We start from the raw sequence: 52,795 nt of genomic DNA, 5'->3' as shown, positions 1-52,795 counted from the left end.
GACACACATGACGGTGATCTTCACGCAAGCGTCAACCATGGAGATCACCACCAGCACATCACAGGATGCGACTGATCAGTTACCCAACACTTTCTGAGACGCTGTCTCCGACAGCCTCTGCGATGCCGCGGGCTGGCCTCTGGACGACCGCTACGGTGCGCTTCAGCAGAGGGACGCCGATACATGGACCCAGTTCGCCCAGTACCTCACCAGAAGGGACGGCTTTGATCGTCCCGGCCGCGTACGTGCTGCCGGACCTAGGCCGTGTATCGAAAACAGATCTTGGGATCGTCGATTGGCAGCTGAAAGGTCGCAGTTGCCTGGTCCTCCGGCTCCTGGCCGTCAGCGCCGGTGAACCCGGCGATCCACAGCCATCGCGACCACAACACCACCAGGGCGCGTGGGCACCCCGAGACCGCTGGCGGCCAATCGCCAACGCCGCGGTAGGCGCAGGGGCAGGCGGGTGAATGGCCTAGGCGGGGTGAGGAGGTTACTCGGGGCTGCCTTCGTCTGTAGTGGTCTCGTCGTCGATCAGCCCGTAGGGGGGCCGGTCCTCGTTGCGGCTGTACCGGACCACAACGTTCTCTTCCACGAGCACGGGCGGACTGTTGTCGACGATGATCACCTGGGCACCGGCCCCCTGTTCAGCCAGCCAGCTGGTCAGGTGGCGGTAGAAGTCGTCGATGGCGATCGCGTCTGCGATAACCGCGTCCCGGGTGCCGCCGTGCCCGAGGTTCTTCTGCGGGCTGTCGATCATGAGGAAGCCGGGGTGGGCTGCCGATGTTTCGACGGCCACCTCGAAGACGGCCAGCTGCCAGGCCAGGGTCAGGAGTGTTCGAGCGCCGGATGATGCCTCACGGTAGGAGTCACCGCGTACGTGAGGAACCAGATTCGTGTCGATCATCGGCTGGCTGAGTTTCGGATAGTGCCACTGCCGCAGGAGTTCGCTGTACCGGCCGCTGATTCGGCCGACGACCAGGTCCCGGTCCTGTGCGGCATCTCCCAGCCTGTCGCGTTCCTCCCGCAGACGTTCGATCTGTGCCTCCTGCCGCTCCACGAGCGCGGCGCGCTTCTCCAGGCCAGCCTGAAGCTTCGTCGCGTTCTCGACCTGTTGGAGATGACGGAGGACTTCCTCGCGCCGGCGCTGGAGGTTGTCGCGAGCGGCGAGGAACGGGGTGACGGTGGGCGAAGTGGCTTCGTCGACCGCGGCCGCGGCACGTTCTTCGTCGATGGCGGCGTCTTCTGCCTGGAGCTTCATTGTGGCGAGCGAGCTGTCCAGGCCCTCAACGTATGCAGTGATCTCCTTCAAACGGGCCTTGGTGGCCCTGACCTCGGCCGCGACATCCAGCCGCCCTTCATCCGACGAGTGCTCGGCAGTGGCGCTGCCTAGCGTCAGATGCCCGTCGCTGTGGGGCAGCTCGTGGCTGCACAGACTGCACGAGCCGTTCTCCACCGACGGGGGACCGGGCAGCCGATTCAAGCACGCTGGGCAGGTCGTGACGCTGAGGGGGTCGAACAGGCGTTGTGCTTCGGCCAGCATATTGAGCTTGACGAGGTCGTCTGCGTACTGTGCCCGCAGTGGCATCATCCGGGTGAGTTGCGTCTCGCAGTCACGTACCACGCCGGCGGCTCGCCGGGCGCGCTGGGCAGCTTGCTGGTGCTCGCGGCGCAGACGCCCGGCGAAGGTGGTGCCCGCTTGCGCTGCCTCATCAAGGGCCCGTAGCTGCTCGGTCAGCTCTCGCAGCTCGCCTTCGTACTGCTCAGCGATCAGCGCGCCGACCGTGGGAACGTCCTGCTCGTCGACGAACGCCCGTGCTGCGGCGAGTTCGGAGCGTGCATGGGTGAGTCGGGCGCCCAGTTCCTTGATGCGTTGCCCAAGCTCGACGGCGCGGTCGTCGTGAACGCCGAAGACGACGTCGACCACCTGCTTCAGCTTGTGCTTCTTCATGTAATCGTTCTCGAACAGGAAGTTCTTGGAGGCGATGCGCTCGTTGGGCAGGAACGCGAGGTTCATGAGGTCGCGGATGCTCAGTGGGTCGGTCCGGGACTCACGTTGGGAGGGGGCCTCCCGCAGCTGGACGCCTTCGAGCTTGCAGTGCCCCAGCAGCAGAGCGGAGAGGCTCTCGTGCGCTCCCGCCGGCTCGATGGTCCTGCTCTCGGGCTTGGAGAGCGGCGGGTTGTCCAGCGTCCCCCGGCGTACGTAGGCGACCTTCGACGGCTCCCCGACGGGCCGCTCGATGACGTGCGGTTCGCCGGACAGCTCGACTTCTAGAAGGCAGGAACGGACCTTCCGCAGCACCTCAGGATGCCGTGGATGGCGCTTCCCGCCGAGGCCGTAGGCGATGAATTCCAACACGGCGGTCTTACCCGAGCTGAATGCCCCGGCCACCACGGACAGGTCTCGCACCCGCTGGTCCTGCGTGAAATCGACGTCATAGTTCCGGCCGACGCCAGCAAGGCGCAGCCGCCGGATCCGGATGCCAGGCAGAGGCTGCATGGTGGTCATCCCTCCGAGGGGAGCATGTCAGGTGCCTGCGGTCCCGGACCCAGCACGCTGAGGAGCGCGGCACCGGGCCCGCCCTCTCCATCCGGCCGCAGCCACCGTGCGGTCTGTTCCCGCAGCGCCTTGTCGCTGAGTTTGCGGAGGCGACGCACGACGATGGACGCCGCGGTGGTGAACGACGCGGCGTAGGTGGCGGTGAAGCGAGCCCCGAGTTCCCGACCGTGGTTGCTGATCGAATAGGCGAAGGCGCCGTTGCGGTTGTGGACCTCGCAACACCCGTAAGCCACGAGCAGTCCGAGGTCGTGCTGGATGCGCTCGCGTCGACTGGTGAAGCGCTGCGAGGAGGACGCGTACGAGAGCACCCGCGGATCGAATCCGGCCAGCCTGAGCATGTTGCCCTCCCGGCCGTCAGAATCGACGACGAGGAAGGGATTCGCCGACAGGAAGTCGTAGTAACCGATGCGCTCCAGGCTCGCCCCCTTCGTGTCCTGTCCGGCGACAGCGTCGAGAAGAAGTAGCAGCTGCGCTAGCCGGAAGGTCACCTCGTCCTCCGGCATCATCACCGGCCGGTGTGCTTCCACAGCGAACTCCTCGTAGGTCTGACAGGACAGGCGACGGCGGTCAGCCGTCGGAGTGCTCGGCGGCGATCTGCCGCCAGTGCTTGACCCAGCCCGCCTTGCGGTTGTCCACGAGCCGGTGGACCAGCCCCCAGCTGTGCACCAGCTCCAGTCGGAGCGACTTCGGCAGTTTGTCGTGCTCGTTGCGTACATCCCGCCAGACACGGGGGTGGAGAACGCGAAGCGCGTCCTCGGCCACGCATTCGTTGAACTGCATCTCCCATAGACCGTGGAGCGTCGCATCGGCGGAACTGAGCGCCGCCACCTCCGCCGGAACATCCTTGTGCGCGATCTCGCGAGCCACCAGATCGGCATTGAAGAACTGCCTCTTGGCCGAGTCAAGCTCCACGTTGCCAGCCTCGATCATCTGCCGAATGAACAAGGCGGAGCCAAGGGCGGTTGCCTTGTCGTCCTCGACTTCGAGTACCAGCCGAAGCTGCTCCACGGGGGCGGGGGCGGCCTGCGCGTACGTCTCGTAGAAGCCGCGACGCACGTCGTCGCCCTCGGGGCTAAGCAGCTTCTTCCGGAGGACGGTCTCGTCCCAGAGCTGGATGACGAGGCTGTGTTCCTTCTCCCTCGCCTTCGTCCACGTGTCCCACCATGCCGTCATAGGGCCGTCCATGCTGGAGGGGACGCACAGAATCCAGCTGGCGATGGTGTGGCCGTTCTGGACGGCTGCCTTCAGCACGTTGTTGAGCGAGTCTTTGACCTGCTGCATGTGCTTCTTGGTGGTGACCGGCATGAAGTACTTGGACTGCCAAACTGTGATCGCTCCACCAAGGTTTCCGGCGAAGGCGTCGATACCCCAGTCGCCCGGGTTGGCAGCAACGGACCGTACGTTTGGGGTCGTCGCGGCGGCAAGCTGAACGATCATCGATTCGAAGTCGTCGCGGGCTCCGCCAGGGCTTCCCCCGCGGACTGCGTGCACGTCGAAGCTGATTGGCTGGACACCCGTCGGCACGGCTATCGAGTCAGGCACAACCCACCCCCCTGCACCGGTGGCTGCACACAGGATTCCCCGAGCGTCACACACCGAATCGGCGGAGCCTATCCAACGGCCACTCGTCTGATCAAGAAGTGGAACGCACCGCATCTCAAGCCGTATGCCGTCGGTCAGCCGCCGCCGAGGCCAGACATGCGGCCACCCCGCCTTCGCCCCCTTCGGCAACAACGGCTCCAGCGCCGCCCACCGCTCGTCCGTGAGATCTCCCCGACCAATGAACCATGATCATTCAGAACCCAAGATCTACTTTCGATACACGGCCTAGATCAAGATGAGCGGCTCGAACACCACTGGGCCAGCGGCTTCGGGCTCTGCGGGAGGCCCTCGTTCCCGGCCATCCGCGCACCGAGGAGGTACGGGCCAGGGCTCTGGCCGAGCGCGACACCAAGGGCTGGCACTACGCGCTGACCTTGAACGAGAACGCGGGCGCCCTGGTCGAGATCGCTCGCGCGACCGAGGTGCTCGCGGGCCCGGACCCGGGGTCGTTCCCATTCGCTGCGGGCTGGGGCCACGCTCGCCCGTTCACCCCAGGCCGGTCTCTCCGCGTCGCCCGCGGTCTCGTCGCCCGCGCCCTCAACCGGGGGCGCACCGGATCGACGCGGCGGCCGGGCCCCCTAACCCGAAACCTCCGGCCCCGCCAAATCGCCGTCCCGGCCCGATCATCGTCCTCCCCGTACCGGACTCCGGGCCGGGGAAGACGCTGCCGAGGAGGGTGTGCTGGTGATGCAGTTGGAGCCCGATGTGGCCTTCGGGGCACATCCAGAGTTCGGGGTGGTGGCGGAGACCACGGACGAACGGCCGTTCCTGACCGAAGTCCTCCGCCGTCACCGGTTCGCCTACAACGACCGTCTGCGGATCTGGCAGATTCCGGCAGACACGCCGTTCAACACCGCGCTGCGGCTGGTGGCGTCGGCCTCGCGGGAGTTCCAGGGCACGGGGCTGGCGGTGGTGGCCGATCCGCGGGTGATGCTCCCGCCGGCGGTCCCGGCCGGGGCGCGCGTGCGGGAGCCGTTGCCGGGGTTGTCGCTGACCGCGGTGACCGCCGAACTGGCGGGGCTGGTCAGGGCGGTGGATGTCGCCGACGCCCTGGATCCGGTCCTGGACGAGGACCACGGGGTCTTCGCCGGGCTGGAGGAGGTCTTCGTCTCTGCGGCGGAGTGGTGCGAGCGGCTAGGGACGGAGCACGGGCGAGAGCTGGCCGGGGAGTTGCGGGCCGGTGTGCACCAGGTGGTCACGCTCGGCGAGCGACTCCTCGACGTCCAGCTCTCGCTCGCGGTGATGCCGGGCACCCTCCCGCAGAACGCCCCGGCGCGGCCGGTGGAGCGGTCCGCGGAGTCGGTGGTCGCCCATGCCGAGCGTGCCCGTGCCGCCGTCGCCGCCTCTCCCCGCCACCCGCTCACCTCAGCGCCGCCCGTCGGCACGGCCTTCCGGGCCCAACCCGTGACGCCGCCGTCCGTCGGCCGGGCCCGGTAACCCTCCTTCCCTCTTCCGTTCGTCTCGTTTCGAGGAGCACGTTCATGGCCGTCAAGACCGTCTGGCCCGTCGACCACGCCTGCGGGCACAGCATCGACGCCGACCTCTCCGCCCGTCCGGCCGATCAGCGGGCGGGGTACGCCCGTTGGCTTGCCGGGCGGGACTGCACCGCTTGTTGGCAGGCCACCCGCAACGTCGATGCCGAGGCCACCGCCTCCTGGCTGGCCGGGCAGCGGGCCGCCGAGGCGGAGGCGGCGGGGGAGTGGGAGGAGGCGTTCCGGATGCCGCCGCTGGAGGGCGGCGAGCGGGCGGTCGCCTGGGGTGCGCGGTGCCGCCACCAGCTCGTCACCGCCGCGTACGCCGCCCTTGTCACCGAAGGTGAGATGGCCGAGACGGAGTGGGCGGAGCTGGAGGACGCGGTGCGGCCGGTGACACGCGCCGGTTGGTGGATCGACCAGCGCGAGGCAGACCCGGCCGATCTCCCGGAGCTGCTGGCCGCCGCCACTGGCACTGACCGACCCACCGAGAACCCCCACTTCTGACCCCGCCCTTCACCACATGGAGCCCTTGATGTCCGACGCCGAGCAGCCGCATATGGTGATCGTCCGCGAGCGGGGCGGCAACGTCGCCGCCATCCCCCGCGGAGGCTTCCGGCGGGCCGAGCACGACGCCCTAGCCGAGCAGATGCTGCGGCACGCCGGGTTCGTCGACGACCACAGCCCGCTCACCCGGCAGTACCGGCTGGACCGGGACATGGGCCGGGAGCACGAGAACCGACAGGCCACCTCGGCGGCGTGGATGCTCACCGCAGCCGGTTTCCGGGTTGACCTCGACCCCACCCTCGACACCGACCGGCTCACCACCCCCTCCGACCCGGGCGGCTGGCGCATCCTCGGGCAGCAGCTCCTGCGGCTCACCGACCGGCTCAACGGCGCCAAGTCCCCTGCCGAGGCTGCGAACACCACCGAGCACGTCCTGGACCCGGTCGACGGGGTCCTGGTGCGGCTGTCGGAGTTCTTCGAGGCGGCGGTCGACCAGGCCCGGGAGCCCGGAACCGACGAGGGCTGGCAGCTGGCCGACCGGTTCGAGACGGCCGCCACGACCCTCTTCGCCCTCGGCGAAGGCCTCGACGGCGTCACCACCGAACTGCGGGCCCTCGGTGAGAACGAGCCGACCACCGCCCCGGCGTTGGAGTTTCAGGAGGCGGCTTGCGCCCAGTCACCTTCCCTCACCGGTCGGGCCGTTGCCCCCTCACCCGCCACCCCGACAGCCCAGGCAACGTCCGCCTCCCTGGACCAGCGTCGGACCCGGTGACCAACCCTCGTCCCTCTGACAGGTTCCTACGTGTCCTTCCCCAGCCGGGCCAACCGGAACGCTGCGGACACCACTGCGTCCACCCGCGCCCCCGCCGTTGCGGAGCCAACCACGCCCGCGGCGGTCCGCCCAGCCGTCACCGTGTCCCTTCCTCTTCCGATTCCCGCCCGCCACTGAAGGAATCCGTCGTGTTTGCGATCACCAGAGCCCCGGGTCGTCCCGCCCCGCCCGTCCGCCCACTCCACCTGGGACCGCTCTGTGTCTTCTCCTCGTCCGCCCTCGGCCACCACCGGGACCGACTTCCTGCTCTATTTGGTGCTTGGCGCCGCCGCGCTCGGGATGGGGGCCGGGTTCCTGGCCTGGCTGTTCGGCAACCTCGCCAACGCCGCCGTCGGCACCGGGGCCTGGGTCCCGTACGACCCCGCTGCCGCTCTGCTCCATCCCGAGGAAGTGTGGCCGGGCCTGCCCAATGCGGCGCTGGTCGCCGGGTGCCGGGTACTGCCCACCCTCGCCCTGGTCACCGGCGGGTTCGTCGGCTCGAAGCTCTGGTTGCGCTGGCGCGGCGGCACCAGCGGCCTGGCCACCGCCCGGGACCTCGCGGTGCTGCTGCCGAAGGAGAGCGCGGCGAAGGCGATCGGGCTGCGGCCGAGTCTGAAGGGCACGGCCCCGAAAGACGTTCCGCCGGACGGCCGGGGTGTCCTGCTCGGCACCCTGAAGCCAGGGCGGGCGGAGGTACGGTCGTCGTGGGAGGACGTGCTGCTGGCGATCATGGCTCCGCGTTCCGGGAAGACGTCCGGTCTGGCGATCCCGGCAATCCTGCGGGCCCCCGGTCCGGTGCTGCTGACCTCGAACAAGGCAGCGAACGACGCGTTCACCGCCACCGCCACGGCGCGGGCCGGGGTAGGCACCGTGTGGACGCTGGACCCGCAGCAGATCGCCCACGCGCCCCGGGAGATGTGGTGGGACGTCCTTGCCGACGCCCACGACTTGGCCGGGGCCCGGCGGCTCGCGGGCCACTTCGTGACCGCCTCGGTGGACGAGTCGTCCGCGGGGGACTTCTGGTCGACGGCTGCCGCGAACACGCTGACCGCGCTGTTCCTGGCGGCGGCGAACGACGGGCGGCCGATCACGGATGTCTTGGCCTGGCTCGCCTCGCCCGCCGACCGCACCCCCGTCGATCTCCTGCACGACGCCGGGCTGGACGCGGTCGCCGCGCAGCTCCAGGGCACCGTGGCCGGCGCGGTCGAGACCCGCGACGGGATCTATGAGACGGCGCGGCAGTACGCGAGCTGCCTCCTCGATCCGGAGATCGCTGCCTGGGTGACTCCGCCCTGCCGGTCAGAGAAGGTCGCTGAGTTCCGCCCGGAGGCGTTCGCCACCAGCCGCGACACGTTGTTCCTATTGTCGAAGGACGGCGGTGGGTCCGCGTCGGCGATCATCGCGGCAGCGGCTGACGCGATGATGCGGGCGGCGGTGATCCAGGCCGAGCGCGACGGCGGACGTCTTGACGCGCCCCTGCTGGCGATCCTCGATGAGGCCGCCAACGTGTGCAAAATCAAAGACCTCCCGGACTTGTACTCCCACTTGGGGTCCCGGGGTGTGATCCCCGTGACCATCCTTCAGAGTTACCGGCAGGGGGTGCGGGTCTGGGGCGAGAGCGGGATGGACGCCCTGTGGTCCGCGGCGACGGTCAAGCTGATCGGCTCCGGTATCGATGACGCGGACTTCGCCGACAAGCTCTCGCGCTTGGTCGGCGATCACGACGTGCGCACGGTGTCGGTGTCCACGAGCGAGTCGGGCAAGTCGACGTCGGTGTCGATGCGGCAGGAGCGGGTACTGCCTGCGGACGCGATCCGCGCGCTCCCGAAGGGATCGGCGCTGCTGCTGGCCACCGGTATCCGGCCGGCGCTGCTGGATCTGAAGCCCTGGTACAAGGAGCCGGACGCCGCCCGGCACGGCGCGGCGTCCGCAGCGGCGACGGCGGCGATCACTGAGCGCGCCCTCGCCAAGGCCCTCGGCCGCAGCGACCTCGGGCCCGCCGCATGATCCTCCTCTTCTTCTCCGGCTGGTGCAGACGGACTTCCCGCACCCGCCCCCGTTCCCTTCGTTTCCTGGAGTCCTCGTGCCCTCCCCCTCCTCCCGTTCCGGCCGGCTGGGCGACGCCCCGGTCGTACGTCGCAGCGGCGAGTGGTGGCTCACCACCGCCGTCCTCTCCCTGCGGGTCGATGACCCCGTGTTCGTCGAGGATCTGGACCGGTTCGCCGCCGACCTCGCCGACGCCCAGCAGGCCATCGCCGCCCTCCGCTCCGCCGGGAGCCTGGCGTGAACCCGCTCCAACGCGCCGAGCAGGCCGTTCTCGGTGCCGTGTTTCTCGACCCCGGCCAGCTCGAACGGCTCTCCCCGTGGCTGCGGCCCGAGCACTTCCACCGGCCCGCCCACCAGGCCCTCTTCGCCTCGGCCCTCACCTTGCGCGACCGCGGCCACCCGGGGAGCACGGCGGCGCTGGGGGCGGTGCCCGTGTCGTGGGTCGCGGACACGGTGACCGAGGCCGGCACCCGTACCCGGGGCGTGACGGCCTCATACGCGCACCAGCTCGTCGGCGCCTGCCCCCGCCCGGAACACGCGGTGGTGTACGGGCGGATGGTGCTGGAGGGCGCCATCCACCGCACGGTCGCCGAGCACGCCGTCCGTCTCCACCAAGCTGCCCGCGCCGACACCGTCCGTGGCAACACTGAGGAAACCCTCGTCCGCGCCAACGCCCTCGCCGGTCTACTGACGGATCTCGCCCGCCGCTGGGGCGCCAGCCCCCGCCCCGTCCCACCCATGACCCAGCACGAACCGGCCTCCCGGGCGACCGCGGTGGTGGACGCGGACGAGGAGTTCCTGCTGGCCTGCCTCACCGCGCGCCCGGACCAGCTCGACGCCGTCGTCGGCTGGCTCCGCCCCTCGGACTTCGGCGGCCCGGGGCATCAGCAGCTCTATCGGGCGCTCGGGGCCCTGCACCACCGGGGCGAACCCGTCGACCAGCTCACCGTGCTGTGGGAGGTCCAGCGGCGCGGCGCTCTCACCAACGGTGTCCTCGACGCCGAGCGGGTCCTCACGGTCTGCGACCCGCTGGCGGTCGCCGGGGCAGCTGAGCACTTCGGCGAACAGGTCCTCAGGGCCGCCCTGGTGCGCACGGCGGCCGAGAGCGCCCGGCAGATCCGGGTCCTGGCCGAGGACGCGGCGCTGCCCGCCGGGCGGCTGATCGGGCACGCCCTGCACGTCCTCGGCCCGCTGGACGAGGTCCGCCAACGGTGGCACACCGCCCGCACCGGCTCCGCGCCCGACAAGCCCTCGCCGCCGGCACCGGGACGGTCGTCGCCCGGCCGCGCGGAGGCGGCCCGTGCCCGCAGCTGCCCCCGCCGCAACTCAGCTCCGACTCCGGCCGCTCCGATCCCTGCCGCTGCCTCCCGTACGCCCCGCCGGAGCCCTCTATGACGAACCATCTCGCCGGCCGTGCCTGGCTGGAGCAGGACGACCTGTACGACGCCGCCCGCCCGTTGGACCACCTCGGCCGGAAGATCATCGTCCCCTCGTCACCCGCCGAGCCGCCCGATCTCGTCATCGCGTCCCCCAGCTCAGCGCGCTGAGCGGACTGGCCAACGATCTGTCCGACGAGGTCTGGCCGCGGGCGTCGGACGAGGACCCGGGCTCGCTCTGGGTCCCGTCATCCACGCGTTCACGGCAGGGGCCGTGCACGCAGGCCAGGCCCTGGGCAACTTCACCGAGGCGTACCACCAACTCGGCTTCCTCCGCCGTCATGCCGAGGCCCGGGGCGACAGGAACCCAGACGATGCCCGGGAGAACGCGTTCCGGGTGATCCAGGAGCGCCTGCAGGGCCTCCCGCCCGGCTGGGTCACCACCACCTCGGGCCTGGGCCGTCCCGCACAGCTCACCGTGCTCGGCAACGGCGTCGTCCCCCAACAGGCCGCCCACGCAGTCGAACTGCTCGCCCCGCCCACGGAGCGGGGTGAAACCCGCTTCTACCCCGGGATTCCCGGCCGGGCCAAACCGGGATTCCTCCGGACCATCGGCAGCCCAACTCCCTTCCGATCCGCGAAATGTGAGGGCTGCAGATGTCCGAACCACTCCCCGACGAGCCGATGCGCGTCGCGGACCACGACCTGAACGACCTGGTCTCCACCGTGAACCGGCTCGTCGCCGAAACCCACCGGCAGAACGAGAACATCGCCCGCCTCGCCGGAGAGGACGAGGAAAACGCCTTCAGTGAGGCCGACCGGACCGGCGCCGACGGCGGCCCGGCCGAGCCGGAAGGGCCGTCCTCGGTCTTCATCCTGGCGCTGCCTGGCCAGGCGTACGAGGAGGAACTCGCGGCGCTGGGAACGTGGGTGGAGCGGCTGCTGCTGCCGGTATACGGCCGAGAGATCACCACCGGCCGCCCCTGGTGCTTCCAGTGGCGCGAGCACCCCGAGGCCACTGCCCGCCTCCACGGCCTGTGGCTGGCCTGGCAGCAGTTCACCGACACAGAGGCGGGCCTTGCCGGTCCGGCGACCTGGCACCGCGACCACCTCGACCCGACCTGGCTCCAGCTCCGCGCCCCTGACGGCCCCTTCGGCGCATGTACCACCAGCCCGTCCCGGCCCAGCCACCGGCTGCTGCCCGCGCCCGGGGCCGAGGTGAGCTGACATGGCCACCAGCTCTACGCCGGACTACCGGCTCGACGGCTTCACCGCCGTCAACGAGGAGGTCGCGGACTATTTCTTCCGCGTGACGCTCGACGAGCACTCGTTCGTGCCCATGGCCGATCACCACACCGCGGACGGCCGCGACAGCTACCTCCTGTACCACGACCCGACGTACATCTACGACGTCCCCGGCACCGCCTCGTTCGTCGCGGTGCACCTCACCCGCGACATCGAGCAGCGCACCTACCAGTTCGCCCTGGAGAAGCACCCCTTGGCACCGCTGGCGCAGCACTGGCTCATCAACCGGGGCTGCCCGCCCGAGGGCATTGAGCTGTCGAACCCCAACGGTCCGCGTCCTGCCGACGCGCTCACCGCCCGGCTGGAGGACCGTCTGCGGGCGAATCCCGAAGGCCGGTACGAGGTCATCGACCACTACACCGGGGAGCCTGGCGACTTCGACACCGGGATGGAGACCTGGGTCATCGTCCACGACACGCACCCCGACTCGGCCGGCACGCCTTATCGGGTCTTCCTCGAAGAGATCGCGCCGAGCCTGCGCACCTACACCTTGCGCGAAGGGGCGTTCCCCACCGCCGAGGCCGCCGGGGACTGGACCTGGAACACCGACAGGCCGCTGCCGCCGGCTCCTGAGCCTCTCACGGCACGGTCCGAGGCAGCGCGCTCCCGCTCGCCACATGCCCCGACACGGCTCGCCGTTCCCCCTGCCCCGGTGATCCCACCCCGATCCGTCGTCAAGGCCGGGGCCGTCCCCGCCCGACGGGGGTTGTCGTGAAAAGCGCCCGCTTCGGGTTCGCCGCGCACCCGGAGGCGCTTGAGGATCTGCGGTCCGTGCCGGACAGGGTCCGGGATCTGGCCCTGCTGGAACTCCAGCACCTGGTCCACGGCAACGAGCGCGGCGCCGCGATGCACCGGGAGCTGGCCGGCTGCCACAAGGTCTACGTCGACCCGCAGACCCGGTGGCGGATGGTGATCCAGTTCCGCGACTCCCCGCACACCTCGCAGCACCGGCGGGAGATCTTCCTGGTCGCGGTGGGCGAGCGGTACGACAACACGGTCTACCGCACCGCCGCCGACCGACTCCGCCGGGAAACCGCCGCCGGGGCGCCGGACCAGCGGGCAGAGGCAGCGCGCTCCCGTTCTCCGCACATGCGTACCGCCGACACCCAGTCACCCCAGGCTGCCGCGCCGAGCGCGGCGCCCGCACCGGCCGACCGGCGCCGGTCCCGTTCCTGAACCGCCCTTCCCCACCTCCGGAGTTGTTGTGCACAGCACCCCGCCGCCCGGCCTCGGTACCCGTCTCGTCCGCGAGACGCTCGGCGCCGACTCGGCTGCCCATCTCCTCGGCCGCCATCCCTTCCTCAGCCCCTACGGCCAGCTCACCGCCCTGATCGCGGACGCGACATTCAAGGTGGACGACCTCGACCAGCGCATCCAGGAACGGACTGCACACGTCGCCCGGGAGCTGAACTCCGTCCGCGGCGGCCAGAGCGCCGCCACCCTCGGGACGACCAGCACCGAGATCGCCCTGTTGTCCGCCCGCCGAGACCAGAGCGCCGAACATCTGCGGACCATGGCCGGTGCCTACCGCCGTTCCCTCGCCAACGACACGGGGCCCGTCCCCGCACAGCGGCTCGGGCAGGTGTCCCGGGCCTGTGCCGCTGTCTCCCGTCCTCCCGGCGGCCCTCTTCCGGCCGTGCCCCCGGTCCCGCCGGTCACCGGCCTCCCCGCCACCGCCATCCGTCGCACCCGCTGACCCGGAAGGTTCCCTGTGCCCACCCTGCGTACCGCCCTCGCCGGGCGGACCGAATCCGTTGACCACACCCTGACCGTGCTCACCCCCCGCTGGACCACCTGGACCCTGGCAGACCCTGCGCCGGCAGGAGTCGATGCGGGCAGCGGAGATAGGGGCGGCCATGCCGTGGAACAGCTACCCGGCCACGATCCAGATCCTCAACCGCATGCACAACCAAGGGCTCGTGCAGCGGCTCGGCCACGGGACGTACGGGATCACGGCCGCCGGGCTGGCGACCGAACCTGTCCACCGCGCTCTCGCCGACTGGCACCACCAGCACTTCACCACGGTCACCGCCGACGCGGAACGCGCCGAGGACGTCCTCGCCCGGCTCCGCCCCGCCGGAACCACCGCGACCCTCGCCGCACTGGACCGGCACGGCTCGCTCACCTACCCCGAAGTCGTCGAGACGACCGGACTCCACCCCAGCTCGGCCCACACCCGCCTCGCACGCCTGGAGCGCGACGGCCTCATCCTCCGGGACTCCCCGGGGCGGGGTGCCCGGTACGGGGTGAGCCCGGCGGCCGAGCAGCTCGGCGACGTGTACGCGGTCCTGGCCTCCTGGACCCCCGGCGCCGCAGACCCGGGGGCGGCTCCGGCCCGGCCGGTCCTCGTCCGGCCGCAGGCCGCGAGCAACGAATGGGCGACCGTCGCCGTCCAGCGCGCCCCTGCCACGACGGCGGTCCCGGGGCTGTTCTCGCACCCGCCTTCAGCCCAGCCCCCGGTACCGGCCGCCGTCACCGCGATCTCCCGTCCACCCCGCACCCGCTGACCACCCCGCCCCCGAGGAACGGAGCCCCGCCATGCCTGCTGCCGAAGAGATCGACGGGGACGTTTACGTCTCCCCGGTCTACCTCGCAGGATCCTCCTACACCGGTGACCCGGCCCTGCGGCCCCTGTTGGAGGCGGGGTTCACCATGGTCAATGACGACCTGGCCAATGCGTACCTGGCCTCTTCGGACCAGAAGGTCCAGGTCGGGTGGCTGCCCGAGGGTGAGGACGGCTGCCTGTGGCGGATCACCGGTCACGAGCGGCCGTTCACCCCACCCCGGTGGCTGGCCACCTTCGACCACTACACCCCCGTCGAGGTGGTCGCCGCGTTCACCACTGCCCTCGCCGAAGACGACGCCAGGGGGAACCACGCCTCCGTCCACGGGCGCCCCGGTGGCTCGAAGGCGGATCCGTTCCTCGCGCTGATGGAGGCGGGCTGGCGGGTCACCCACGGGCCCTACGTCAGCTCCAGCCAGCCCCCGGACCGGCTCGCGCTGGTCAGCTACAGCCACGGGCGGATGAACCACTTCGACGAGATCAACGACCAGCGCTCCCGGTGGACCATCGGCGGCGGCGCATCCGGCTACTCCTCCGAGTGGCTCGACACCTTCACCACGAACACCCCGACCCACCTGATCACGGCCACCATGAGCCGGCTGGCCGACCCCACCCCCGTCGCCCGCTACAAGGTCTCCCTCCCCGAGCGCAACCGCGGTGCGGCCCGCATCACGCCGGTCAAGCCACCGGTCCCCAGCCCCCTGGACATCCAGCGCGCGGCGGTCGCCCGGTCCCGCTCGAACGTGGCCCGAACGGTGATCCCCTCACCGGCCCTCGTGTACCAGACGGCGACCGCGGCCACCGCGTCGACCCGGCGCCGCTGACCGGGCCGATCCTCCATGAACACCCCGCCTCCGCCGCCCGGTGGTCCGCCAATCCCGCTCCAGCCAGCGGTTTGGGCGACCGATCCCGAGCTGACCGGGCGTCTGCGCCGCGCGACCCAGACCCTCCTGGACTCCCTGCCCACGGTCATGGAGGACGGCCTGCCCTTCACCGACGCGCTCCACGGCGGCGCCCAACATGTCTGCGACGCGGCCGAACTCGACTACGCCTGGGCCCCGATGATCGAGGCCGAAGCCGTCCGGGCGGTGCCCCAGGAAGCCGGCCACAGCGAGCTGGCCCTGTTCACCGCGGACCTGCCCCGGGCCGTCGAGCGCGTCGAGTCCCTGCCCCTGGCCTACCAGCAACGGCTCGTCCAACGGGTCGCCGACCGCTACGCCGAACCCGATCGGAACCCTCCGCGGAGCGTGGTGGCGACCACCGCCTCCCCAGCCCGGGGTACCATGCGGCCCCGGCACCCGGCCGGGCCGAACTTCCTCCCCTTCGCTGAGCGCACTCAGGGCCCGCCACCCCGTTCACCCGGCCGCTGACCGTGGCCCCATCCCTCGGGAAGGACTCCCCGTGGTCCCAGCGCACGGCCCTGGCCACCGCCGATACCGTCATTGAGGCCGCCTGGCAGCGGCCCGTCGACGCCCTTCAGACCCTTCTGCGCGAACGCCGCACCGCCGATCCGACCCTGCTTACGGTGTTGCGGTCTAGTTGTACCGGGAGTCCGACATCACGGTGGCGCCCATTACGGTGTCGCAGGGCCACCGGCCGCCGTTGCAGCCGGTACACGTCGGCGACGTGCGGTTGCTCGGTGCGTGCTCGGCCAACTGCTTCGCCGCCACCCCAAGCGCCCACTGCTCTCCGTCAGGCAGGCTGCGGTCTGTCTGGTTGGCAGCGCGCTTCACCGCGGCGTCGTACAAAGCCAGTTGCTGGCGCAGGTCGTCGCTCATGAGGAGCGACCTTATCGTGATCCAGGCCCGCAAGGACGAGGCGAGCGACGGGCGTTCGATCCGTTCGAGATTGCTCCGTACGTGGTCCTAAGGAAATGCCCTCCGCCACAATCCACGATCACTAGCGTGAGAGTCCCTACCTGCTCGACGGCTTCCGGGCCGGAAATGAGACGACGCACGTGAGCAACATCCCCTCCCGCCGACGTGAGCGTTGGAGCAGCATCGCACCAGCCGTCCGCCGCACCTTCCCGGCGATCCCTGTCGGATTCGCCGGCCTCGGCGGAGGGATTTACCTCGACAGCACCGACTTCTGGTCCAACCATGCCTTCCTCGGCAACCTCGCCGTCAACGTCGCCAGCGCCTGCATCGCCATCCCTCTTGCCCTGTTCGCGCTCGCCTACCTCCAAGGCAAGCAGGCCGAAACGGCCGTCCAAGTCCGCATACGCCGCCGCGCGGCCGCCGCCGCAGCGGAGATGACCGCCACCGTCATGCAGCCCTTCGGGGCCAAGACGCCAAGCGACGTCATTGCCGAACTGAACTCCATCCGCAACCTCAACGCCGAGCTGAAGAGCCTGTGGCACTTCCCCGCCCCTGACGTCGCTGTGCCCCCCGGCCCCATACCCCGACAGAGGTACAGCCCGCTGATCGACGACCGCAACAAGCGCGTGCAGAGCCTTTTCGGTATCAACGTCGGCTTCTCGCCGACCCAGGACGAGACGTGGATGGCGCACGTCCGCGAGCAGTGGGACAACGTCCGCCAGATCCGTTCCGTCGCCATCGAAGTGGGCCTCATCTGGCCACAGGCCGACACCACCGTGACAATCGCTACCGTGATCCAGCGCCTCGGCGCAGGACCTCAGAGCGCTTTCATCGGCTACCCCACGGCGTCTGACAACCCTGAGGTCTGGGACAAGCGACGCGAGGACATGAGGAACGTCGATCGCTGGGTGGACGCCTGCTGCGACCTCATCCAGGCCCTTCCTCAACTAGATCAGACACCGCAGAGCTGATCAACACGTTGTCAGTCGTTGTTTGTGTCCACGATGTTGAGGCACTCCACTCCACTCCGATGGCCGGGGCGAACGCGAAGCTGATTGCGCCCTATTCCGAGCTACCTGTCGTCCGGTTCTGGGACGAGGGGCTGTTCGCCTCGGTGGACGGGCTGCGGTTCGTCGTCCCGGTCCGGACGATCCGGGCGGTGCCGTCGCCGAAGTACTTCGACTTCAAGCGCGCCCCGGTCTCCGGACGGACGCGACGAGTTCCTCAACGGTCAACTCGATCCGGCGACCGTCCGCCATCCGCGCCCGCGCCTCCGACGCCCGCCCGGACGTCGTCGGCCAGCTCCGCATACTCCCGGGCCTCATCCCTGTTGACGCCTCGCCCTTCCCTCTCCCTGTTGACCTGCTTCTGTTCGATCGTGCCGCCCGTGGACAGCGTCCGCGGGCGGCACCTCCCTTCCCACCGCCGGCCTGTCCGGGGCGGGATTCGCCCATGGCAGACACCAACCCGCCCGAACGGACTGGAACACGCCTCCGGACCCATGTTCAAGTACGGGTGTCGGGAAAAATCGCAGGTCAACGAAGGGATGCTCGTACCCGTGACGCACTCCGAACTCCTTCATCCCCGCCCCGCGAAGCTCAGCCCCCTTCACACCCCGGCCGCCCGGGAATGGCCGCGTGGGTGCGGCTGCGCGGGCCCCGTCCTCCCCTTCCTCGAAGCACACGGCTGGACCGTGATCACCGACCCGGACGCCAACGTCCACTGCACCAGCCCCGACGGCGGGATGTACGTCGGGTTCCTCCCCGAGGCCCCTGCCGCCCGCCACGGCGACCTCTGGCACATCCGCACCCTCGACGCCGACGGCGAGCCCATCTGGCAGCAGACCTTCCCCGCCGGGATACCCCCGCAGGCCGTCGCCGGGTTCCTCGCCGCTCCCACCGCCCTCTGCACCCACTGCGCCTGACCCGTATTGGCGTCACCCCGGAGGACTGCCAGTGGCCCACAAGATCACCGTGAACGCGTACCACCCGGACAGCACCGTCTGCCCGCCGGAACACAAGTACACGACCAGCAACAGACCCCTCACCGAAGGCTGCCCCGGCCGCACCGCGTTCTTCGCCACCTGCGCCTGCGGGAACTGGTCCAGCACCGCTTCTCTGTCAAGTCCAGCATGTTGAGCTGAACTCGGGGTTGGCGCTGGCTGCACAGGTGAAAACGAAGAACGAATGTTGGTGAGTGCCAGCATCGCTTCTGGTCTGATGCACCTGGGGATGTCGGTCAGAACCAGGAACGGCTTGAGGTTCAGACACCGATTCGACACATCCACCAGGGGAGGTCTTGGCACGCGAAGGGATTGTTGAGCGTGCGGTCAAGCACGCGTTCGTCTGCGGGACCGATCACCGCGCTCAGCTCGCGTCGCGCGTTGGACCTCAGGGCATGGAGTGTGATCTCCAGCAGGGTGCGAACGTGGTAGTCGCCGTTGAGGAGGTCTGTGTCATCTCGTTCGTAGAACCGATCGAGGTCCTCGTGTGGTCGTCGGACATCCACATTCCAGCGGCGGAACGCGTGTGCCACCTCTCCTGCAGGGAGGCCGCGACGTCGTTCGAAAACGGCGATCTGCCTGTTCGCCGAGGCGGACAGTCCGCGGATCACGGGTGTCCGCCGATGGTGCGCTCGGCGTCGCGGGAGCTGCGCTCTGATCTCGCCCGGTGACCGGCGAGGCATGAACACTTCCAGTGGAAGACGTTGGGTCGCCGACCCTAGAGCTCGTTTGCGACAAAGACCAAGTTTTAAGGGTCGGCTCAGGGGTCAGGGCCCACAGGCCGCGTTCGACGACCCAGCGGCGGAACCGTTTGGCCTTCGGCGTAACTCCCGATCACGGAAGATGCCCCGATGACCGGTGAGAACGTGACCGAAGCCGAGACCGGCGATGCGGCGCAGCAACCGTGCTGAGGCAAGCGGGTGTCAGGGATTGGGTAGAAGTCCTATCGTCGATTCATTGACGTGGTACGGGAGGGGTGGGGGAATTGCTGTCGGAGGCGTTAGCAGCCCTGGCTGCGGCCGGGGGTACGACGGTGGTGCAGGCGGCAGGTACCGACCTGTGGGCGGAGATTCGGCGCCAGGTCGCCGGTTGGTTCGGCCGAGGGGATCGCGAACGAGAACGTGCGGAACTCGAACGTCTGGACCTCAGCGCGGCCGAACTCACCGCTGTGGATGACAGCGATGGTGACGCGGTCGTGGTGCGGGTCCGCCAGGAGGCATTGTGGCAAGCCAGGTTCGAGATGCTCTTGGAGAGCTTGGACGGAGCCGACCGAGAGCAGGCCGTAGCCGCGCTGCGCGTGCTGGCCACCGGCCGGACCACCGGCTCCGCGAGTGATGGAACGGTGTCCGGCAATACCTTTCACGGCCCCACAGCGATCATGACGGGGTCCGACGCCACCCAGCACAACGACTTCCGGCAGGGGGCATGACGGCCCCTGAGTCGGAACCCCGCCCTGCCGGTGGCACGGTGTTCGGCAATACCTTCCACGGGCCGGCCGCGATCGTCACAGGGCCCTACGGCGTCCAGCGCAATCACTTCCACCCTGCTTCGCCCCGGCCAGCTGCGCCGTGGCCGCATCAGGTCGGGCTGATCCCGCCCCGAGCACAGTCCTTTCAGGAGCGAGCCCAGGGTGTGCGCCTGCGCGAGGCACTGCAAGGTGGTGGGACAGCCGTTCTATGTCAGGTGCTCACCGGTATGGGTGGGGTGGGCAAGACCCAGCTCGCCGCCGACTATGCGCGCACGTCCTGGAACGCGGGCCACGGGGCCCTGGACGTACTGGTGTGGATCACGGCCGCTACCCGCGATGTCATCGTCGCCGCATACGCCCAAGCCGGGATCGAGCTGTGCCAGGCCGATCCCGCTGACCCCGAGCAGGCAGCGCGCACGTTCCTGGCCTGGCTCAGCCCCAAAGGGCCACGGCACGCGTGCCGGTGGCTGGTGGTGCTCGACGACGTTGCCGAACCCTCCGACCTGCACGGCCTGTGGCCGCCCGAAAGCCCCACCGGCCAGACCCTGGTCACCACGCGACGCCGCGACGCCGCCCTCACCGGCCAGGATCGGCATCTGATCGATATCGGCCTCTTCATCCCCGCCCAGGCAGCCGGGTACCTCACTGCGGCGCTGGCCGCCCACGGCCGCCAGGAAAGTACCGGGCAGCTCACTGGCTTGGCTGCCGACCTGGGGTACCTCCCCCTCGCCTTGGCCCAGGCGGTCGCCTACCTTACCGATACTGGTGAGAGCGTCGCGGACTACCGTGCCCAGCTCGCCGACCGTGGCCGCCGGCTGGCCGAGCTGCTCCCTGACTACCTCCCCGATGACCAGCGCAGCCCTGTGGCGGCGCTCTGGTCCCTGTCCGTCGACCGCGCCGACGAACTCACCCCGGCCGGTCTGGCCCGCCCCATGCTTCGGTTGCTCGCCGTCCTGGACCCCAACGGTATTCCCCATACCGCCTTGACCAGCCGACCCGCCCTCGCCTACCTCACCCGGCACCGCACCCGAACCGGTGCCGGTGCCGCTGCCGCTGCTGCTGCCGCTGCAGACAGCGAATCCGAGCCGGTCACCTCCCGAGACGCTACCCGCGCCCTGCGAGCCCTGCACCGGCTGAGTCTCGCTTCCCACACCCCCGACGATGCATACCAGACCGTCCGGATCCACCAGCTCGTCCAGCGCACGGTGCTGGATCAGCTGACCGAGGACAGTCGGCAGGATCTGGCCCGCACGGCCGCCGACGCGCTCCTTTCCGTATGGCCCCGATTCGACGGCGAACCCGATCTCGGCGTCGCCCTGCGTGCCAACACCGATGTCCTCACCCGTCTCGGGAACCATTTGTGGAGCCCCGGTGCACACGCCATCCTGTTTCGCGTGGGAAGCAGCATCGGCGACTTCGGCCAGGCCACTGCCGCTGCCTCGTTCTACCGGAGACTGGCGGATCAGGCCGGCCGGTTCCTCGGCTTCGACCACCCGGACACCCTCACCGCCCAGTACCAGCTCGCCCATTGGCGGGGCGAGACCGGCGACCGGGCGGGAGCCGTGGCCACCCTCGAACAACTTCTCCCGGTGCAGGTTCGTGTCCTCGGACCGGACCACCCCGACACACTGACAACGCGCGTGTGGCTGGCCTGGTGGCAAAGCGAGGCAGAAAGCCCGGACGGCACCTCCGAGGCTGTCGCGGAGCTGTTGGACGGCCTTGCGGGGATCCACGGCCCGGACCACACCGGCACCCTGCTCGCGTGGACCAACCTGGCCCTGTGGCAGGCTGCGACCTGGAATCAGGCCGGAGCGCTGGCCGTGTACGAAAGACTCGTGGCGGCCCAAGAACGCGTTCTGGGACCGAACCACGCCGACACCCTGCAGTCCCGCAGAAGGCTGATCCACTGGCGCGTGGAGCGCGGAGATTGGGCCGCGGCCGTGCCCGCCTACAGACGACTCCTGCACGACAGCGAACGAGTCTTCGGCCCCGACCACCCCAACACCGTGAACACCCGCACCGAACTCGCCCAGGTGCTGTCCATCTACGTTGGGGACGACGTCGCCGCAATAGCCGAACTGGAGAAGGTCTTCGCTTCCCTGGAAAGATCGTTGGGACCTGATCATCCCACCACGATCCGGGTACGCAAGGATCTCGAATCGAGCCGGAGGGAACTCGGCAAGCCCAATTGGAGGAGAGACCCCGCCTACGCCGACTTGAGCTACCACGCCCAGGTCTTCCGGGCCACCCGCAGGAAACGGGGCTCCGGTCCAGCCGACGCACTCCTCGCCGAAGCAGTGAACATTCACTTCCAGGAGGAAGGGGCTGCCTCCGCCGCCGCGGCGTACACGCGGCTCATATCCGAAATGAACCACGCGCTCGGCCGCGACCATCCGATTACCCTTCACACCCGCCAGCGTCTGGCGGAGATCCAGGGGGAGGCGCACAGCGCTGCGGTAGCCACCGCCTCCTACCAGCAGCTCCTGGAAGACATGAGCCGCGCCTTGGGACCCCACCACCCGGACACCTTGACCACCCGGCACGGGCTGGCTCACTGGCAAGGTCTGTCGGGAAACCCGGGAGCGGCCGTCGGCGAGTACGAAAGGCTCATCGGACAGTGGGAAGAGATCCACGGACCCGACCATCCCCACAGCCTGACCCTTCGACATGGGCTGGCGCACTGGCGCGGAATGTCCGGGGATATGGTGTCCGCCGCCAACGAGTACGAACGCCTTGCCGACCAGTGGGAACGGATCCTCGGGGCCACCCACGAGCACACACGCCGCACCCTGGACGTCCTCGCTCTCTGGCGTCGGGACGCCGGAGACCTGGCCTCGGCGGTGGCCACGTACGAACGTCTTCTGGCTCTCGATGACAGCACCTGGCGCTCGACCGACCGCACCGCCCTTCGGTCGGCTATCGACCTCTGTCGGCAGGAAGCCAGTGTGCCTGGGTTCGAACCCACTCGAGAACAACGTCTGCGTCTTGACAGGGTGCGTGTCAGCAACGCCGACTACGCGCAGTCGGGCAACCCCGCCAACGGGCACGTCGTCCTCAGCCGCTACAACCTCCGCCCCTGGGGACTTGGCCTGCTCATCCCCCTCGAGCGCTGGGAAGGGCTTGACCGAGACATACCCAGCAAGACATACGCCCTGGTCGACCACGAGCACGTCTGCGGCCCTGACCATCGCCAAACTCTCGCCTTACGGCACGAACTGGCCAACCGCGAGGGCGTGCGAGGATACCCGGCCCAGGCTGTGGCCGCCCTCCGACAACTGATGACTGACCTGGTCAGGATCCAGGGGGCTGACCATCCTGACACCGTGCGTGCAAGGCAAAACCTGGCGCGATGGGAGCACGTTGCAGTACATGGAGATCAGCCCGAGGAGCCTGAACCGCCCGAGCGGCTCGAGGAGCCCGACCAGCCCACGGCGCTCGAGGATCCTGAGCCGTCCAAGCTGCCTGAGATGCTCAAGCGGCACGAGTGGCCTAAGCAGCCTAAGCAGCTTGAGCAGCCTGAGCCGCCTGCCGTGAACGCGGGGCTCGTCGAGCGGCTTTCCGTCCTGGTCGCCAAGTACTTGGGCACGGCCTGACTGATTCCCACTCATCGTTGTCAAGCGCGTGGACACGCCGATCGATCTTGTCGGTCCTATGTCGCGCCGGGCTGTGCGTGCAGCGTTCCAGGAGCCGGCGATACCGCTCAGGATCTGCCTCGCCGATGAGCCTGGCCTTCTCATGGCTGTCTCGGAGTTCGGCGGGGTAGCCCGCCGGGTCGAGACTGAGGTTCAGCGAGAGGTCCTGGCGCGTCTGTGGGTCTTCGCAGACCAGAAACGCGGAGCGGCAAGCGGCGGCTCACTCATCACTGGCGACAGCACCCGCTCGCACCGCTCATTCGCCGCCCGGAACACGCCCTCCCACGACGCCGGGCACAGCGGCAGCCCGGACTCGTTCAGCCACAGCCACAACGGCTCCGGACCCTCCGGGCCCTCGGCGAACAGCATCATCCGCTCCCTCACGGTCGCCTCCGCCAACGCCGTCTGCCCCATCACACCGTCGCGGTCACACCAGTGCAGCAACCGGCGGCGCCGTCCCGTCTCATGCGTCACCAGCCGCAACGGCAACCCGTCGTACCGCCCAAGCGCCTGCGCCCGTCGTACCAGCCGGGCCCGGGAGGACTCCACATATCCCTCGACCTCTCCCACCACGACCGAGGAGGCATAGAACGTGCGTGCCCGCCTCGACTTCGTCACGGCCCGCGCCAGCCGCCCCACGTAATAACGACCGCCCTCCAGCCGAAGACGCGGCACCTCCACCGTCAGCAGCAAGGCCCCCTCCGTCAACCGCATCCCCGAGGAGAACAGCAGATCAGCGAACGCGGCACTGCGATCCCCCAGACGCCCCGACCAGCCACCGTCCACCAAGCCGCCCACACCGGCACCGCGCAGACCCACATCCACCCAGCGGCGGAACGCCCGCGGAGTCAGCCAGCGCACGTCACTGGCCCGCGCGTTCTTCGCCGAAGCCGCAGGCACCAGCACTGCCTCGCCCCGCCGGCCGACAAAGGTCTGCATCAGCATCGGGCTCACCCGCACGTACTCGCGGTGCACCGCCCACTCGTAGAGCCGCACCAGCGCGGCCAGACCACGGTTCCACCGGGCCCCGCCGACCCGTCGCGGGTTCCCGGGCGACCGCGTCCGCCAGTCCTCGAAGTCCCACAGATCATCCGCGGACGCCTCGCTCCACCACTTCCCACGACGCCACAAGAAATCGAAGAACAAGCAGTAATCGTCCGTGTAATTCCGCTTCGTCTCCGGCGCGAGCCGGGCGAACGACGACCGGCACAGGTACTGGCTCAGCACGTCATCGATCCGGTAGTCCGGAGAAAGAAGAATCGGGTCCCCAGGATGAACACCCACATCGTCTTCACGTCGAGCGAGATCCTCCCAGCCGGCCAGCACCGGCACACGGTCACCGGCTACACGGCGCCCTTCGGGCACCCAGAACGTACGCCAACCCGGCACGCATCCGCCCTCACTCGATCCGCTTCAACACGCCGATCCAACAGGGAAGGCTGCCTCAGCGACCAAGGGCTACGACGCCGAGATGGGCCACCGCCACCGCGCCGCCACCCGCTGACTACCCCCGCCCGTCTCCGAACCGGAGGTTCCCGTCCTATCGAAGCCGCTGACCGTCGCCCAGCTCGTCCACCAGCTCCAGACCCTGAACCCCGCGCTCCCCGTCTTCCTCGCAGTCAACCCCGACTGGCCATACGGCCACAGCATCGGCCGGATCATCGAGGGCACCGGCCTGGACGGCCCCGCCGTCTACATCGCCGAGGACGGCCAGGACCACGTCCTCCCACCCCGCCGTCACCGCCGAGCTGGACTGGACCGACGTGTGAACCCGCCCGCCACCGGCCTCTTCCCCCTGCGCGAGGTCACCCGCCGCCCCATGCCGCAAGGGGTCCGGGGAGCCCTCGTCCGTGAAGTCTCCCCGGTACCCGGCGATGTCCTCCGCGCCACTTGGCACCCCGCCTCCCGACACGACCGCCCCGGCCCCGGCGCCCTCCTCCTCACCTGGGCCCAGGGCTCCTCCGGCGGCACGGACGTCACCGCCCACCTCGGCCTGAACACCCTGGACGTCATCCTCGCCACCTGGCCGAACCTCCACGGGGACTGGAGCACCACCGTCCACCCCACCGTCTACGAAGCCCTCGCCCTCCACGCGGCGCTCCGCTTCGCCACCAAGGCCCTCGCCACCGTCTGACCCACCGAACCACGATGAGGCCGCCCGGATCTTCCGGGCGGCCTCATCGTCGTACCCACTTGCTTCCACCGTGCGGACTACAGCACGTTCCGCCATCACTCGGCAAAGCCGGAATGCGGGGACCGGCGCCCGCGTCAATCCCTCGTGGGAGGGACATTGCTTTGAGTCGAAATCCCCCCTGACCAAGCTCCCGCTGCCTTTGCACCGCATGGGCAGCAGGAGTTCAAACATCGGTCCAGTGGCTTGTATGACAGCAGGACAAACACTTGCCTGGCCTATGCCCTCGTCTCATCGCGGAAGATGACGGCAGCCACTACCAGTACGAGGAAGGACGTTCTCAGCATGGCGGATTGGGTGAAGGTCGCGGGCAGCCTCAGCGCCATTTCAGCGGGGTCCAGGACGACGGTCTGGGGAGTGAACACGGCGAGCGCCATCTACCGGTACACCAACTATGACGCCAACCCCTGGATCAACATCCAGGGAGCGCTGAGCGACATCGGCGCCGCCGCCGACGGCACCACGTGGGGCGTCAACAGCGGCAACCAGATCTACCGGTACACCGGCGACCAGAGCACATCGAACTGGGTGGGTATCAGCGGCAGCCTGGTCCGCATCGACGCGGGCTCCCGGACGAACGTGTGGGGCGTGGACTCCGCCAACGCCATCTACCGGTACACCAATTACGACACCAGCCCCTGGATCAAGATCCCAGGGTCGCTGAGCGACATCGGCGCGGGCGCCGACGGCACCGTGTGGGGCGTGAACGCCGGGAACCAGGTCTACCGGTACACCGGGGACCAAAACAGCTCGAACCCGTGGGTGAACGTCCCCGGCAGCCTCAAGCGCATCGCGGTGGGCTCCCGGACGAACGTGTGGGGCGTCGACCCCGCCGGCAGTATCTACCGCTACACCAACAACGACGCCAGCGGCGGCAACCCATGGATCAAGATCCCCGGCACCGCCACCGACATCGCCGCCGGCGCCGACGGCACCGCATGGCACATCAACAGCGCGGGCGAGATCTACCGGTACACCGGCGACCAGCCCAGCTGATCCTGCCCCTCGACCAGCGCGGGCCCCGGCCAGGACAGGCCGGGGCCGGCCGGAAGGGCTGGAAAGCCTTCTAGCTCGGCCCCGCTCGGGTTGCGTAGGCCGCGGGGCCATCACCCGGCCGGCCAGCCCACATCGTGACAGCCCAGCGATGCGCATGCCTGCCCCATCCCTCTCCTTAGGCCCGGGAGGGACCGGACCGGACACCTGTGCGGGGTCCGGTTCACTCCATCGGGCGGGGCTCATTGAGGTACATGCCGGTGAAGGTGCCGTCGTAGCCCGTGGCGCGGGCGGCGTCCTCAAGGCTCGGGTAGACCGGGCCGGGCCCGATGTCGATCATCGCCTCGAAGTCAGCGCGGCTGAGTTCGGGCTCGTGCCACTGGTACGCGCACCGACAGCGGATGTCGATGCGATTGCCATCGCAGATGATCACCCAGTCGCGGCGGGCCGAGCAGTTCGGGCAGATGACAACCAGGCCGGTGATAAACAGTTCCTCGGGGTGGTTGGTGCTGCGCATGCGGATGCGGGCGCCCTCGGGGCCGTACTCCTGCTGGAGCTGGAGGATCGGGTCGTCGCCGGAGGCCGGCACCGGGGCCGGGGTGCGCTCCGGCGCGGGCTGGGTGGTGGTTCTTGGCTGCTGGTCAGCGTGGTTGTGGATCACAGTTCTCCTCCGGGGCTCGCTTCCTCGAGCCATAGCAGTGGGACTGGGGGGGCCAGGGTTTTGTGCTGGTCAGCGGCTCGGCCGTCGCTGACCGAGCGGGGTCGGGGTGGTGTGGGCGGGGGCCTCGGTGGGCTTCGGGCCCCGGGTGCGGGCCGGTCCGGGGGCCATGGCCGGCTTCGGCGCTGTGGGCAGGCCGGTGGTGTGGCGGATGCGCCAGATGAGCACGTTGTTGACGTTGCCGGCGGTGTCGAGTTCGCGCTGCTCGACCACGGTCTTGAGGAGGGCGGCGGGGTCGTGGCCGGCTGCCTGGGCCTGGTCGAGGGTGGCGATCAGGGCGTCCCAGCCGGTCTCCTGCCGGAGCCGGTCGGCGTACTCGGGAAGAGCGGCGGTCACCGTGGTGGTGTGCTGACGGCGTACGGAGTCCGGCAGGCGGTAGGCGTGGTGCCGCATCGCCCTCAACGGGTGGGCGGCGGTGGTCTGGTAGGCGGTACGGAGGTGCTGGACTGCTTGCCGTGCGGCGGCTGCTTGTTGGGCGTGGCCGTGGGCGGAGTGCCAGCGGGCGGCGGCGAGGGTGACGAGGACGAGGGTGGAGAGGACCATGGCGGTGGTGCCGCCGTCCTCGCCCCGGCCGAGCGCGTCTCCGGCGCGGAGGACTCCGCGGGCCGCCGTGCGCAGGGCGCGGTGGTCGGCTCGGGCGGCGCGTTCGTGGGTGCGGGTGGCGCGTTCGAAGGTGCGGGCCGCCTGGGACAGCTCCCGGCGGGTGGTGGCCGGGGCCGTCTTGGCGAGGGCGTCGAGGAGTTCTCCGGTGCCGACGAGGTGGGCGACCGCGGTGTCCCCGTCGTCCTGGTCGAGGACGGCAACAGCACGGACGGCCGGGGTGACGGCGTCCCGGCGGGCCCGGTCCGGGCGCGGCCGGGGAGCCTCTTCGGCGTCCAGGGCTCCGGCTTCCAGGCGATGGCGGATCTTGGGGAGGGAGAGGTCGGGGGCGAGTCTGGAGCCGGAGAACCAGACCGGTTCGCCCGCCCAGTTGCGGTCGCCGGGGAGGGCGACCTTGTAGCCGAGGGGGTCCCCGGAGGGGGCGAGGCGTTTCTCAACGCGGAGGCCGGCGGCGGTGAGCCGGGCGAAGAACTCGTCCTCCGAAGCTGCCCCGGCCAGGGACTGGCGGACGGCTTCGCGGAGGGTCTCGCGCGGCGGCTCGGCCCGCCCGGCGCGCTCGGCCTTGGAGCGTTCGGCGCTGGTGGGGTGCTGGGCGGCGGTGCGGTCGCCGGGGTTGAGGCGCTGGAAGCCGAAGTCCTTTTCGATCTGGCGGCATTCGGCCTGGGCGCGGGCGCTGTCGTTGTGGCGGCGGGGGCTGCGGCCGTCCTGGCGTTTGAGGGTGGCGACGATGTGGATGTGATCCGGCGCGTGGCGGACGGCGACCCAGCGACACGCCTGGTCGTCGTCCTCGGGCGCAATGCCGGTGGCGTGGACGACCCGGCGGGCGACCTCGCCCCACTCGGCATCCGTGAGCAGCCGGTCGCCGGGGGCGGTGCGGACGGGGCAGTGCCAGACGTGCCGCTGAGGTCGGCGGCCGGCGGGGAGGGCGAGGACGGGGAGGTCGAGCCGGTCGGTCAACTGCTTGAGCGTGGCCGCCGGGTCCCGGCCCGGGTCAGGGGCCAGGAAGGGTTCCCAGGCGGCGACGATGTGGGGGTCGGTGTGTTCGTCGCGGCGGCCGGGGCCGTAGAGGTAGGCGAGCAGGCCGTAGGTACGGCTGCCGGTTGAGATGTCCGGAACCACGGTCACCGCCGCCGGGCGATCTCGACCGCGGCGTCCTCGACCCGGACCGCCGCCATCAGTACTCGTTCGACCGCGCGGTCGACGCCGTCACTGTGACCGCCGGAGTTCAAGACCCTCGCTATCTGATTGAGGTTGTTCCCGGCGCGGGCGAGCTGGGCGACGGTGGTCATCAGCTCCTCGACCAGCGTCCGCTGGTCCACCAGCCACACTTTCGCCTCGCCGTGGGCGCGGGCGAGGGCGACGGCGGCGTCGGCGAGGAACCCGGCCGTCGTCAGCCCGACCGACTGGGCGGCGTGTTGGACGGTGGCGAGTTCGTCGGCGGTGAGGCGCACGCTGCGGACGTGGTCGCGCTGGACGGTCTGGCGCAGGCGCGGGCGTTTCGGCCCCTCCGTCTTCTGGCTGCGGTCCGCCCCCGGTCGCAGCCTCCCCTCCCGGCACCCCCTGGTGCCGGGAGGTTTCCCCCGCCCCCTCCGGGGTGGGGGCAAGCGCGTCCGAAACTCCTCCGCAGCCCGTGGCTGCGGAGGAGTTTCGGACGATATAGCTTGCTCGGCCTCGCGCCGGACAGTCGGCTCCGTCCACTGCGGCGGTGGGGTCGGCCGGTTTGGGCAGGTTCATCGGCGGTTCTCCGGGGCGGTTCGCCGAAGGTCCCGGACGATCTCGGCGGCGTAGTCGAGGGCGAGCGCCGGGTGGTGCAGGGTCCACGCCCGACTCGCGGCGGTACGACGGACGGTCCAGGACCCGTCCGGGCTGCGCTCGGTGTGATGGAGGTGTCCGCGGGCGAGCAGGGCCGTGATCCACGCGTCGGCTTCGGCCGGGGTGACCAGAGAGGTGCGCACGAGGTCTCCGATACGAACAGGGGTGGTCGGTCGGTGTCCGGCCCGGACACCTCTGTGGGGAGTTGGTCAGCCGGTCGCGGTGACCGGGGCTGGGCTGGTCTCGGCGCGGAGTTGGGTGACCAGGGCGGTCAGCCGGTCGTTGGCCAGCGGGATGCCTTGGCCCCGGATGGCGTCCGCGATGACCTGGCGGGTAACCCGGTTCGCCTGCGTGACCGCCGCTCGGGCGATCGGGAGGAGTTCGTCCTCGCCCTCCGTGCCGGTCAGCCCGGTCGAGGCGACCGGGGCGGGTCTGCTGTCCGGAGCTCCGGACGGTGCGACCTCGTCGCGGCCGGCGTGCTCGGGCTCCGGGTCGGGCGGGGTGACCGGCTGTCGGGTCCGGTCGGCCGGAGTGACCGGGGGAGTATCCGTGTCTGAGAGAGCGTGTGCGGTCAGTTCGGCCGCCGGGTGTCCGGCGGTCACCGGGATCAGCCGGTCGGTGTCCGGGAGGCCGGTCACTTCCGGACGGTCTTGGCCGAGCGGCTCGGTCAGTTCCGGTCGGTCAGCGGTGACCCGGGCGGTCCGGACAACCGGGTTGTCCGGCCGTCCGGAGCGTCCGGGCCGGTCGGTCAGCGTGGTCGCGGACGGTTGGCGGGCGATGAGGATGTAGAGGTGAACGGCACCGGCGAGGGCGAGTGGGGCGACCGTGGACAGGACGCCGACCGTGAAATCGCCGAGTCGGAGATCGGTCCCGGATGGATTCTGCTGGTTGAGGCGCAGGGCGTGCAGAGCGTTGGCCCAGACGCTGACCGCTGAGGCGGTGCCGAAGAGGGTCCAGACGTAGAGGCGGGCGGCGAAGGGCGCGGTGCGCAGGACGAGGAGTCCGCGGACGCCGTAGGCGATGAACCCGTCGATGATCAGGGGAAAGAGGTAGGTGAGGGCGCCCCGGATGTGGATGGACGCGGCCATCTGCTGGAGGGCGTCGTAGGAGAGGGCACAGGCGGCGGCACCGAGGGTGACGACGGCTGCCTTGTCCCAGGCGGTGGTGGTGTGCGCCGCTATCGGCGCCGGGGTGTTCACGCGGCCGTCCCGAGGTCGGTGCGGGCCGGGGCCTTCGTCCCGGCGACCCGCACCGTCCTGGTACCGGCCTTCTTCGTGGGCTTGGCAGGCTTGGTGTTGCGGTTGCGGATCTCCCTGCTGGCGTGCCGGTAGAGCTTCTGGGCGTGTTCCTTGGTGATCTTCAGGAGGCGGGCGAGTTGGTCGGCCGGGAGCCGGGCCCGGTAGGCGTCGCGGGCGACCGCGCGGCGCTCGGCCCGGCTGAGGTGGACGTCGCCGCCAGCGAGGACGGTGTTGATCCGGGTGTAGTCGACGCGCTGGGCCAGCTTGCTGTGGAGGGCGTCGCGTTCCTCCTCGGTGAGGCCGCCCCGGATGCCGTCGCGATCGCCGTTCTCCAGCGCGGCGTCCAGGCAGGTGCGGCGGACCGGGCACTGGGCGCATAGGGTTTTTGCCGCCTGGATGCGGTCGATCTCGTCGGGCTCGGGGAAGAACAACTCGGGTTCGGTGCCGGTGCGGCAAGCAGCCTGGTCTTGCCAGGTCTGGTCGCCGAGGGTGCGCGGCCCGTCGGCCATGGTGCTGGTGTTGTTGTGCATAGGGGTCTCCAGAGGATCCCAGGGCAGGGATGTGCGCGGCCGGGGTCGGTGAAGGCGGGCTCGCTGGCCCGTGGGTGGCGGGCGGGGGTCAGGCTGCGGCGCCAGGGCGGCGTCGCCCGGCCGCGTGGGTGCGTCTGCGGTCGGGGCCGTCGAGGATGACCTTGTCGGTCATCTCGGCGAGGCGGGAGGCGACGCGGTCCCCGGTGTGGGCGCGCAGGTCGGCCATGCCGAGGTTGGTGGTGACCAGGGTCGGGAGCATCTCGTTGTAGCGGTGGTTGATCAGCCGCATCGTGATCTCCTCGGTCCACTCGCTGTACTTCGCCGCACCCAGGTCGTCGATGACCAGCAGCGGGCAGCGGGCCAGGTCCCGGAGTTCGCGTTCGCCGTCGTGTCCGGGGCGGGGCGGAGGTCGGCGTAGAGGTCGGCGGCCGTGGTCGCCTTCCAGCGCAGCCGTACCCCGGCGCCGATGAGGCCGCGGATCGCTCCGTACGCCTGGTGGGTCTTGCCCGTGCCGGTGGTCCCGGCGATCAGTAGCGACCGGCCCTTCGCGATCCCGGGCGCCCCGCCGGGGCCGGGGCGCCCGGCGGCGGCGATGTCCCGGACCCAGGCGGCGACCGCCGGGTGGTCCGCGGTGGCCGCCCGGTAGCGGGCGGGGATACGGGACTCGGCGGCCAGCAGGGCCGGGACCGGCTCCGGCTCACCCTCGGGCGTGCTGGTGGGGTCGATGCCCCGGGTGGTGAGGATGTGTGCGAGACGGCGGGCGAGGCCGCCGACGGGCTGTGGCTGGGCGTTCGGTGCGCGCATCACAGCTCCTCGGCGTAGGCCGCGGCAGGGTCGGCGGGGTTGGCCCAGGCCCGGTGACCGGGCAGGTTAGGCGGGTTTCCCGGCCGGTCCAAACGGGCGGCCGAGGTGGCGTTCATGGCCTCGTGGACCAGGCTCGGCAGCGTGCTGGGGTGCAGGGCCTTGGTCCGGTGGCGGGCGAGCCCGGCGCGGACATAGTCCGTGGCGATGCCCTCGGCGAGGAGTTTGTCCGTCTCCCGGACGAGGCGGCCGAGAACCGCGCTCGGGCGTGTGTGGGCGCAGGCAGCGGCGTACTCGTCGACGAGCTGCTTCGCCGAGGGACGGTTGCCGGGCGTGGGGGCGCTCGCGCCCCAAGCAGTAGTTCCTAGTTCCCTGTTTCTCGTTCCAAGTTCCAGGGGGTGAGCGCTCACTGAGCGCTCACTGAGCGCTCACTTAGTGCTCACGGAGGGCCGCGTGACCTGAGGTTTCGCGATTCACGGAAGGCTCGTCGCTATCTCCGTGAGGGCTCACTGAGCCCTCAGTGAGTACTCCGTGAGGGCTCGCCACGTCCCCCGTGAGCCCTCCGTGAGCCGCCCCGACCGGCACCGGGTTGAGGAGGATCGTGGATGGCGCGGTGGTGGAGTCCAGGGTGTCGTGGCGGGGGCAGGCGGGGTAGCGGGAGGCGCTGGGCCGGTTGATCCGCTGGTGCCTGCGGAAGGAAACGACTTGAGCGTAACGCTTGGTCGCGTCGCCGTCGGCGATCTCGTAGCGGCAGATCAGGTCTTGGGCGGCGAGCTGGAGGAGGTCGTCTTCGACGCCGACCGGGCCGTGTCCGGGGCGGGTGCACCAGAGGCGTCCGGCGATGACGACCGGCTGGTCGGGGAAGCGTCCCTGGTCGTCGGCCTCGGTGAGCAGGCCGAGGAAGGTCCGTTCGGCCGTGAGGGAGACCGCGGCGAGGGACTCGGAGACGAAGACTTCGGGCTTGATCGTGCGGATCCGCGCCATGGTCAGCGCCCCCCCGGCAGTGGCGTATGCCTCGGCGGCGGGACGGAGGGTGCCGGTGGTGAGGTCGAGGGCGTGGGCCTCGCCGGTCCAGTCGATGGTGGGGTGGGCGCGGATGATCCAGCGGGCGGCGGTCAGCGCCTTCGCCCGCGTGACCGGTAGCTGGTGCCCGTGGGCGTCGTAGGCGCGGAGGTGGGGGCTGGGCCAGACGTTGCCGGGGTTGCGCTGGGAGACCCGAGCGGTGACGGCGCCAGGGATCATCGCGGCGACGGCGCGGGCGAGCCGCTGGCTACGGTCGGAGGGCGCCGTGGCGGAGGCTGCGGCGGGCAGGGGTATGCGGGACCTTCCGCTGTGGTGCGCGGGCATGTAACAATTCCCTACTTGTAGGTGGAGTGGGTCGGCCGTTCTCGTCGAAAAGGTCAGCCGACGCGCTCCAGTTATGGGCATCCTGCGGGGTGCCGGATCCGGCGTTCGGGAGCGGCTAACTCCCGAACGCCGTTTCCTTTACCCGCCTTGCTACGGCGAGCCGTTCACCCTCTCCCCCTTCTTCTGGTTCCGTCCGGTCTTCGTTGCCGGGACCAACAACATATGCGTGACCTGTCCAACACTCCAGCGCGCAGAGGGTGTTCGGGAAAATCGACACCAACACGACATAGGGGCGTGGGAGGCCGATCGCCGTACACCCGCAGAGGCTCTACGGAAGCGTAAATGCGGATGGCGCTACGGTAACGAGCGCAACACCAGCAACCACACGCCGTCAGGCGCCAGACCGCTCACGTCACCCAACAGCACGTCGCTGGAGCGATACCCACAGAAGCCGCATGACCAGGGCATGCATCAGTGAGCATGCTCACGGAACAGTGCGGTGCCTCATCGCTCCCCCTCCGGACGCGTCCAACAGCTACGGCTTGGCGGCATCTCGGATTTAAGCGGGAGTTCACTTCCCCGTCAACGAAGGGATAGCCCTCCGAGGAGATGCAACGGCCAGGACCGGCAGGTAAATTGCCGGTCATCCACACACCGCCAATATTTAAAGCACCAGCCAGAGTTACCCGCACGTGAACATTGAATCGAGAGATCAATCAGTCCCCGGAAACCCATCCATCCACCGGTCGAAGCCCGAAAAAATTGAGCGCGCTCAAAAAAATGGGCACACCGCACCGCACCTCGCCGAAGACGGAGGGGTGCTCATTGGAGGTCACATGTAATTTCAGATTCAAGCAACTGTCGGGAGCCCCCCGTCGCGATCGCCACTTCAAGATCGCTTTGCCATTTCTTTGCGCCGGTTGATATTGATGACGAGGCCACCCCGAGTGCGCCTTGTGTTCACCACCCCGTGGTGAGCGCACTCCGTCCCCCCGCATCCTGGAGGAACTGATGGCCGTCGGCGCCCCCGTGCCCTTCCCGGAGCACGGCTCCGAGCCGCTGTCCCCCGGGCAGCTTCTTGGTCACCCCGGTCTCCTACGCGCCTGGCGTGCGGTTGCTGGCGAGAAGCTGGGGCTCGGAAGGCCGCTGTCGCAGACCGAGGTCGCGGAGGCCATCGGCCGGAGCCGGGGCTGGTACCAGAACCTGGAACGCGGGGCCCGACCGAAGATGGAGCGGGAGGTCCTCGACGCACTGACGAAGACGCTACGGCTCGGGCCCGACGAGTACCAGGCCCTGGTGCTCGCGCTCATGGACGGAGCGCTGACGACGATCCCCACGTCCCTGGGGAACCCGACCGTTCGCCGTGACCTCCAGCAGCTGTTGGACCACCAGCTGCCAAACCCCGCCTACCTCACGGACCAGGTATGGAACATCATCGGATACAACACCGCAATGGCGGCGCTGTGGCCGTGGGTACGCGAGCCCCGAGCGAACCTGATCCGCTGGGCGATGCTGAGCCCCGAAGCCCGCGTCCAGTACGTCAACTGGGACCACCACGCGACCGAGTACACCAAGCTCCTCCGCTTCGCGAGCACCCGCTACCCACACGACCCCGGGTTGTCGAAGCTCATCACGGAGGTGAAGGCGGATCCACGATGCGGGCAGTTGTGGGACACCGACGTGGCCGCCGTCTCCCAGTCACGTGACGGCCACCTCTTCCAGATGTCCCTGCCGTCCTTGGACAACCAGCCCCTCGACGTGATCAGCCACGTACTGTTCCCCGCCTCGCTACCCGGCAGCCGCGCCACCGTCATCACCTGGGCCGGAACCGACGAGGACGACACCCCCGTCTCCTCCCCGAGGAGAACGACCACACCTTGGTCGTATCTGCCTCCGGCCGTAACCGCCTACACGGCGCGCCAGAGCATGATGGCCGAGATGCGAGCTGATCTTCCTTCCAGCACCGTCGGGCCGTCCGCATCTGCGACGCCCGTATCCAGAGCCTGCGCAGCCGGATCGAGGCTCTCACCCAGGTGCGCGACGAGTTGGCCGATTCGAATGGCTCGGAGAACGCAAGAGCGCCAGCCTGACGCCAGCGCTCCGTAGCGGTCTCGACCGAGTTCACGGCCCTGACTCGAACCCTCCGCAGCGGTCACGATTCGGGCGCGAGGCCAGGCGTGTTCGCGTCGCGGGTGATCGTGTGCTCGTCTGGTTCGAAGGCTTCGGCGACCGGCCTCGGACGCAACGGGCTCGCGCGGGGTGTTCACGGGGCTGGCATCTCCTCTGATGCGTCGGTGAGAGTCTCGGCCAGCTGCCACAGGCTGGCGTCGTCGAGACCGCATAGCCGACGGAGACCGTCCTGGGAGACGGGGCGACCGGGGTCGCGGTAACCGAGGAGGGTGAGCCGGGACCCGGGGTGACGATGACCGAGCAGGGCGTGGATATCGGCCGGGTGCCCGCTGGTGGCCAAGATGATCGGGGCCCGGGTACCGAAGTGCCTGGCGAACGCGCCCGGGGCGAGGGCGAAGGGGTGGATGCCTTCCTCGGCGAGGACGGTGAGGTCGTGGACGTGGATGTACCGCAGGCGGAGGCTCGGGCGTTCGGCGCGTATCCGCTGGGCCAGAGTGGTCAGGGCCTCGGCGGGCAGGTCGCCGGCGGAAGTGAGGATCAGATCGGGCTCGTCGGCCCCGGTGTGGCTGAAGTGGGGCCAGATCGCGATGCCGTGCCGCAGTTCCTCGTCGAGGGTCGCCAGCGGGTGGTGAACGGCCGTGTGCTTGCCGGCGATGACGAGCATGCACCGGTCGAGCTTGCGCAGGGCGAAGGTGAGGGCGGCGGCAGTGCGCGCGGGGTCGGCCGGGGTGAGGACGTGGAGCGTGGGGTCGCCTCCGGCCAGGAGTGCTGTGGGGAGGCTGGGGTTCTGGTGGGTGAAGGTGTTGTGCCAGCCCAGGCTGGTCAGGAGGTAGACCAGGCTCGGCAGCGGAGCGAGCCCGGCGTGGCGGCGCACCGCGCGGTGTTTGAGCTGCTGTTGGACGAGGCTGAGGGTGATCGGCGTGAACGCCTCGTAGGTGGCGACTAGCGCGTGCCGACCGGTCTCCGTGTAGCCCTGGGCCCAGGCGTGGCACAGCTCCTCGTTGAGCACTTCCACCGCCCACGGCACCGGGTGGCCGTGCTCGTCGGTGAGGTCGATGCGGTTGGAGGCCAGCTCATCGGGGCTGAACACGCGGAACGGACCATGCTCGGCGCGGGCCCGCAGGACCTCGGGAATCACCCGCGCGAACGGGCGCCCGACGGCGTGGTCGGCGATCTGAGCGGATGCGGCGATACACCCGCGGGGCGCCGGAAGGACGTCGGACTCGGGCCGGGGGCGGGGAAGCACGGGCAGGAGGTGTGGCCGAGGCCCGCCGCTGGAGGTCAGGAGTTGGCCGGGCCGGTAGGAGGACAGCCATTCGGCGAGCACGTCGAACTCTGCGGGCACACCGGCTGGGTCACGGAGCGGTGTCTTGTGGACCGCTGGGGTGCCGACGAAGGCGGTGGGGGCGCCATGGCCCTTGTCCAAGGTGAGGACCAGCACGCTCGACGGGCCGCGGGTGCCCAGGGGCTGGGCGGCGGTGAGCGCTTCGGCCAGTGCCTGGCGAAGCTGGGGAATGTCTCGCCCATCGCCGTAGACGGGTAGGTGACCAAGGCCGGTGAAGTACGTGGTCAGTTCGGCGCGGGTCAGGGTGGACAGCATGCTCGCCCCGCCCATGCGCATCCCGTTGAGCAGGACGACGGGCAGGACGGTGCCGTGCTCGCCCGTACCATGCAGCGCTCGGACAGCGAGCCAGGAGGCAGCGGTCGTCCCGGTCTCACACTCCCCGTCGCCGATCAGGACCACGGTCAGCCGGTGGGGCGCGTCGAGCACGGTGCCCTGCCCGATCGCGAGAGCGGGGCCGAGTTGGCCTCCGCTGTGCAGGTGGCCGGGGATCATCGGGGTGATCTCCCCTCCGATGTCGGGCCTGGGGAAGCCGATGACGAGTTCGTGCAGGCCCACCGCACCTTGGCGCAGGTCGGGTTGAACGTGGCCGAGCCAGCCGGTGAGGTAGGCGTGGGCAAGGGCGGACGGGCCAGCGTGCCCGGCACCGTGCAGCACGTGCAGTTCGTAGCCGTCGGGCACAACCGCCTGGAGCGGGCCCAGGGCAGCGAGCATCCGGTTGACAGGCGGGCACACCCCCCAGTGGCCGGCCGGTCGCCTCTTGACGTCGGCCGAAGTCAGGGGCCGTGCCAGGAGCGGGTTGTCGCGTAGGTAGAGCTGGGCGAGGCAGAGGTAGTCGAGCGCGTCAGCGACGGCGGACACCGATGCGTCGGGCACGGAACGGTTCGTTCGGCGGGCGAGGTCAGCCCACATACGGGCCTCCTGCCTGGGCCAGAGCGGCCTCGACGGCGCGGGCGTGTACGGTGCCCTCCCGCCGCAGAATCGCGGCGGCGCCCGCGGGGCAGTCGACGACGGTCGTGTGCCGACCGTGCGGGCAGATCCCGCCGTCGACGACCGCGGCGATACCGGCCCCCGTGAACCGATCGAAGGCGGCGACCTGTCCGGGAGTGAGCGCCGGGTGGTCCTCGTCGCCGGCAGCGGGGGTGGAAACGCTGCACACGGCGGCGGCCAGCGGCTCGCCGACCACGCCGACCAGGTTGCCGAGGACCCCCTCGGGGTGTCCGACGAGCGCCGGCGAGCCGACCGCCGCGAGGCGCTTCACACCGGATTTCCAGGGAAGACGCAGTGCGAGGTCCCCCGGCCACAGGCCGCTGGCCAGCAGGCGGGCGTCGTCGCTCAGGTCGAACAACGCGTCGGCCGTGGCCGGGGAGTCGAGCAGGAGCAGCAACGGCTTGGTGCCGGGGCGTTGCTTGGCGCGGAAGACTGCGTCGGTGGCGGCGGAGTCGGCGGCGCGGGCGCACAGCATGTACCAGCGGGGCGTGGGCAGGGCGACCACCTCTCCGGCGACCAGGAGCCGCGCGGCGTGGGACAGTTGGCCGATGGTGAGGACCTTCACCGCGCTCTCCCTCACCTGGTTCCGGGGCGGGCGAGGGCGGCGAGCGTCGGGTACTCCAACCACGGGTCCGATAGGGCCTTGAGCGCGAGGTCCAGATGGTGGACGTGGCTGACCCGGAAGTACGCCATCACCCGGGGCGTGCCGCTCACATTGATGCCGACCCGGTGGGGGACGAGGTGGTGCATCACGATCACGTCGCCTGGATCGGCGGTGAAGGCGGTGCCGTCCTGGACGTCGATGTCGTCGGGGGTCTGGGCCGGTTGCCCGAGGACCCAGTCCGTGGCGAAGTAGTCGGCCATTCGGTGGTGCCCGCCGGGCACGTAGTGCAGAGCGCCAGCGTCCGCGGTGGCGCCACCCTCCAGGACCACGCCGACGATGAAGGTGAACGTGCGCAAGTCACGGGGCTCCAGGTGGGGGCAGGAGACGCCGTCGACGTGCATCGACTTCACCGGTTGTCGTGCGCCGTCCGGCAACCGGATCTGGATCTGCGCGCGGTTGACCGGAGCCGTTGTCGCGGGTCGCAGCAGATCACTGGCCAGTTCCGTCAGGCCGCTTCGCTGGTAGAGGGCGAGCAGGTCGGGGTGCTGTTCCAGCTCGGGGGCGAAACTTCGTTCGGTGTAGGCGGTGAGCCGTGCGGGGTCGTACGCCTCCTCCAGCCAGTCGCCGACGAGGTCGCGGGCCCGGGACAGCGGGTCGCGTGGGATCAGGCCACGGCGTATGAGGACTCCGTCGTCCACGAACCGTCGCAGTTCGTTGTAGCTCCATGTCGCGGATCGGGGCATGTGGATCTCCTTCCGGAGGGATGAAGAGCCAGGGCGGGGAGGGGCCGCCCCGGCGAGGAGGAAGTGCGAGTCAGCCGCGCTGGCCGAGGACGACTTGGAAGGAGGCATGTTCGACCAAGCCGCCGGCGGTGGCGTGCTCGTCGAGCAGGGTTCGGGCGCGGCGTTCGAAGTCGTCGACCCGCTCGCCGAACAGCGGCCGGGCGGCGAACGAGGTCGAGTACAGGTAGCCGATGACCGTCTCGGTGCTCCACTCCCGTTCGACGGCGATGGTGTGTTCCTCGACCCGACCGAACGCGGACCGTGCGAGGACCTCGCGGTACGGCCGGTCATGGGCCGCGTACGTCCGGTCCTTGCCAGCCCGTCGCTCGACACCGAGGTACTCCTGGATCAGGGCCCGCAGGGCGTCGGTCCACTTGGTGCGCGCGGTCCACAAGCTGCCGTCCCCCATGATCGCGACGGTCGCGTCCGGTGCGGTCATGCCTTCGAGCCGCGACAGCACCACACCCTGGTCCATCCAGTGGAACGCACGGCAGATCGTGACGAGATCGGCCTGGTAGGAGGCGGGCGGGGTGAACATCTCGGCCCTGGTGTTGTGCAGGCGGACGCTGATCGGCTGCCCGGCGAGGGCCTTGCCGGCCTCCTCGAGCATGCCCTCGTCCTGTTCGACGACGTCGATCTCCTTCGTCTGCCCCACCAGGGCCAGGGGGACCTGTCCGGTGCCGGACCCCAGGTCGAGCAGGGCCGCGTGCTCCCGGCCGGTCAGCCGCGGCGCGAGCAGTTCGACGGCTTCGGCCGGGAGGCCGGGTCGGTAGGCGGCGTAGTACGGGGCGGTGCTCTCGAACTTGCTCATGGGGTATCGCTCCTGGCGGTGCGGGTTGAGGGAAGGAAGGTCTGCTCGATGTGCCGGACCGCACCGGCGAGGTCCGGCACTACGGCGACCCGGCCGGGGTGCTCGGCCAGCAGCCGGAGCTCTCCGGCCGACGGCAGTCGCGAGGTGATCCACAGGGCCTGGGCCCCGGCCGCGAAAGCACCGCGCACGTCGCAGTCGAGGCTGTCGCCGACGTGCAGCACCTCTGCGGGGTCGCGTCCGTGCAATCGAGCGACAGTCTGCACGGCTCGGGGGTCCGGCTTGGCGAACCCGAGCTGCCACGACGGATGATGGGCTCGGAGGTGGGGTGCCAAGAGGGCGGCGACGTCGGTCCCCCGTTCGTCCCAGTAGCTCACGTTCGACAGGGTGACCACAGGAACGAGCCGGGCAATTCGCGCCACCGCCTCCACCGTGCCGGGCCACAGGGCGAAGCGGGGTGGACGGTGGTCGCGAGGGAAAGCGGACGGCGTGATGCCCAGGGCGGCGCATACCGTCCGCGGTGCCGTCTCATCGCTGTGTGGGTCCAAGGTGTGCAGGATCTGCTGCACGATCCGCTTCGCCCTCCGGACCGGTAACGGAGACAGTGCCACGAGGCGTTGCGTCAGCGTGGTCCCGAACGGCTCGCCCAGAGTGTGTCCGATGTCGAGGCTCACCAGCCCCACCGGCGCCACCAGGCTCACGAGCGATCCGCCAGGGTTGCGATGATCATTCCTATCCGTTCGGTGCGCACGGCACCCGGGACGGCTTCGCGGAGGAAGGACAACAGCTGTCGGGCTTCGACCGGCGTCCAGCCGTTGGTGTCGACACCGGCCTCGGCAGCTGCCCGGGCGAGGTCGTCGGGAATTGCGGGCACACGCGACCCGTGCGGCATCCGCAGCGTGCCGTTCCACGCCCTGCCTTCACGTGTCCGCGGCAGGGCAAGGTCGAGCGGCGAGAGGACAGTGACGTCGTCGAACGTCATTATGCGAACCGGGAGTTCAGGCAGCCGCACCGGGTGGTCGAGGCACAGGGTCGTGGACAAGAACGTGTCGTATCCGTTCAACCGCTCGTCCACGAAGAGCAGCACCAACCCCTCGCGCTGCTCCAGGTGCCCGTGGACGGCCAACTCAGCGGTGTGCCTGGGCATTACTGGCGCACCGCCGTCCCGAGGCCGGGCCGGTCAGGGAGGGCGACGTGCCCGCCGTCCGGCTGGAGCGTGCCGCGCAGCGCGCGCTGGCGGCGCGGCTCCCACACCATCTGGTACTCCACCGCGCCCGCCATGTCAGGAAAGGCGGCGGACAGGTGCACGGCGGGCAGAAAGGCCCGTCCGTGCAGGTGGACCGGCACTCCCACCTCGTGGGCGGCGCCCAGCCAGCTTCGCGCCTCGGTGATGCCGCCGCACCACACCGCGTCGAATGTGAACGCCTCCGGTCGACAGTGCTCCAGCAGCGGCACAGCATCCTCCGCATGGGCCAGCCGTTCGCCGAACGCGACCCGAAGCCCTTCCGTCTGGCCGCGCAGATGCGAGTATCCTGCCCGATCGGTCCGCGCCAGCGGGCCCTCCACCCAGCGCACGACGTCAGGGGTGAGGAGCGGTGCCACCTTCGCGGCCAGCCGGTGGCCCCATGAACCCAAGGCGTCCACCGCCACGCTCTGCCCCGCCCACGCCGCCGCTCGCTCGGCGAGCAGGACGACTTCGTCGGCTTCCGCGTCCCGCAGCGCCCACTTGGTGAAGGCGAATCCCTCGGCGACCGTGGCCTTCACCGACTCGGCGGCCGATGCGCGGCTCAGATCCAGGGAGAGCCAGGAGGCGTACACCGGCACCCGCTGTGCGGGGCGGTCGCTGAGAAGCGCCGCAACCGGGAGGCCGGCGAGACGACCGTGGAGGTCCCACACCGCGCAGTCCAGCGCCCCGACCGCCCAGCGACCGAGTCCCGCTGCGTGCGGGCCGAGTTCGGCGAGGAGTCCGCGCAGCAGACCCGTGTGGTCGGTCACCGCGTGTCGTAGCGCACGCTGTCCGAGCCGGGTGGCGACGAGCGCTGCGGGCAGTTCGTCGACCGGGGCGAACACGCCGGTCTCCCCGCGGGCCTCGACCACCACCGCGAACCGGCTGTCGCCCGCCTGGTACGGGCCGGCCACCCTGTCGTCGAGGCACTCGACCCGGACCCGTTCGATGACCGTGTCAGCGGGGTCCATCGACGAGGTCCTCTCCCGCGTAGGTGAAGTACCACAGCGGCCGGTAGCACTCCCAGCCCACCGGCTTCAGCCCGGTCGGCGCCATGGCCCGCTCGATGGCCACACGCGCCCGCAGGTAGTACTCCAGGTTCTCCCCGCCCGGCGTCCGCATGGCCTGCATGATCACCGTGTGCGCCTGGAACACCTGGAAGTTCGGGAAGGCGCTCACCACGCTCGCCAGCGCGTTCACCCCGCGCACGAGGTCGTGCATCGGGTCCAGTCCGACGATGTACGTGTACGAGGTGTCCAGCCCCGCTGCCCGCGCCCGCGCCAGCAGGTCCGGCATCTGCTCCGGCCGCAGGTCGGCCTTGGTCGACTTCATCAGGGCCGCCCGTCGGGTGAAGTGCTCGGCCGTGAGTCTGAGCACGAACGGCGAAACCTGCGACGCGATGGCCGCGAACGCCTCGTCGCTGCGCAGCACGGAGGTGAGGAAGCCGATCCGGGCTCGCGCGCCGATACCGGCGCGTTCCAGGGCTGGCCGCAAGGCAGTCAGGTGGGCGACTGCGGCCTCCTCCCGCTCGAAGCAGCCGGTGGAGACGGTGACCTCGGTCAGTTCGGCCAGGTTCCGGCGGGGGTGCTGCGCACCGAGTACGCGCAGGAGCTCGTCAAGCCCCTGCTGTTCCTGGAGCCGCGGATCGGCCGCGGCTTCCAGGGTGTTGGGACACCACCCGCACCCGACGCACCGGCTCCGGGCGTTGGGGTTGAGGGTCGCGGCCCGACCGTTGTTGCGGAAGTAGCCCCCGACCGCCTCGTCGGCGTCGATGCGCTCGACGTGTGCGACCAGCTCACCGTTCAGCGAAAGCTCGTCGCCCCGGAGCCGGAACGGACTGGTCGACCGGTTCAGCGGAACGATGATCTGCCAGGGGACTTCGGGGCGGCGCGCGAGACGCAGGTTGACCCGGGCCCGGTGGCGGTCCAGGTCGGAAGTGATCCCGTGCAGGTTGACGGCGATCATCAGCACGTCCTCGACGGGCAACGCGTGGGAGAGTGCGGCCCATTCCAAGTCCTGCAGGCGGACGGCACCGACCGCGCCTTCCGAAGCTGTGGCCTGTTTCTTGGGTAAGTGCGTCATGAAGGACTCCAACTGCCGTTGGGAAATCGGGTCGTTGCTGCGGTGCGAAGCAGTGGGCTACGTCGTCCCTCTCCGGAGGCCCGGCCTGGGAATGGACGACGCGAGCACCCACTACTCTTCGACAGGTGTCCGGTCCGGGACCGTGGCGGCGGCACCGGGGTCAGTTGAAGACCCGGCTTCGGTCACTACCACGTGTCCGATCAGGATGAGGCCGGCCAGGTTCGCCCCGATCAGGACGAGTCCGGACGTACGGTCCTCCGATCGCCGGGACCAGGAGATCTTCGCCCTGGCGTGTAAGCGCGAACGGCTCATGAGGCCCCCCGGGAGGCAGGAGACCGCGGGAGGCGGAGGCGGTCCGGCATCGGAGGACCCTCGGCAGGGGGCCGGCGCTCAACCGATGCTCCGTCTCGGCAGTCGGCGGGGGGAGACAGGAGACAGTGGGACATGCCACTGCCCCGGAGGACGCGGCGACCGACGCGGTGGCGCGCGCGGCGCCGACTGCACGTCGGATCGCGAAGCGTCCCCGTCCCGTGCGTGTCAGGCGTAGGTCTGATCTCAACAGCCATATCGCTCCGTAGTGAGGCAGAAGGGTGGGATGTTGGTTGTTCCTGTGGGTCCGCTCGATGCCGCAGGGCGGGGGGCCACGGTCCGGTGCTGAACAGCCGGCTGCTCCCGATACCGGACGGAGGGCAGACAGACACGGCCTTCACGGCGAGGGTTCCTCGCCCGGGACGTCCAGTTCCATCCAGACCGTCTTCCCTCGTCCCGGGCCAGGTTGGACTCCCCAGCGCGTCGCCAACGCGTCGACCAGGAACAAACCCCGGCCTCCCTCACGCTCCTCGCTCGGAGGACGCTGGAGCGGCTGCCCGTTGGAGGGGTCCTGCACTTCGACCCGAAGGACTCCGCCGGCGTGGATGACCTTCACCGTGAACGTCATCAGCACCTGGTGTCGGCAGCCGTGGGTCACCGCGTTCGCCATCAGCTCATGGGCTCCCAGGACCACCGCGTCCGCGATCCTCGACAGTCCCCTGTCCGCCATCAGATGGCGGATCTGATGCCGTCCCCGGGTGACCGCGGCCACTTCCGCCGGGTACTCCGTCACCACCTCGAAGGCACGTTCGCCAGGCGAGAGCGGCACGGTCCCGGCGTGAGCCCCGGGATCAGCGCCAGCGAGGCGTCGGACCGCCATCTCCAGGGCACTGTCCGGTCGCTGACAAGCAGCTTCGAGGGGGTGCACCTTCATCAGCTCTCTCTCAGCCCTGGTTGGGCTCGATCCGGTCGCCACCCGCCGGAAGACTCTTCTCGGCAGGCGGCAGGCGGCAGGCGGCAGGTCGGTCCGCAGACGACGAAGGCCAGAGCTCTCCCCCTGGGTGACCCTGGGGTAACCAGAGCCGGCGTCCTCGACAGCCGTGCCGTACGGACGGCTCCGCGGCGGGTTCAGCCGCAGGGCTACGGCGTGGCAGATCCGACGCCCGTACCCTCCGGTACGGCGCCGTCCACCGGGACGGGAAACCCGGGAAGCATGGGAGCGAGGGGGTTTCCCAGGGCGCGCAAGCACACGCGGTCGCCGTGGAACTCGGTACGGGCGTGGAGCCAGCGGCTGTTGTCGATCAGGTAGCCCTGTCCGGCGCGCAGGGTGATGCGTTGCTGAAGGGATTCGATCGCCGAGCGAAGGTGGGGCAGGTACGGGACGAGGAGGGGACTGAACGAGGCGAGGGCGTCCTGGCGCAGACGGACGGAAACCCGGTCTCCTCGATAGCGGGTGAAGACCTGGGAGGGATGTCCGCCGCCGTCACCGTAGAAGGCGGTTCCCGGCAGGGTCATCGCCTCGAGCGCCTTGGGGGCGCGTTTGAGGAGCCAGGTGTGGAGGGCAAGGCCGTCGGTCAGGAGTACGTCCCCGCCGGAGAGAGCGGGCTGTTGGCAGACCAGGAGCATCAAGCGGGGAGGGCAGGGAAGGCTGGAGCGCTCGGTGTGCGCGTGCAGTTCTCCGGTGCCTAGCCCCGCAAGCCCGGGATGCCGGGAGGCGGCACCCCTGTCGCTGATGGTGGTCAACCCGTCCAAGTCGCTGTCGCGGTGCGGCACCAGCATCATCACCTGTCGGGCGAACGCAAGGACCCTCGCCCGGGTGTCCAGACCCTCGACGGTGACCATCCCCCGCGACTGCAGGAGTTGCCACACGGTGGAGGTCCGCCCGGAGTCGGTGGTGAAGGGCTCGGGGTGTACCTCGACGGAGGTGAGCGAACGGATCGTCATCGACGTGCTCCTCTGGAATCCGGCTGGACGCCCAGCATTCGTACGAGCAGCGGCTGGCGTAAAGCGACAGATTGTCGACCCAGACAAAACCGGCAAGACCGGCTTCGTTCTGCGGGCGGGTGCTACGTTCCACGGGACATGTCCGCCCTCACGTCCCAGGGACAGCCCATGTACAAACCGTCGCTGTGGCCCGTGTCCGTCAAGGGCGTTGCCCTCGATCCCCGGGAGCGGGTACTGCTCCTGCACAACGAGCGGGACGAGTGGGAGCTGCCGGGCGGACGGCTGGAGATCGGGCCCGAGGGCCACGGGTCGGCTCCTGCTGACGAGAGTCCCGGCACGGCGCTGGAACGGGAGCTGTCCGAGGAGAGTGGTTGGACGGTGAAGGCCGGGCCCCTGCTCGATGGCGGAACCTGGATCTACGAGCCGCTTCCCGGCCGTCGGGTGCTGATCGTCACCTACGGCTGCACGGTCCTGACCCCGGACCGCGCACCGGTGCTGAGCCACGAGCACAAGGAGATCGGGCTGTTCCACGAGCACGAGGTAGCCGACCTGGCCATGCCGGACGGCTACAAGCGGTCCGTCGCGTCCTGGTACGCCCACCCGGGAAGGTAACCCTCCGTGGATGCCACTGCCTCCGCTTCCGTATCGGCCATGCGCCGATCGATGCGGCTGGTCTCCTGGCGTTGGGCGACACCGGAAGCCCAGGCCGTCCTCGCCACGCGCAATCTGGCTTCGATCCTGAAGTACTACCGGCGTGTACACGGCAGCAGCCAAGTGCAGACCGGCGAACTCCTGGGCTACGACAAGACGTACGTCTCCGCACTCGAGTTGGGCAAACGGCAGCTCAGTGATGTGGGAAGCCTGCGCCATGTCGCCGAGAGGCTCGCTCTGCCGGCACACATCCTGGGTGTCACCGACCCAGTCGACACCGATCACAGGTCCATGATCCAGTTCGGCGTCTCCACCGTGCGGCTCGCTGAGGTGGCCCGCCAGTGCGGGCACGCTACCGAGGCCGTCGCCGAGCTGTGGCCGCTCGTCGCCCGCTTGGAAGCCCGCGCCCGGGACGGAGGCACTGAGCGCGATGCCCTGCGGCTCCTTGCGCACGCCCGGATGAGTCTCGGGACGGCCCTGGGCAACGTGCTGCCCGAGGAACGGTTGGCCACCGCCGCGCATTGGACCGCCAAGAGCGTGGATGTCGTCCGTGCCTTCGACGACCGGGCCCTCATCACCACCGCCCTGCGCATGCACGGCAACGAGTTGCGCAAGGCGGGCCTGATCGGCGCCGCCGTCGACCGGCTCACCCGTGCTGCGGCCATCGCGCCCGGCCCCGAGGAGCGGGCAGCGGTACTGCCGCTCCTGGCCCGCGCCGCCGGCGCCCTCGGCGACGCGGTGCTGTTCGACCAAACCGTCCGAGAGGCCCACCAACTCCTCGACAAGGTCGAGCACACCAGCCTCGTCAACCCCAGCGCCCTCTACGAAATCCGCCTTCGGGGCCTCGTTTCCACAGGCCGCACCCGCGAGGCGATACGGCACGCCGAGTCCGCCCCACCGACCCCGGCCATCGCGGTCGCACCCCAGTGGCGTGTCATCGAACTCATCACCACCGGCCGCGTCCACCTGCTCGCCGGCGACAGCCGGGGGGCCACCCAACTCCTGGCCACGGCTGTACGCGAGGCCCGGGCGCAACGCCTCCCACACCAACTCCAGCGCGTCCAACGCGCTACCGCCGACAGGCTGCCTGATACCCATGACGCGGCTACCCACGCCTTGGCTCAACTCCGCACCGAGATCGCCGCCTAGCCGAAGTTGATTGCCTCGCGACCGGGGAGCATCCAGATGCGCCGCTCCCGTCGAGCAGACGTCACTCTTCTGAACGGGCATCAAGATACCTTCCTCCAGCACGGTTCGACGTGGACGCCTGGTGCAGTGCCACGAGTCTGGAGGCGGTCTGCTTCGCGGGGCATCGCGGTGGCGATATCGCTGCAGCGATATCGGTCTCCACCCAGCCTGGGCGCACGGTTGGGGCATGCTGGACCGCGAGAAGGAGAGTCGAGGTGGACATGCCAGAGAAGGTCGGGCGTGCATGCGTGGGGTGCGGGCAGCCGATCAGCCGGTACAACCCGGATGCGTACTGTTCCGCCTGCGCCCGGGGTGGGGCGACACCGACGATTCCGGACCGGGCCTGGCGTGATGAAGAAGTGCACCGGGCCCTTGCCACCTGGGATTTCGGGACGGTCCTGCGTCTGGTTCGGCGCCGTTCCGGGCTCTCGCAGAAGGCCGTACATGAGCTGACGGGACTGACCCAGAGCTTCATCTCGGACGTGGAGCGCGGACACAAGCAGGTCAACGGCCGCGAGGCGATCATCGATGTCCTGTCCGGGCTCGGCCTTCCCCCAGACCTGCGCCCCCTGCTCCTCTCCCCGTTCGCGCAGGCCGAATCGCAGCGGCGCATCGAGGCCATCGACCCGGCTCAGCCCTGGACTGCGGCTCGTATGGTGGCGTCACTGGAAGCAGCCGTCGGAGGGGCCATGAACGGATTGAACCGCCGCGGTGCGATCGCCGCCATGGGCGGGGCCGGACTCACGCAGTACATCCTGCAGGCGGCCATTGCCCCTCCCGAGGCCATGGCCGCCGTCCGGAACGGAATCAAAGTCTCCGACCAACTCCTCACTGGTCTGCAGTCCACCACCGACGCTTTGCGGCAGGCTGACGCCAGCCACGGCAGCGGCAACCTCGCCCGTGCCGCCACGGCGCATCTGAGAGTCCTCCTTCGATTTCTGAAGGAAGGCGACTTCAACGAGGCGATTGGTCGACGTCTCGCGGCGGTGGCGGCGGACACCGCGATTCAGACCGGCTGGTACCACTTCGACGGCGGCGCTCACGCCGTCGCCCACAACCTTCTTCTCGGCGCCCTGCGTGCTGCCCATGCCAGCGGCGACGGCAGGCTGCGAGCCGGGGCGCTGTCCTTCCTCGCCATCCACGGCTACTCCGCCGGCAACCCCCGCGACGCCATCACCGCCGCGCGCACCGGCCGTCAGGTCATCGCCGACAAGGATGCACCCGCGCTGCACGCCATGCTCCTCACGCGCCAGGCCCGAGGGCACGCCCGACTACGGGAAGACCGGCAGGCACGCATCGCCCTGGAAGAGGCACAGGCCCTGTGCGCCCGCGGACGCGGAGAGGACGATCCGCACTGGTTGTACTGGATGAACCCCGGCGAGGTCCTGGGCCAGACCGGCAGCTGCTTGCTCGACCTCGGTCGCCCCGACCAAGCCGCCCACTCCTTCGCCGAGGCCCGCAACGCCCTCAGTCCGGACGAGACCCGCACCCGCGCCCAGTTCCTCTCCCGCGCTGCGACAGCCCAGATGCGTGCTGGCGACGTCGACGCCGGCTCTGCCACCGGGCACGAAGTACTCTCCCTCGTCGCCGGAGTCCGCTCCGCACGACTGGACGACAACCTCGCCCTGATGCTCTCCGAGGCTGGCCGCTACTCCTCGGTGGCACTCGCCCAGGAACTCCTGGAGCACGGTCAGGCCGTCCTGAAGGAGCGTGCCGCGTGATCCTGGTCCTGTGGGACATCGACCGCACTCTTCTCTACACCGGCGACCTCGACCGACGCGTCTACAAGGAGACCTTCACCAGCGTGGTGGGCCGCTCCCCGACGGCCCTACCTGCCCGTGGCACCGGGGTCACCATGCCCCTGGCCGTCCGCGAACTCCTTCGCGTCAACCACGTCCCGGAACAGAACGTGGAGACGTTCGTCGCCCGCATCGTCGCCGAGCTTCCCGAGCGCCTCGCCAGCCATCGGGAACTGCTGGTCAGTGACGGGATCATCCTGCCCGGAGCCGTGGACGCGCTCGCCGCGGTCCAGCAGGCAAGGCACCTGATCCCCACCGTCGTCACCGGCAACCTGCGAGGCAGCGCCGAGACCAAGCTGTCCATGCTGGGGCTCATCGGCTACCTCGACACCACCATCGGCGGCTACGCGTCCGACGACCCTCATCGTCCGGCTCTCGTCCGTATCGCGCAGGACCGGGCTGCCGCGAAGCACGGAGGCCGGTTCAACCGCGACAACACAGTGATCGTGGGGGACTCCCTCGAAGACGTGCGCACCGGCCTGGAAGGCGGTGCCAGGATCATCGCGGTCGCATCAGGAACCACCAGCGCTCAGCAGCTACACGACGCAGGAGCATCGCACGTTCTGCCCGACCTCACCTCCGCTACCGCCCTCCTCCGCCTCATCGCCGAGGCCCAGCCCACGTCCTAGGGCCTGTCTGACAATTCCCGTCGGACCAGCGAGCGTCCGTCGAGCTGGCAGCCCGGATATGCGCCGACATCTGGCGGGTATTGCCGGGCAGGACCTACGAGCGGCGGGCCAGCAGGTGGGCGTCGAGGAAACCCCGTTCAGAGGCCGGATCGTGGAGCAGCCGGGCGAAGGGATCGAGACCGGCATCGGCCAGCAGTTCGGCGAGGCTATCTGCCGGCCAGCTGTAGGCGGGCGCCACTTTGTGGTTGAAGCGAACCGGTTCTTGTCCGTCGGTCCCGAAGAAGGAGACCAGGAGCAGGCCATCCGGCGCCAGGACGCGTACCTGTTCGGAGAGTAGCTCCGGCAGCTCCCCCGGAGGGGTGTGGATCATCGAGTAGTGGGCCAGCACGCCGCCGAGCGCGCCGTCCTCGATCGGCAGGGATTCCATCCGCGCCTCTTGGAAGCGCAGCGCCGGATGGGCCTGCCGGGCGTGGTCGACCATGCCGGGGGCAAGGTCGAGTCCGAAGGCGTCCAGGCCCAGTTCGTGCAGCATGGCTGTCAGATGTCCGGGCCCGCACCCGACGTCCGCTGCCCGCGGGTTGCCCGTCGCGCGCACCAGTTCGGCGAAGGTGCCGATCATGGCCCGGGAGAAAGGTTGTGTCTCCAGCCGGTTTGCGAACAGCGATGCGTACAGCTCGACGACACCGTCGTAGGCCGTCCTGGTGTCGTCCTGATGATTTGCCACGGGCAGGACTCTATAGCCGGTCTGATAATTGATCTTGTGGCGGGTCGAGGTGAGTTGACGGATGCGGCATGGGGGCGAATAGAGCCCCTGTTGCCGCAGGTGGACGGACGCGGCCGTCCGTGGCGTGATCACCGGCAGGTGGTCAACGGGGTGCTGTGGCGGCTGCGGACCGGGGCCCCGTGGCGCGACCTACCCGAGCGGTATGGGCCGTGGCAGACCGTCTACGAGCGGTTCGCCCGCTGGGAGGCCGATGGCACATGGGCGAAGCTGCTGGAGCACGTCCAGGTCCGTGACGATGCGGCGGGCCGGGTGGAGTGGACCGTCGCCGTCGACTCCACGGTCAACCGGGCCCATCAGCATGCCGCAGGCGCCCGTAAAAGGGGGACGTGGACGGGGACGAACTGGAAGATCCGGGCCGCTCGCAGGCGTGCCAGGCACTCGGTCGGTCTCGGGGCGGGTTGACCACCAAGGTCCATCTCGCCGTCGACGGCCGGGGGCTGCCGCTGTCGATTGTGCTCACACCCGGAAACGTCAACGACGCCACAGCGTTCGCCGATGTCCTCAATGGGGTGCGCACTCCTCGGGCCGGCACGGGCCGTCCGCGCACGACACCGGACCGTGTGCTGGGTGATAAGGCGTATTCCAGCAGGGCCATCCGTCATCTGCTGAGGCGTCGGGGTATCGCTGCCACGATCCCCGAGCGCCGCGACCAGGTGGCCAACCGTCGGCGCCGGGGGCGCCGCGGTGGTCGGCCACCCGTCTTCGACACGGAGATCTATCGCGACCGCAACGTGGTCGAACGATGCTTCGCTCGCCTCAAACAGTTCCGCGCGATCGCAACCAGGTTCGACAAGCTCGCGAACCGGTACCGCGCGGGAGTCGTCCTGGCCTCCCTGATCCTCTGGCTCCGTGAAGCGGCCAGGTGATCATTTGTCAGACAGGCCCTAGCGGAACTACCCGCCCCGGACTGCATGTTCGTCACCACCGTCCTGCAGGCCCCCCAATTCTCAATGGGAGGCTGTACGTCCTCAGTGACCAGCAGCTGTCCCTGACCCTGCGCGCCCTCGCCGCACTGACGGAGTCCATGACCGTCATGGTCACGTCTCAGCCCGAAAGCTCCGTTCGATACAGTCAAGGACCTTGATCCGGGCCTTCAACTGAGCTTTCAGCGCTCGTGTTTGCCTTCTCGCCGCGTCCGGCTCGGCGGGAAGGCAGACACGGGCCAGGGCCGTGAACTCTTCGCGGAGGGCGGGGTCGAGTGCGGCCTCCGGAAGGCGGACCATCACCGGATAGGCGGCGATCTCGCTGACGTCCCACCTTCCGTCGGGCGCGTTGGTCGCCCAGATCACCGTGCCGCTCTCGGGTACGAGGGTGAGGCTGCATCCCGGTCCGATCAGCCGGGCGAGCCCCGGCAGGGGGATGCCACGCGCGCCAGCGAGGTCGGCTGCCGCGTGGGCCGTCGCGACGCTGACGCGGGCGGTCGCGTTCTGGACGAGGCGGCGTCGCTCGACGAGGTCGTGCTGGGGGGTCGCGTTCGCGATGCGGGCGTGGTCCTCCGCTCCGGTCCAGTTCACCATGACCAGCCGGTGGTCCGGGCTGGCGGCCGGGCTGAGGACGTGGGTGACGGCGGTGACGGGCTCCCAGCCCAGGGCGGGCAGGCTCATCCGCAGGGTGACTCCGTCGGCGTGCTTGCGTACGCGGGTGGACGCGTCCCAGATCGCCCGGACGTCCGGGTCGGCGCAGACCTCGTCGACAAGCGTGGCGATGCGGGGGTCGGTGTCGCCTCGGTGTACGAGGGCGTATCTGAGCTGCTGCACGCCGATCTCCGATGCGTGGCGGTGCCAGTCGTGCACCTGCGTGCGCGCTTCGCGGCTGAGCAGGAGCCATCGCATCAGGTTGGCGCCGGGTTCCAGCAGCCCGGGCCACAGCGCGGCGGCGGCGCGGGAGTAGGACGCGACGGTCCACGAGGTGTCGTAGACGACGGCGGGAGCCGTCCGCGTGGCGACCAGCAGGTCCAGGAGAGCCGTCGGCTGCGTGCCGTCACCCTCGGGAGGCTCGGAGGTTTCCGCGGAGCGGCCGACCAGGCCGGCGAGGGTCTTGCGTTCCGCGGGGTCGAGTCGGAGGGCTTCGGTGAGCGCGGGAAGGCACCGGGCAACCTGAACGGGAGCGGCACCGGTCTCCAGGTCGCGCACCCATCTCT

Annotated in this window: 50 protein-coding genes and 4 pseudogenes (1 of these 54 cut by a window edge); 28 read left to right on the top strand and 26 right to left on the bottom strand. The window is 69.8% G+C overall.

Going from position 1 to position 52,795, the window contains the following annotated elements:
* Positions 1 to 490: 490 nt before the first annotated feature.
* The 3 genes from ACFV88_RS24035 to ACFV88_RS24025 are packed head-to-tail and all read right to left on the bottom strand — an operon-like array spanning position 491 to position 4,099.
* On the bottom strand, positions 491 to 2,506 hold the full coding sequence (locus ACFV88_RS24035) for a DNA recombination protein RecN (protein ID WP_385493885.1): 2,016 nt from the start codon (positions 2,504 to 2,506) through the stop codon (positions 491 to 493).
* Entirely contained in the window at positions 2,503 to 3,084 is a 582-nt protein-coding gene (locus ACFV88_RS24030) for an ABC-three component system middle component 2 (protein ID WP_385493884.1), read from the bottom strand. Before ACFV88_RS24030 ends, ACFV88_RS24035 begins: the two co-directional genes overlap by 4 nt.
* Positions 3,085 to 3,124: 40 nt before the next feature.
* On the bottom strand, positions 3,125 to 4,099 hold the full coding sequence (locus ACFV88_RS24025) for a serine/threonine protein kinase (RefSeq protein WP_385493883.1): 975 nt from the start codon (positions 4,097 to 4,099) through the stop codon (positions 3,125 to 3,127).
* A 747-nt stretch (positions 4,100 to 4,846) separates the two neighbouring features.
* On the opposite strand from ACFV88_RS24025, the gene ACFV88_RS24020 reads away from it, so the two are divergent.
* The 15 genes from ACFV88_RS24020 (at position 4,847) to ACFV88_RS23950 (ending at position 15,609) form a co-directional block, all read left to right on the top strand.
* Entirely contained in the window at positions 4,847 to 5,596 is a 750-nt protein-coding gene (locus tag ACFV88_RS24020; protein ID WP_385493896.1) for a hypothetical protein, read from the top strand.
* 44 nt (positions 5,597 to 5,640) lie between these two features.
* On the top strand, positions 5,641 to 6,138 hold the full coding sequence (locus ACFV88_RS24015) for a hypothetical protein (protein WP_385493882.1): 498 nt from the start codon (positions 5,641 to 5,643) through the stop codon (positions 6,136 to 6,138).
* Positions 6,139 to 6,166: 28 nt separating this feature from the next.
* On the top strand, positions 6,167 to 6,910 hold the full coding sequence (locus tag ACFV88_RS24010; protein WP_385493881.1) for a hypothetical protein: 744 nt from the start codon (positions 6,167 to 6,169) through the stop codon (positions 6,908 to 6,910).
* Positions 6,911 to 7,168: 258 nt separating this feature from the next.
* The gene (locus ACFV88_RS24005) at positions 7,169 to 8,956 is read left to right on the top strand and encodes a type IV secretory system conjugative DNA transfer family protein (RefSeq protein ID WP_385493880.1); all 1,788 of its coding nucleotides are present in this window, start codon (positions 7,169 to 7,171) and stop codon (positions 8,954 to 8,956) included.
* Between the two features lie 76 nt (positions 8,957 to 9,032).
* Positions 9,033 to 9,236, top strand: coding sequence for a hypothetical protein (locus ACFV88_RS24000; protein WP_385493879.1), 204 nt, complete (start codon positions 9,033 to 9,035; stop codon positions 9,234 to 9,236).
* Entirely contained in the window at positions 9,233 to 10,390 is a 1,158-nt protein-coding gene (locus tag ACFV88_RS23995; RefSeq protein ID WP_385493878.1) for a DnaB-like helicase N-terminal domain-containing protein, read from the top strand. Before ACFV88_RS24000 ends, ACFV88_RS23995 begins: the two co-directional genes overlap by 4 nt.
* Positions 10,387 to 10,542 carry a hypothetical protein gene (locus ACFV88_RS23990; RefSeq protein WP_385493876.1) on the top strand — a complete coding sequence of 52 codons (156 nt, stop codon included), beginning with the start codon at positions 10,387 to 10,389 and terminating at the stop codon, positions 10,540 to 10,542. The genes ACFV88_RS23995 and ACFV88_RS23990 overlap by 4 nt, the downstream gene beginning before the upstream one ends.
* A 103-nt stretch (positions 10,543 to 10,645) precedes the next feature.
* The gene (locus ACFV88_RS23985) at positions 10,646 to 11,080 is read left to right on the top strand and encodes a hypothetical protein (RefSeq protein ID WP_385493875.1); all 435 of its coding nucleotides are present in this window, start codon (positions 10,646 to 10,648) and stop codon (positions 11,078 to 11,080) included.
* Positions 11,029 to 11,598: a DUF4913 domain-containing protein gene (locus tag ACFV88_RS23980; protein ID WP_385493874.1), complete on the top strand. Its 570-nt coding sequence runs from the start codon at positions 11,029 to 11,031 to the stop codon at positions 11,596 to 11,598. Before ACFV88_RS23985 ends, ACFV88_RS23980 begins: the two co-directional genes overlap by 52 nt.
* A gap of 1 nt (position 11,599) precedes the next feature.
* A complete protein-coding gene (locus ACFV88_RS23975) occupies positions 11,600 to 12,391 on the top strand; it encodes a hypothetical protein (protein ID WP_385493873.1) in 792 nt (263 codons plus the stop codon).
* Complete coding sequence (locus ACFV88_RS23970) at positions 12,388 to 12,852, top strand: hypothetical protein (RefSeq protein WP_385493871.1); 465 nt, start codon at positions 12,388 to 12,390, stop codon at positions 12,850 to 12,852. The genes ACFV88_RS23975 and ACFV88_RS23970 overlap by 4 nt, the downstream gene beginning before the upstream one ends.
* A gap of 28 nt (positions 12,853 to 12,880) precedes the next feature.
* On the top strand, positions 12,881 to 13,372 hold the full coding sequence (locus ACFV88_RS23965) for a hypothetical protein (protein ID WP_385493870.1): 492 nt from the start codon (positions 12,881 to 12,883) through the stop codon (positions 13,370 to 13,372).
* Positions 13,373 to 13,505: 133 nt separating this feature from the next.
* Positions 13,506 to 14,183 carry a winged helix-turn-helix domain-containing protein gene (locus tag ACFV88_RS23960; RefSeq protein WP_385493869.1) on the top strand — a complete coding sequence of 226 codons (678 nt, stop codon included), beginning with the start codon at positions 13,506 to 13,508 and terminating at the stop codon, positions 14,181 to 14,183.
* A 31-nt stretch (positions 14,184 to 14,214) separates the two neighbouring features.
* Positions 14,215 to 15,063, top strand: coding sequence for a DUF317 domain-containing protein (locus ACFV88_RS23955; protein ID WP_385493868.1), 849 nt, complete (start codon positions 14,215 to 14,217; stop codon positions 15,061 to 15,063).
* A gap of 15 nt (positions 15,064 to 15,078) precedes the next feature.
* Positions 15,079 to 15,609, top strand: coding sequence for a hypothetical protein (locus tag ACFV88_RS23950; RefSeq protein WP_385493867.1), 531 nt, complete (start codon positions 15,079 to 15,081; stop codon positions 15,607 to 15,609).
* 165 nt (positions 15,610 to 15,774) lie between these two features.
* On the opposite strand, the gene ACFV88_RS23945 is transcribed toward ACFV88_RS23950, so the two are convergent.
* The gene (locus tag ACFV88_RS23945; RefSeq protein ID WP_385493866.1) at positions 15,775 to 16,017 is read right to left on the bottom strand and encodes a hypothetical protein; all 243 of its coding nucleotides are present in this window, start codon (positions 16,015 to 16,017) and stop codon (positions 15,775 to 15,777) included.
* Positions 16,018 to 16,196: 179 nt separating this feature from the next.
* On the opposite strand from ACFV88_RS23945, the gene ACFV88_RS23940 reads away from it, so the two are divergent.
* The 3 genes and pseudogenes from ACFV88_RS23940 (at position 16,197) to ACFV88_RS23930 (ending at position 17,980) form a co-directional block, all read left to right on the top strand.
* On the top strand, positions 16,197 to 17,027 hold the full coding sequence (locus tag ACFV88_RS23940; RefSeq protein ID WP_385493864.1) for a hypothetical protein: 831 nt from the start codon (positions 16,197 to 16,199) through the stop codon (positions 17,025 to 17,027).
* A pseudogene (locus tag ACFV88_RS23935) lies at positions 16,922 to 17,239 on the top strand (Tn3 family transposase); the annotation flags it as partial. The gene ACFV88_RS23940 and the pseudogene ACFV88_RS23935, both read left to right, overlap by 106 nt.
* A gap of 375 nt (positions 17,240 to 17,614) precedes the next feature.
* A complete protein-coding gene (locus ACFV88_RS23930; protein ID WP_385493863.1) occupies positions 17,615 to 17,980 on the top strand; it encodes a DUF317 domain-containing protein in 366 nt (121 codons plus the stop codon).
* A gap of 338 nt (positions 17,981 to 18,318) precedes the next feature.
* On the opposite strand, the gene ACFV88_RS23925 is transcribed toward ACFV88_RS23930, so the two are convergent.
* Positions 18,319 to 18,591 carry a hypothetical protein gene (locus tag ACFV88_RS23925; protein WP_385493862.1) on the bottom strand — a complete coding sequence of 91 codons (273 nt, stop codon included), beginning with the start codon at positions 18,589 to 18,591 and terminating at the stop codon, positions 18,319 to 18,321.
* A gap of 443 nt (positions 18,592 to 19,034) precedes the next feature.
* On the opposite strand from ACFV88_RS23925, the gene ACFV88_RS23920 reads away from it, so the two are divergent.
* Both ACFV88_RS23920 and ACFV88_RS23915 read left to right on the top strand, forming a co-directional pair.
* Entirely contained in the window at positions 19,035 to 19,487 is a 453-nt protein-coding gene (locus ACFV88_RS23920; protein ID WP_385493861.1) for a hypothetical protein, read from the top strand.
* A gap of 38 nt (positions 19,488 to 19,525) precedes the next feature.
* Entirely contained in the window at positions 19,526 to 23,119 is a 3,594-nt protein-coding gene (locus tag ACFV88_RS23915; RefSeq protein WP_385493859.1) for a tetratricopeptide repeat protein, read from the top strand.
* Positions 23,120 to 23,311: 192 nt separating this feature from the next.
* Here the strand turns inward: ACFV88_RS23915 and ACFV88_RS23910 are convergent, their stop codons facing one another.
* Complete coding sequence (locus ACFV88_RS23910) at positions 23,312 to 24,484, bottom strand: site-specific integrase (protein ID WP_385493857.1); 1,173 nt, start codon at positions 24,482 to 24,484, stop codon at positions 23,312 to 23,314.
* Between the two features lie 439 nt (positions 24,485 to 24,923).
* Between ACFV88_RS23910 and ACFV88_RS23905 the strand changes: the two genes are divergently transcribed.
* The gene (locus tag ACFV88_RS23905; RefSeq protein ID WP_385493856.1) at positions 24,924 to 25,292 is read left to right on the top strand and encodes an esterase; all 369 of its coding nucleotides are present in this window, start codon (positions 24,924 to 24,926) and stop codon (positions 25,290 to 25,292) included.
* Positions 25,293 to 25,634: 342 nt separating this feature from the next.
* Positions 25,635 to 26,345, top strand: a complete 711-nt coding sequence (locus tag ACFV88_RS23900) for a tectonin domain-containing protein (protein WP_385493855.1) — start codon at positions 25,635 to 25,637, stop codon at positions 26,343 to 26,345.
* Between the two features lie 220 nt (positions 26,346 to 26,565).
* On the opposite strand, the gene ACFV88_RS23895 is transcribed toward ACFV88_RS23900, so the two are convergent.
* The 8 genes and pseudogenes from ACFV88_RS23895 to ACFV88_RS23860 form a co-directional block, all read right to left on the bottom strand.
* Complete coding sequence (locus ACFV88_RS23895; protein WP_385493854.1) at positions 26,566 to 27,003, bottom strand: hypothetical protein; 438 nt, start codon at positions 27,001 to 27,003, stop codon at positions 26,566 to 26,568.
* Between the two features lie 69 nt (positions 27,004 to 27,072).
* Positions 27,073 to 28,779 (bottom strand): mobilization protein, encoded by a 1,707-nt coding sequence (locus ACFV88_RS23890; RefSeq protein ID WP_385493895.1) that lies wholly within the window; start codon positions 28,777 to 28,779, stop codon positions 27,073 to 27,075.
* 2 nt (positions 28,780 to 28,781) lie between these two features.
* Positions 28,782 to 29,147, bottom strand: a complete 366-nt coding sequence (locus tag ACFV88_RS23885) for a plasmid mobilization protein (RefSeq protein ID WP_385493894.1) — start codon at positions 29,145 to 29,147, stop codon at positions 28,782 to 28,784.
* Between the two features lie 243 nt (positions 29,148 to 29,390).
* Positions 29,391 to 29,615, bottom strand: a complete 225-nt coding sequence (locus ACFV88_RS23880) for a hypothetical protein (protein WP_385493853.1) — start codon at positions 29,613 to 29,615, stop codon at positions 29,391 to 29,393.
* A 66-nt stretch (positions 29,616 to 29,681) separates the two neighbouring features.
* Positions 29,682 to 30,671: a DUF2637 domain-containing protein gene (locus tag ACFV88_RS23875; RefSeq protein ID WP_385493851.1), complete on the bottom strand. Its 990-nt coding sequence runs from the start codon at positions 30,669 to 30,671 to the stop codon at positions 29,682 to 29,684.
* A complete protein-coding gene (locus ACFV88_RS23870) occupies positions 30,668 to 31,240 on the bottom strand; it encodes a WhiB family transcriptional regulator (protein ID WP_385493850.1) in 573 nt (190 codons plus the stop codon). The genes ACFV88_RS23875 and ACFV88_RS23870 overlap by 4 nt, the downstream gene beginning before the upstream one ends.
* An 88-nt stretch (positions 31,241 to 31,328) precedes the next feature.
* Positions 31,329 to 32,044 (bottom strand): annotated as a pseudogene (locus ACFV88_RS23865) (ATP-binding protein).
* Positions 32,044 to 33,025, bottom strand: a pseudogene (locus ACFV88_RS23860) (hypothetical protein). Before ACFV88_RS23860 ends, ACFV88_RS23865 begins: the two co-directional pseudogenes overlap by 1 nt.
* Positions 33,026 to 34,399: 1,374 nt before the next feature.
* On the opposite strand from ACFV88_RS23860, the gene ACFV88_RS23855 reads away from it, so the two are divergent.
* A complete protein-coding gene (locus ACFV88_RS23855) occupies positions 34,400 to 35,494 on the top strand; it encodes a helix-turn-helix transcriptional regulator (protein ID WP_385493849.1) in 1,095 nt (364 codons plus the stop codon).
* 157 nt (positions 35,495 to 35,651) lie between these two features.
* Here ACFV88_RS23855 and ACFV88_RS23850 read toward each other — a convergent pair whose 3' ends face one another.
* The 10 genes from ACFV88_RS23850 to ACFV88_RS23805 form a co-directional block, all read right to left on the bottom strand.
* Positions 35,652 to 37,736, bottom strand: coding sequence for a phosphoketolase (locus ACFV88_RS23850; RefSeq protein WP_385493848.1), 2,085 nt, complete (start codon positions 37,734 to 37,736; stop codon positions 35,652 to 35,654).
* Between the two features lie 25 nt (positions 37,737 to 37,761).
* Positions 37,762 to 38,415, bottom strand: a complete 654-nt coding sequence (locus ACFV88_RS23845; protein WP_385493846.1) for an L-threonylcarbamoyladenylate synthase — start codon at positions 38,413 to 38,415, stop codon at positions 37,762 to 37,764.
* 11 nt (positions 38,416 to 38,426) lie between these two features.
* A complete protein-coding gene (locus tag ACFV88_RS23840) occupies positions 38,427 to 39,197 on the bottom strand; it encodes a phytanoyl-CoA dioxygenase family protein (protein ID WP_385493845.1) in 771 nt (256 codons plus the stop codon).
* A 70-nt stretch (positions 39,198 to 39,267) separates the two neighbouring features.
* A complete protein-coding gene (locus ACFV88_RS23835; RefSeq protein ID WP_385493844.1) occupies positions 39,268 to 40,047 on the bottom strand; it encodes a class I SAM-dependent methyltransferase in 780 nt (259 codons plus the stop codon).
* The gene (locus ACFV88_RS23830; RefSeq protein WP_385493842.1) at positions 40,044 to 40,745 is read right to left on the bottom strand and encodes an HAD family hydrolase; all 702 of its coding nucleotides are present in this window, start codon (positions 40,743 to 40,745) and stop codon (positions 40,044 to 40,046) included. The genes ACFV88_RS23835 and ACFV88_RS23830 overlap by 4 nt, the downstream gene beginning before the upstream one ends.
* Complete coding sequence (locus ACFV88_RS23825; protein WP_385493841.1) at positions 40,742 to 41,191, bottom strand: hypothetical protein; 450 nt, start codon at positions 41,189 to 41,191, stop codon at positions 40,742 to 40,744. The genes ACFV88_RS23830 and ACFV88_RS23825 overlap by 4 nt, the downstream gene beginning before the upstream one ends.
* A complete protein-coding gene (locus ACFV88_RS23820) occupies positions 41,191 to 42,240 on the bottom strand; it encodes an enolase C-terminal domain-like protein (RefSeq protein ID WP_385493840.1) in 1,050 nt (349 codons plus the stop codon). The genes ACFV88_RS23825 and ACFV88_RS23820 overlap by 1 nt, the downstream gene beginning before the upstream one ends.
* The gene (locus ACFV88_RS23815) at positions 42,227 to 43,351 is read right to left on the bottom strand and encodes a hypothetical protein (RefSeq protein ID WP_385493838.1); all 1,125 of its coding nucleotides are present in this window, start codon (positions 43,349 to 43,351) and stop codon (positions 42,227 to 42,229) included. The genes ACFV88_RS23820 and ACFV88_RS23815 overlap by 14 nt, the downstream gene beginning before the upstream one ends.
* Positions 43,352 to 44,057: 706 nt before the next feature.
* Positions 44,058 to 44,489, bottom strand: a complete 432-nt coding sequence (locus ACFV88_RS23810) for an ATP-binding protein (protein ID WP_385493837.1) — start codon at positions 44,487 to 44,489, stop codon at positions 44,058 to 44,060.
* Between the two features lie 311 nt (positions 44,490 to 44,800).
* Positions 44,801 to 45,604 (bottom strand): TauD/TfdA family dioxygenase, encoded by an 804-nt coding sequence (locus ACFV88_RS23805; RefSeq protein WP_385493835.1) that lies wholly within the window; start codon positions 45,602 to 45,604, stop codon positions 44,801 to 44,803.
* Positions 45,605 to 45,742: 138 nt separating this feature from the next.
* Between ACFV88_RS23805 and ACFV88_RS23800 the strand changes: the two genes are divergently transcribed.
* The 4 genes from ACFV88_RS23800 to ACFV88_RS23785 all read left to right on the top strand — a co-directional run bounded on the left by ACFV88_RS23800 (position 45,743) and on the right by ACFV88_RS23785 (position 49,871).
* A complete protein-coding gene (locus tag ACFV88_RS23800; protein WP_385493834.1) occupies positions 45,743 to 46,216 on the top strand; it encodes an NUDIX domain-containing protein in 474 nt (157 codons plus the stop codon).
* A gap of 39 nt (positions 46,217 to 46,255) precedes the next feature.
* Positions 46,256 to 47,404, top strand: a complete 1,149-nt coding sequence (locus ACFV88_RS23795) for an XRE family transcriptional regulator (protein ID WP_385493833.1) — start codon at positions 46,256 to 46,258, stop codon at positions 47,402 to 47,404.
* 260 nt (positions 47,405 to 47,664) lie between these two features.
* Positions 47,665 to 49,164 (top strand): helix-turn-helix domain-containing protein, encoded by a 1,500-nt coding sequence (locus ACFV88_RS23790; RefSeq protein ID WP_385493832.1) that lies wholly within the window; start codon positions 47,665 to 47,667, stop codon positions 49,162 to 49,164.
* Entirely contained in the window at positions 49,161 to 49,871 is a 711-nt protein-coding gene (locus ACFV88_RS23785; protein WP_385493831.1) for an HAD family hydrolase, read from the top strand. Before ACFV88_RS23790 ends, ACFV88_RS23785 begins: the two co-directional genes overlap by 4 nt.
* 94 nt (positions 49,872 to 49,965) lie before the next feature.
* On the opposite strand, the gene ACFV88_RS23780 is transcribed toward ACFV88_RS23785, so the two are convergent.
* Positions 49,966 to 50,595: a class I SAM-dependent methyltransferase gene (locus ACFV88_RS23780; protein ID WP_098893289.1), complete on the bottom strand. Its 630-nt coding sequence runs from the start codon at positions 50,593 to 50,595 to the stop codon at positions 49,966 to 49,968.
* Positions 50,596 to 50,631: 36 nt separating this feature from the next.
* Between ACFV88_RS23780 and ACFV88_RS23775 the strand changes: the two are divergent.
* Positions 50,632 to 51,543: pseudogene (locus ACFV88_RS23775) on the top strand (IS5 family transposase).
* Positions 51,544 to 51,692: 149 nt separating this feature from the next.
* On the opposite strand, the gene ACFV88_RS23770 reads toward ACFV88_RS23775, so the two are convergent.
* On the bottom strand, positions 51,693 to 52,795 hold the 3' portion of the coding sequence (locus ACFV88_RS23770; RefSeq protein ID WP_385493829.1) for a helix-turn-helix transcriptional regulator. 190 nt of this gene lie beyond the right edge of the window; only the last 1,103 of its 1,293 coding nucleotides appear in the window; its start codon lies off the right edge, out of view; it ends in the stop codon at positions 51,693 to 51,695.

This window comes from Streptomyces sp. NPDC059816 (assembly GCF_042732055.1).
Classification (GTDB): domain Bacteria; phylum Actinomycetota; class Actinomycetes; order Streptomycetales; family Streptomycetaceae; genus Streptomyces.
The sequence above is the reverse complement of the archived record's forward strand: the minus strand, read 5'-3'. Positions and strand labels throughout refer to the sequence as shown.

What these genes read in the sequence shown, in the direction of transcription:
- ACFV88_RS23950 (WP_385493867.1), top strand. Translation starts at nt 15,079, where the DNA reads ATGAACACCCCGCCTCCGCCGCCCGGTGGTCCGCCAATCCCGCTCCAG.
- ACFV88_RS23960 (WP_385493869.1), top strand. Translation starts at nt 13,506, where the DNA reads ATGCGGGCAGCGGAGATAGGGGCGGCCATGCCGTGGAACAGCTACCCG.
- ACFV88_RS24010 (WP_385493881.1), top strand. Translation starts at nt 6,167, where the DNA reads ATGTCCGACGCCGAGCAGCCGCATATGGTGATCGTCCGCGAGCGGGGC.
- ACFV88_RS23795 (WP_385493833.1), top strand. Translation starts at nt 46,256, where the DNA reads ATGCGCCGATCGATGCGGCTGGTCTCCTGGCGTTGGGCGACACCGGAA.
- ACFV88_RS24035 (WP_385493885.1), bottom strand. Translation starts at nt 2,506, where the DNA reads ATGACCACCATGCAGCCTCTGCCTGGCATCCGGATCCGGCGGCTGCGC.
- ACFV88_RS23825 (WP_385493841.1), bottom strand. Translation starts at nt 41,191, where the DNA reads ATGCCCAGGCACACCGCTGAGTTGGCCGTCCACGGGCACCTGGAGCAG.
- ACFV88_RS23955 (WP_385493868.1), top strand. Translation starts at nt 14,215, where the DNA reads ATGCCTGCTGCCGAAGAGATCGACGGGGACGTTTACGTCTCCCCGGTC.
- ACFV88_RS23990 (WP_385493876.1), top strand. Translation starts at nt 10,387, where the DNA reads ATGACGAACCATCTCGCCGGCCGTGCCTGGCTGGAGCAGGACGACCTG.
- ACFV88_RS23790 (WP_385493832.1), top strand. Translation starts at nt 47,665, where the DNA reads ATGCCAGAGAAGGTCGGGCGTGCATGCGTGGGGTGCGGGCAGCCGATC.
- ACFV88_RS23820 (WP_385493840.1), bottom strand. Translation starts at nt 42,240, where the DNA reads ATGGACCCCGCTGACACGGTCATCGAACGGGTCCGGGTCGAGTGCCTC.
- ACFV88_RS23835 (WP_385493844.1), bottom strand. Translation starts at nt 40,047, where the DNA reads ATGAGCAAGTTCGAGAGCACCGCCCCGTACTACGCCGCCTACCGACCC.
- ACFV88_RS23945 (WP_385493866.1), bottom strand. Translation starts at nt 16,017, where the DNA reads ATGAGCGACGACCTGCGCCAGCAACTGGCTTTGTACGACGCCGCGGTG.
- ACFV88_RS23815 (WP_385493838.1), bottom strand. Translation starts at nt 43,351, where the DNA reads ATGACGCACTTACCCAAGAAACAGGCCACAGCTTCGGAAGGCGCGGTC.
- ACFV88_RS23870 (WP_385493850.1), bottom strand. Translation starts at nt 31,240, where the DNA reads ATGCACAACAACACCAGCACCATGGCCGACGGGCCGCGCACCCTCGGC.
- ACFV88_RS23800 (WP_385493834.1), top strand. Translation starts at nt 45,743, where the DNA reads ATGTCCGCCCTCACGTCCCAGGGACAGCCCATGTACAAACCGTCGCTG.
- ACFV88_RS23900 (WP_385493855.1), top strand. Translation starts at nt 25,635, where the DNA reads ATGGCGGATTGGGTGAAGGTCGCGGGCAGCCTCAGCGCCATTTCAGCG.
- ACFV88_RS23975 (WP_385493873.1), top strand. Translation starts at nt 11,600, where the DNA reads ATGGCCACCAGCTCTACGCCGGACTACCGGCTCGACGGCTTCACCGCC.
- ACFV88_RS24015 (WP_385493882.1), top strand. Translation starts at nt 5,641, where the DNA reads ATGGCCGTCAAGACCGTCTGGCCCGTCGACCACGCCTGCGGGCACAGC.
- ACFV88_RS23840 (WP_385493845.1), bottom strand. Translation starts at nt 39,197, where the DNA reads ATGCCCCGATCCGCGACATGGAGCTACAACGAACTGCGACGGTTCGTG.
- ACFV88_RS24020 (WP_385493896.1), top strand. Translation starts at nt 4,847, where the DNA reads ATGCAGTTGGAGCCCGATGTGGCCTTCGGGGCACATCCAGAGTTCGGG.
- ACFV88_RS23805 (WP_385493835.1), bottom strand. Translation starts at nt 45,604, where the DNA reads ATGACGATCCGTTCGCTCACCTCCGTCGAGGTACACCCCGAGCCCTTC.
- ACFV88_RS23980 (WP_385493874.1), top strand. Translation starts at nt 11,029, where the DNA reads ATGTCCGAACCACTCCCCGACGAGCCGATGCGCGTCGCGGACCACGAC.
- ACFV88_RS23855 (WP_385493849.1), top strand. Translation starts at nt 34,400, where the DNA reads ATGGCCGTCGGCGCCCCCGTGCCCTTCCCGGAGCACGGCTCCGAGCCG.